The 57,671-nt window shown below is 31.5% G+C and carries 57 protein-coding genes, 1 tRNA gene and 3 pseudogenes (2 of these 61 running past the window's edge); 20 read left to right on the top strand and 41 right to left on the bottom strand.

The window, feature by feature from the left end; translation table 11 throughout:
- From KAR67_RS03320 to cetC, 8 genes are all read right to left on the bottom strand, one after another.
- Positions 1 to 419 carry the beginning of a c-type cytochrome gene (locus KAR67_RS03320; protein WP_002777327.1) on the bottom strand. Its footprint begins 706 nt before the window's first position, so the window shows 419 of its 1,125 coding nt (coding positions 1-419); the start codon lies at positions 417 to 419; its stop codon lies beyond the left edge, outside the window.
- A complete protein-coding gene (locus KAR67_RS03325; protein ID WP_002780567.1) occupies positions 416 to 1,666 on the bottom strand; it encodes a cytochrome bc complex cytochrome b subunit in 1,251 nt (416 codons plus the stop codon). Before KAR67_RS03325 ends, KAR67_RS03320 begins: the two co-directional genes overlap by 4 nt.
- Position 1,667: 1 nt before the next feature.
- Positions 1,668 to 2,171, bottom strand: a complete 504-nt coding sequence (petA, locus tag KAR67_RS03330) for a ubiquinol-cytochrome c reductase iron-sulfur subunit (RefSeq protein WP_002780564.1) — start codon at positions 2,169 to 2,171, stop codon at positions 1,668 to 1,670.
- Between the two features lie 89 nt (positions 2,172 to 2,260).
- Complete coding sequence (locus KAR67_RS03335; RefSeq protein ID WP_002795584.1) at positions 2,261 to 3,529, bottom strand: arsenic transporter; 1,269 nt, start codon at positions 3,527 to 3,529, stop codon at positions 2,261 to 2,263.
- Entirely contained in the window at positions 3,529 to 5,388 is a 1,860-nt protein-coding gene (gene mnmG, locus KAR67_RS03340; RefSeq protein ID WP_002784393.1) for a tRNA uridine-5-carboxymethylaminomethyl(34) synthesis enzyme MnmG, read from the bottom strand. Before mnmG ends, KAR67_RS03335 begins: the two co-directional genes overlap by 1 nt.
- Before the next feature lie 86 nt (positions 5,389 to 5,474).
- Positions 5,475 to 5,972 (bottom strand): bipartate energy taxis response protein CetB, encoded by a 498-nt coding sequence (gene cetB / locus KAR67_RS03345; protein WP_002792258.1) that lies wholly within the window; start codon positions 5,970 to 5,972, stop codon positions 5,475 to 5,477.
- A gap of 17 nt (positions 5,973 to 5,989) precedes the next feature.
- Positions 5,990 to 7,369: a bipartate energy taxis response protein CetA gene (gene cetA, locus KAR67_RS03350; RefSeq protein ID WP_002788358.1), complete on the bottom strand. Its 1,380-nt coding sequence runs from the start codon at positions 7,367 to 7,369 to the stop codon at positions 5,990 to 5,992.
- A gap of 120 nt (positions 7,370 to 7,489) precedes the next feature.
- Complete coding sequence (cetC, locus tag KAR67_RS03355) at positions 7,490 to 7,984, bottom strand: energy taxis response protein CetC (protein WP_002777342.1); 495 nt, start codon at positions 7,982 to 7,984, stop codon at positions 7,490 to 7,492.
- Between the two features lie 256 nt (positions 7,985 to 8,240).
- On the opposite strand from cetC, the gene KAR67_RS03360 reads away from it, so the two are divergent.
- Complete coding sequence (locus tag KAR67_RS03360) at positions 8,241 to 9,617, top strand: cation:dicarboxylase symporter family transporter (protein WP_002788132.1); 1,377 nt, start codon at positions 8,241 to 8,243, stop codon at positions 9,615 to 9,617.
- On the opposite strand, the gene KAR67_RS03365 is transcribed toward KAR67_RS03360, so the two are convergent.
- The gene (locus KAR67_RS03365; RefSeq protein ID WP_053875390.1) at positions 9,614 to 10,417 is read right to left on the bottom strand and encodes an inverse autotransporter beta-barrel domain-containing protein; all 804 of its coding nucleotides are present in this window, start codon (positions 10,415 to 10,417) and stop codon (positions 9,614 to 9,616) included. The genes KAR67_RS03360 and KAR67_RS03365 overlap by 4 nt on opposite strands.
- Positions 10,418 to 10,560: 143 nt before the next feature.
- Here KAR67_RS03365 and KAR67_RS03370 point away from each other — a divergent pair, with 143 nt between their 5' ends.
- Positions 10,561 to 12,087 carry an inorganic phosphate transporter gene (locus tag KAR67_RS03370; protein ID WP_002790080.1) on the top strand — a complete coding sequence of 509 codons (1,527 nt, stop codon included), beginning with the start codon at positions 10,561 to 10,563 and terminating at the stop codon, positions 12,085 to 12,087.
- A gap of 7 nt (positions 12,088 to 12,094) precedes the next feature.
- Here KAR67_RS03370 and KAR67_RS03375 read toward each other — a convergent pair whose 3' ends face one another.
- The 3 genes from KAR67_RS03375 to gatB are packed head-to-tail and all read right to left on the bottom strand — an operon-like array spanning position 12,095 to position 15,602.
- Positions 12,095 to 13,276, bottom strand: a complete 1,182-nt coding sequence (locus KAR67_RS03375) for a metal-dependent hydrolase (RefSeq protein ID WP_002836318.1) — start codon at positions 13,274 to 13,276, stop codon at positions 12,095 to 12,097.
- Positions 13,277 to 13,284: 8 nt separating this feature from the next.
- Positions 13,285 to 14,184, bottom strand: a complete 900-nt coding sequence (locus KAR67_RS03380; RefSeq protein ID WP_192801057.1) for an NAD(P)H-dependent glycerol-3-phosphate dehydrogenase — start codon at positions 14,182 to 14,184, stop codon at positions 13,285 to 13,287.
- Positions 14,184 to 15,602: an Asp-tRNA(Asn)/Glu-tRNA(Gln) amidotransferase subunit GatB gene (gatB, locus tag KAR67_RS03385; RefSeq protein WP_002786474.1), complete on the bottom strand. Its 1,419-nt coding sequence runs from the start codon at positions 15,600 to 15,602 to the stop codon at positions 14,184 to 14,186. Before gatB ends, KAR67_RS03380 begins: the two co-directional genes overlap by 1 nt.
- 114 nt (positions 15,603 to 15,716) lie before the next feature.
- Here gatB and luxS point away from each other — a divergent pair, with 114 nt between their 5' ends.
- From luxS to metF, 5 genes are all read left to right on the top strand, one after another.
- Positions 15,717 to 16,211 carry an S-ribosylhomocysteine lyase gene (gene luxS / locus KAR67_RS03390; protein ID WP_002786475.1) on the top strand — a complete coding sequence of 165 codons (495 nt, stop codon included), beginning with the start codon at positions 15,717 to 15,719 and terminating at the stop codon, positions 16,209 to 16,211.
- A 315-nt stretch (positions 16,212 to 16,526) separates the two neighbouring features.
- On the top strand, positions 16,527 to 17,519 hold the full coding sequence (locus KAR67_RS03395) for an isopenicillin N synthase family oxygenase (RefSeq protein ID WP_002829553.1): 993 nt from the start codon (positions 16,527 to 16,529) through the stop codon (positions 17,517 to 17,519).
- Positions 17,520 to 17,532: 13 nt separating this feature from the next.
- On the top strand, positions 17,533 to 18,303 hold the full coding sequence (locus KAR67_RS03400) for a MetQ/NlpA family ABC transporter substrate-binding protein (protein WP_002781303.1): 771 nt from the start codon (positions 17,533 to 17,535) through the stop codon (positions 18,301 to 18,303).
- A gap of 22 nt (positions 18,304 to 18,325) precedes the next feature.
- On the top strand, positions 18,326 to 20,590 hold the full coding sequence (gene metE, locus KAR67_RS03405) for a 5-methyltetrahydropteroyltriglutamate--homocysteine S-methyltransferase (RefSeq protein ID WP_162284666.1): 2,265 nt from the start codon (positions 18,326 to 18,328) through the stop codon (positions 20,588 to 20,590).
- 9 nt (positions 20,591 to 20,599) lie between these two features.
- Positions 20,600 to 21,448 carry a methylenetetrahydrofolate reductase [NAD(P)H] gene (metF, locus tag KAR67_RS03410; RefSeq protein ID WP_131235449.1) on the top strand — a complete coding sequence of 283 codons (849 nt, stop codon included), beginning with the start codon at positions 20,600 to 20,602 and terminating at the stop codon, positions 21,446 to 21,448.
- Between the two features lie 9 nt (positions 21,449 to 21,457).
- Here the strand turns inward: metF and KAR67_RS03415 are convergent, their stop codons facing one another.
- The 3 genes from KAR67_RS03415 to radA form a co-directional block, all read right to left on the bottom strand.
- Complete coding sequence (locus KAR67_RS03415; protein ID WP_002777366.1) at positions 21,458 to 21,658, bottom strand: hypothetical protein; 201 nt, start codon at positions 21,656 to 21,658, stop codon at positions 21,458 to 21,460.
- Positions 21,655 to 22,335 carry a F0F1 ATP synthase subunit A gene (locus KAR67_RS03420; protein ID WP_002777368.1) on the bottom strand — a complete coding sequence of 227 codons (681 nt, stop codon included), beginning with the start codon at positions 22,333 to 22,335 and terminating at the stop codon, positions 21,655 to 21,657. The genes KAR67_RS03415 and KAR67_RS03420 overlap by 4 nt, the downstream gene beginning before the upstream one ends.
- Before the next feature lie 151 nt (positions 22,336 to 22,486).
- Entirely contained in the window at positions 22,487 to 23,827 is a 1,341-nt protein-coding gene (gene radA, locus KAR67_RS03425) for a DNA repair protein RadA (protein WP_002777369.1), read from the bottom strand.
- A 135-nt stretch (positions 23,828 to 23,962) separates the two neighbouring features.
- On the opposite strand from radA, the gene KAR67_RS03430 reads away from it, so the two are divergent.
- Genes KAR67_RS03430 through KAR67_RS03445 form a run of 4 tightly spaced genes read left to right on the top strand, consistent with a single transcriptional unit; the run spans position 23,963 to position 27,012 of the window.
- A complete protein-coding gene (locus KAR67_RS03430) occupies positions 23,963 to 24,814 on the top strand; it encodes a carbon-nitrogen hydrolase family protein (protein WP_002784379.1) in 852 nt (283 codons plus the stop codon).
- A gap of 2 nt (positions 24,815 to 24,816) precedes the next feature.
- Positions 24,817 to 25,698 carry a polysaccharide deacetylase gene (locus tag KAR67_RS03435; protein ID WP_002781290.1) on the top strand — a complete coding sequence of 294 codons (882 nt, stop codon included), beginning with the start codon at positions 24,817 to 24,819 and terminating at the stop codon, positions 25,696 to 25,698.
- 41 nt (positions 25,699 to 25,739) lie between these two features.
- Positions 25,740 to 26,075 (top strand): hypothetical protein, encoded by a 336-nt coding sequence (locus KAR67_RS03440; RefSeq protein ID WP_002777373.1) that lies wholly within the window; start codon positions 25,740 to 25,742, stop codon positions 26,073 to 26,075.
- Positions 26,068 to 27,012: a GTP-binding protein gene (locus tag KAR67_RS03445; protein ID WP_002777375.1), complete on the top strand. Its 945-nt coding sequence runs from the start codon at positions 26,068 to 26,070 to the stop codon at positions 27,010 to 27,012. Before KAR67_RS03440 ends, KAR67_RS03445 begins: the two co-directional genes overlap by 8 nt.
- Here KAR67_RS03445 and ftsY read toward each other — a convergent pair.
- Both ftsY and KAR67_RS03455 read right to left on the bottom strand, forming a co-directional pair.
- Positions 27,009 to 27,875, bottom strand: coding sequence for a signal recognition particle-docking protein FtsY (gene ftsY, locus KAR67_RS03450; protein WP_131235448.1), 867 nt, complete (start codon positions 27,873 to 27,875; stop codon positions 27,009 to 27,011). The genes KAR67_RS03445 and ftsY overlap by 4 nt on opposite strands.
- Positions 27,875 to 28,432, bottom strand: a complete 558-nt coding sequence (locus tag KAR67_RS03455; protein WP_002777379.1) for a TlpA disulfide reductase family protein — start codon at positions 28,430 to 28,432, stop codon at positions 27,875 to 27,877. Before KAR67_RS03455 ends, ftsY begins: the two co-directional genes overlap by 1 nt.
- 80 nt (positions 28,433 to 28,512) lie before the next feature.
- Between KAR67_RS03455 and KAR67_RS03460 the strand changes: the two genes are divergently transcribed.
- Genes KAR67_RS03460 through KAR67_RS03475 form a run of 4 tightly spaced genes read left to right on the top strand, consistent with a single transcriptional unit; the run spans position 28,513 to position 32,440 of the window.
- Entirely contained in the window at positions 28,513 to 29,139 is a 627-nt protein-coding gene (locus tag KAR67_RS03460) for a 5-formyltetrahydrofolate cyclo-ligase (RefSeq protein ID WP_002777380.1), read from the top strand.
- Positions 29,060 to 30,613 (top strand): ribonuclease Y, encoded by a 1,554-nt coding sequence (rny, locus tag KAR67_RS03465; protein ID WP_002784377.1) that lies wholly within the window; start codon positions 29,060 to 29,062, stop codon positions 30,611 to 30,613. The genes KAR67_RS03460 and rny overlap by 80 nt, the downstream gene beginning before the upstream one ends.
- A 10-nt stretch (positions 30,614 to 30,623) precedes the next feature.
- Positions 30,624 to 31,181, top strand: a complete 558-nt coding sequence (locus KAR67_RS03470; protein WP_002788123.1) for a DedA family protein — start codon at positions 30,624 to 30,626, stop codon at positions 31,179 to 31,181.
- Complete coding sequence (locus tag KAR67_RS03475) at positions 31,181 to 32,440, top strand: ComEC/Rec2 family competence protein (RefSeq protein ID WP_002777385.1); 1,260 nt, start codon at positions 31,181 to 31,183, stop codon at positions 32,438 to 32,440. The genes KAR67_RS03470 and KAR67_RS03475 overlap by 1 nt, the downstream gene beginning before the upstream one ends.
- Here the strand turns inward: KAR67_RS03475 and KAR67_RS03480 are convergent.
- From KAR67_RS03480 to KAR67_RS03490, 3 genes are read right to left on the bottom strand one after another with little or no spacing between them, the layout of a single operon-like run.
- Positions 32,384 to 33,190, bottom strand: a complete 807-nt coding sequence (locus KAR67_RS03480) for a YihY/virulence factor BrkB family protein (protein ID WP_002788121.1) — start codon at positions 33,188 to 33,190, stop codon at positions 32,384 to 32,386. The genes KAR67_RS03475 and KAR67_RS03480 overlap by 57 nt on opposite strands.
- An 11-nt stretch (positions 33,191 to 33,201) precedes the next feature.
- Positions 33,202 to 34,584 (bottom strand): FAD-linked oxidase C-terminal domain-containing protein, encoded by a 1,383-nt coding sequence (locus tag KAR67_RS03485; RefSeq protein ID WP_002792246.1) that lies wholly within the window; start codon positions 34,582 to 34,584, stop codon positions 33,202 to 33,204.
- Positions 34,581 to 35,273 (bottom strand): plasminogen-binding N-terminal domain-containing protein, encoded by a 693-nt coding sequence (locus KAR67_RS03490; protein WP_050553854.1) that lies wholly within the window; start codon positions 35,271 to 35,273, stop codon positions 34,581 to 34,583. Before KAR67_RS03490 ends, KAR67_RS03485 begins: the two co-directional genes overlap by 4 nt.
- A gap of 159 nt (positions 35,274 to 35,432) precedes the next feature.
- Here KAR67_RS03490 and KAR67_RS03495 point away from each other — a divergent pair, with 159 nt between their 5' ends.
- Positions 35,433 to 36,593 carry a M23 family metallopeptidase gene (locus tag KAR67_RS03495; protein WP_002777393.1) on the top strand — a complete coding sequence of 387 codons (1,161 nt, stop codon included), beginning with the start codon at positions 35,433 to 35,435 and terminating at the stop codon, positions 36,591 to 36,593.
- Here KAR67_RS03495 and KAR67_RS03500 read toward each other — a convergent pair.
- From KAR67_RS03500 to KAR67_RS03515, 4 genes are read right to left on the bottom strand one after another with little or no spacing between them, the layout of a single operon-like run.
- On the bottom strand, positions 36,590 to 36,796 hold the full coding sequence (locus KAR67_RS03500) for a hypothetical protein (protein WP_002777395.1): 207 nt from the start codon (positions 36,794 to 36,796) through the stop codon (positions 36,590 to 36,592). The two genes, KAR67_RS03495 and KAR67_RS03500, sit on opposite strands and share 4 nt — an antisense overlap.
- A gap of 3 nt (positions 36,797 to 36,799) precedes the next feature.
- Positions 36,800 to 37,480 (bottom strand): laccase domain-containing protein, encoded by a 681-nt coding sequence (locus KAR67_RS03505; protein WP_002781246.1) that lies wholly within the window; start codon positions 37,478 to 37,480, stop codon positions 36,800 to 36,802.
- Positions 37,444 to 38,055, bottom strand: coding sequence for a riboflavin synthase (ribE, locus tag KAR67_RS03510; protein WP_002777399.1), 612 nt, complete (start codon positions 38,053 to 38,055; stop codon positions 37,444 to 37,446). The genes KAR67_RS03505 and ribE overlap by 37 nt, the downstream gene beginning before the upstream one ends.
- Before the next feature lie 9 nt (positions 38,056 to 38,064).
- A complete protein-coding gene (locus tag KAR67_RS03515) occupies positions 38,065 to 40,605 on the bottom strand; it encodes a hypothetical protein (protein WP_002786496.1) in 2,541 nt (846 codons plus the stop codon).
- 162 nt (positions 40,606 to 40,767) lie between these two features.
- Here KAR67_RS03515 and groES point away from each other — a divergent pair, with 162 nt between their 5' ends.
- A complete protein-coding gene (gene groES, locus KAR67_RS03520; RefSeq protein ID WP_002777403.1) occupies positions 40,768 to 41,028 on the top strand; it encodes a co-chaperone GroES in 261 nt (86 codons plus the stop codon).
- Positions 41,029 to 41,049: 21 nt separating this feature from the next.
- Positions 41,050 to 42,687 carry a chaperonin GroEL gene (gene groL / locus KAR67_RS03525; protein WP_002777408.1) on the top strand — a complete coding sequence of 546 codons (1,638 nt, stop codon included), beginning with the start codon at positions 41,050 to 41,052 and terminating at the stop codon, positions 42,685 to 42,687.
- A gap of 35 nt (positions 42,688 to 42,722) precedes the next feature.
- Here groL and KAR67_RS03530 read toward each other — a convergent pair whose 3' ends face one another.
- The 4 genes from KAR67_RS03530 to KAR67_RS03545 all read right to left on the bottom strand — a co-directional run bounded on the left by KAR67_RS03530 (position 42,723) and on the right by KAR67_RS03545 (position 45,266).
- A complete protein-coding gene (locus KAR67_RS03530) occupies positions 42,723 to 42,965 on the bottom strand; it encodes a hypothetical protein (RefSeq protein WP_002777410.1) in 243 nt (80 codons plus the stop codon).
- Positions 42,956 to 43,177: a hypothetical protein gene (locus KAR67_RS03535; protein ID WP_002781237.1), complete on the bottom strand. Its 222-nt coding sequence runs from the start codon at positions 43,175 to 43,177 to the stop codon at positions 42,956 to 42,958. Before KAR67_RS03535 ends, KAR67_RS03530 begins: the two co-directional genes overlap by 10 nt.
- Positions 43,178 to 43,402: 225 nt before the next feature.
- A complete protein-coding gene (locus KAR67_RS03540; RefSeq protein WP_131235446.1) occupies positions 43,403 to 44,608 on the bottom strand; it encodes a HAMP domain-containing sensor histidine kinase in 1,206 nt (401 codons plus the stop codon).
- Positions 44,601 to 45,266 carry a response regulator transcription factor gene (locus tag KAR67_RS03545; protein WP_002777414.1) on the bottom strand — a complete coding sequence of 222 codons (666 nt, stop codon included), beginning with the start codon at positions 45,264 to 45,266 and terminating at the stop codon, positions 44,601 to 44,603. Before KAR67_RS03545 ends, KAR67_RS03540 begins: the two co-directional genes overlap by 8 nt.
- A gap of 134 nt (positions 45,267 to 45,400) precedes the next feature.
- Here KAR67_RS03545 and KAR67_RS03550 point away from each other — a divergent pair, with 134 nt between their 5' ends.
- Both KAR67_RS03550 and KAR67_RS03555 read left to right on the top strand, forming a co-directional pair.
- Positions 45,401 to 46,000, top strand: a complete 600-nt coding sequence (locus tag KAR67_RS03550; RefSeq protein ID WP_002777416.1) for a bacteriohemerythrin — start codon at positions 45,401 to 45,403, stop codon at positions 45,998 to 46,000.
- 13 nt (positions 46,001 to 46,013) lie between these two features.
- A pseudogene (locus KAR67_RS03555) lies at positions 46,014 to 46,253 on the top strand (ribbon-helix-helix domain-containing protein); the annotation flags it as partial.
- Positions 46,254 to 46,445: 192 nt separating this feature from the next.
- Here the strand turns inward: KAR67_RS03555 and KAR67_RS03560 are convergent.
- The 13 genes and pseudogenes from KAR67_RS03560 to KAR67_RS03610 form a co-directional block, all read right to left on the bottom strand.
- Positions 46,446 to 46,622, bottom strand: coding sequence for a hypothetical protein (locus KAR67_RS03560; RefSeq protein WP_002784445.1), 177 nt, complete (start codon positions 46,620 to 46,622; stop codon positions 46,446 to 46,448).
- A gap of 46 nt (positions 46,623 to 46,668) precedes the next feature.
- Entirely contained in the window at positions 46,669 to 48,210 is a 1,542-nt protein-coding gene (locus tag KAR67_RS03565) for a ShlB/FhaC/HecB family hemolysin secretion/activation protein (protein WP_131235445.1), read from the bottom strand.
- Positions 48,211 to 48,232: 22 nt separating this feature from the next.
- A pseudogene (locus KAR67_RS03570) lies at positions 48,233 to 48,564 on the bottom strand (c-type cytochrome).
- 44 nt (positions 48,565 to 48,608) lie between these two features.
- Entirely contained in the window at positions 48,609 to 48,779 is a 171-nt protein-coding gene (locus KAR67_RS03575; protein ID WP_002784451.1) for a hypothetical protein, read from the bottom strand.
- 102 nt (positions 48,780 to 48,881) lie between these two features.
- Positions 48,882 to 49,124: a hypothetical protein gene (locus KAR67_RS09610; RefSeq protein ID WP_223206871.1), complete on the bottom strand. Its 243-nt coding sequence runs from the start codon at positions 49,122 to 49,124 to the stop codon at positions 48,882 to 48,884.
- 12 nt (positions 49,125 to 49,136) lie between these two features.
- Entirely contained in the window at positions 49,137 to 50,036 is a 900-nt protein-coding gene (locus KAR67_RS09615) for a hypothetical protein (RefSeq protein ID WP_002777433.1), read from the bottom strand.
- A 95-nt stretch (positions 50,037 to 50,131) separates the two neighbouring features.
- Positions 50,132 to 50,857, bottom strand: a complete 726-nt coding sequence (locus tag KAR67_RS09620; RefSeq protein ID WP_223207256.1) for a hypothetical protein — start codon at positions 50,855 to 50,857, stop codon at positions 50,132 to 50,134.
- 63 nt (positions 50,858 to 50,920) lie between these two features.
- Complete coding sequence (locus tag KAR67_RS09625) at positions 50,921 to 51,196, bottom strand: hypothetical protein (RefSeq protein WP_002811315.1); 276 nt, start codon at positions 51,194 to 51,196, stop codon at positions 50,921 to 50,923.
- 87 nt (positions 51,197 to 51,283) lie between these two features.
- Positions 51,284 to 54,604, bottom strand: a pseudogene (locus KAR67_RS09885) (filamentous hemagglutinin N-terminal domain-containing protein).
- 467 nt (positions 54,605 to 55,071) lie between these two features.
- Positions 55,072 to 55,146: transfer RNA gene (locus tag KAR67_RS03595), tRNA-Asn, on the bottom strand.
- Between the two features lie 81 nt (positions 55,147 to 55,227).
- The gene (locus KAR67_RS03600; RefSeq protein WP_002777440.1) at positions 55,228 to 56,478 is read right to left on the bottom strand and encodes an ArsS family sensor histidine kinase; all 1,251 of its coding nucleotides are present in this window, start codon (positions 56,476 to 56,478) and stop codon (positions 55,228 to 55,230) included.
- Positions 56,475 to 57,149, bottom strand: coding sequence for a response regulator transcription factor (locus KAR67_RS03605; protein WP_002777451.1), 675 nt, complete (start codon positions 57,147 to 57,149; stop codon positions 56,475 to 56,477). The genes KAR67_RS03600 and KAR67_RS03605 overlap by 4 nt, the downstream gene beginning before the upstream one ends.
- An 82-nt stretch (positions 57,150 to 57,231) precedes the next feature.
- A protein-coding gene (locus KAR67_RS03610) for a DegQ family serine endoprotease (protein ID WP_002787491.1) crosses the window boundary here: on the bottom strand, positions 57,232 to 57,671 show its 3' end. It continues 979 nt past the right edge of the window; only the last 440 of its 1,419 coding nucleotides appear in the window; its start codon lies off the right edge, out of view; its stop codon occupies positions 57,232 to 57,234.

Genomic DNA, 57,671 nt, shown 5'->3' on the forward strand with positions numbered 1-57,671 from the left:
GGAATTACACCTAAAGAAGAATCTGTAATATTTGCTGCTATATCATCTTCTTTAACGCCATGACATGCAAAACAATTATTATTAAAGAACTCCTTGCCTTTTGCGGCGTTTCCTTTAGTAAAATCAATTTTTGCAACATCTGCCCAAAGCTCTTCTACTTTAGCTAAATTTTCTTTAGCCTTATCTAGATCTTTTTGAGCACTTTCTATTCTTTTTGCGTCATTTGATTTTTTCGCATCTTCTAAAGCTATTTCTTTTTCTGCTATAATACCTTTAGCATAAGCTGTATCTTCTGCTGCATAATCAAAATTAGCAGGAGCAACATGGGGTTTCATTACAGAGTGGGCATAAGGCTCAACTCCCCAATAAACAAGAGCAGTAAAAACTACTACTACTAAAAATATTTTTAGCTCTCTCATTGCTTAGCTCCTTTTCTTTCCATGATAGTTATTACAGGTAAAACGACTATAAATAAAAGTAAAAATATTATAGAAGCATAAAAACCAACCCAAGCATTTACACCTGTTGGAGGTAATTTTCCATAAATAGTTAAAACGATGAGATCTATAAGCAATACCCAAAACCAAATAAAAAATAAAGGTCTTTCATGAGCTGGTTTTACAACATCACTTCTATCAAGCCAAGGAAGTAAGAAGAAAATAATTTGTGCGATACCAAAAGCAGCCAAACCTATATCAAAAGCTTTAATACCTGCAATATCAAAGAAAAATCCTCTTAAAACTTCATAACTCCACAAGAAATACCACTCAGGATAAATATGTGCTGGGGTTTTAAGTGCATTAGCTGGATCAAAGTTGATAGGATCCATTGCAAAACCAAATTTAAAACTTACCAAATAGAAAAAGAAAATCATAAAAAGACAAATATACATAAAGTCTTTAGATAAAAATCCTGGCCAAAAAGGAATTACTTTAGAACCTTTTGTATCACCTGCCATGTATTTTTCAGCTTCTAAATCAAAATCTAATTCTTCAGCAATTTCATTATTTACATGAGGAATTCTTAAAGAATAAAAGTGGAATGCTATGATAGCAATGATTACTATAGGAAGTAAACATACATGAAGCATAAAAAATCTTGTCAAAGTTGGATCAGAAACTGCATAATCACCACGAATCCAAATAACAAGCTCAGGTCCAATAAGTGGAATTCCACCAAAAAGATTAGTAATAACTTGAGCTGCCCAATAACTCATTTGTCCCCAAGGAAGCATATATCCACTAAAAGCTTCGGCAGAGAATACAACAAACAAAAGCATACCGCTTACCCAAATCATCTCTCTACCACGCTTATAAGAACCATAATAAATTCCTGTTAGCATATGAATATAGATAATTAAGAAGATAACCGAAGCGGCAACACCGTGCATATGACGCCAAAGCCAACCATATTCCACTTCCTGCATGATAGTTTTATTTACACTATCAAAAGCAAGAGCAGTATCAGGCTTATAATACATAACAAGCAAAAGCCCTGTAATAAAAAGCACAGTAAAAAGAGTAGTTAAAATAACTCCCATTGCCCAAAGAAAATTGATTTGCTTTGGAATCCAATATTTTACCATTAAAACATCAAGTAATTTATGTACTGCTAGTCTTTGATCAAGCCAATCCACTAGCCCATTAGCCTTTCTAATATGCGCCATATTAAGCTTCCTCCGTCATTTTTTTGTATTCTGGACCTTCTTCACCTAGAACAAGTTTGGTTCCATCTATTTTAAAAGGAGGTATATCAAGAGGTCTTGGAGGAGGCCCAAAGGTATTTTTTCCACTTGTATCAAATTCACCACCATGACAGGCACATTTAAAAAGTTGCTCACTTGCGTGATAAGCAGGAATACAACCCAAATGAGTACAAAGTCCTATAACAACAGTATATGCAGCATTATCTACCACAACATCTCGCTTTGTATCCTTTTCCATATTTGGATCTTTTTTTAAGATAAAAATAGGCTTTTTACGCCATTCTATAGTTCTAAGCTCTCCATCTTGCATTCCTGATAAATCTACTGTAGTAAAACCCGCAGCTTTAACACTTGGAAGCGGATCCCAAGTTTTTTTCACCGCAACAAGTGAAAAAACACCGCCTACAGCAGCTACTGTTCCAAATGCAAAACCCATAAAGCTTCGTCTACTTTCAGATGTAGCCATAACTTTGTCCTTTCGTTTTTTTATTTTTAACCAAATTATTAGTGTATCTAAAATAAAATAAATTTTTTCTTTGTTTACTAAGTTTTGTTTTAATATTGTAAAACAAGTGCAAAAAGTGAACAAGTAAGTACTGGTAAAGTGATTAAAAAACCAAATTTACAATACTTCCAAAAAGAAATTTCTATACCTTTTTTTGCTAAAAGTCCCAACCAAAGCAAGGTAGCTAAAGAACCTATGGGAGTAAGTTTTGGTCCTATATTAACTCCTAAAAGATGTGCATAAACCATACTTTGAGGAAAATTTTTTAAAGCCAAATCGCCAATCAATGCCATAGGCAGATTATTAAATACAGAAGAAAGAAAAGCCGAGATAAACCCTGTTCCAAAAATAGCAGTAATTGCATTTTGAGCCAAAATATCATAGATAAAAATTAAAATATCGCTGATTCCAACTTTATGTAAGGCAAAAACCACCATATAGAGTCCAAAACTAAAAGCAAAAATACCCCAAGGTACATTTTTGATAATTTTCAATGCCTCTCTTTTTTTTAAAAAACAAACAAAAAACCAAAAGAGTAAAGCGCCGCTTACAGCAAAAAAACTAGCATTTAAGTTATAAATTTCTCCTATAAAAAAACTTGATACAAAAAATATTAAATAAATAACACAAAAAATAAAAAGCTTTACCGAAATACAATCATTTGATAAAATATTGATTTCAAGCCCCTTAGGTAATATTTTTGCAAAAATCAAAAATACCATTATAATAGTAGACAATAGCACAAATAAATTAGGCAAAAACATAGTCTTAGCGAATTCTAAAAAATCAAGATTAAAATAATTAGCTGTAATAATATTTGTCAAATTTGAGATAATTAAAGCATTTGAACTTGCATCGCACAAAAAAGAAACACTGAGTAAAAATGCACTTAAGATAGCGCTTTCTTTATAATTTTTAAGAGTTGAAAAAAGCGCAAGTACAATAGGCGTAATGATTAAAATAGCTCCATCATTTCCAAATAAAGCCGAAAGACAAAAAACAAAAGCGAGCATAAAAAGCATTAATTTTTTAGTGTGAATTGCATGAGAATTTTTAAGTTTTGAAAGGCGCAAAATTCTTATAGCTATAAAGCTAAAAAACCCTAACACTTCCAAGCTAAAGGAAAGTATAATCAAGCCCACAAGTGTTAAGGAGCTATCCCAAACAAGATCAAAAACAAAAGAAGCATCCTCTAAATTAACCAGCTTAAAAATAAATGCAAACAAAGCCCCAAAAATAGCAATCAACCATAAAGGCAAATTCCACGGACGCCAAAAAAGTAAAATCAAGGTAATTATAAAAATTACACTGGCAAGCATTAAGATTTTTTCTTTTGCATTTTTATATAAATTTGTAAAATATCCAAAGCCGCAGGGGTAATCCCACTGATCTCACTCGCTGCAAAAAGCGTTAAAGGCTTATGTTTTTGAAGTTTTTCTACAACTTCATTACTCAATCCACTCACACTTGTAAAATCAAAATCACTTGGAATTTTCATATCAATTAAATTTTTCATTTTTTCAACTTGTGATTTTTGCATAGCGATATAATGATAATATTTAGCCTCATTTAAAATTTCTCTTAAAGAATACTCATCCATATTCTCAAAAATCGTATTTAATTTTTTTAGCTTTTCTATATCAAAACTCGATCTTGCGACAATTTTTTGCAAATTGACTATGGAAGTGATTTTTTCCTCTCCTATACTCGCTAGAAAGGCATTATTTTCAGTATTTGGAGTAAATTCTTTTTCAAGAAGTAATTCAAGTCCTTTTTGAGTATTTAAACGAATATTTTCTATAAACTGATAAGACTCATCTTCTAAAAGACCCAACTCTTTACCATACTTTCCAAGTCTTACGATGGCATTTTCTTCTCTTAAAAGCAGTCTAAATTCAGCCCTTGAAGTAAACATTCTATAAGGCTCTTTTGTGCCTTTAATGACTAAATCATCAATCAAAACACCGATATAAGCTTCATCTCTACGCAAAATAAAAGGTTCTTTATTATCCAAAGCTAAAACAGCATTCACTCCTGCCATAAAACCTTGAGCCGCTGCTTCTTCATATCCTGTAGTGCCATTAATTTGTCCTGCGCAATAAAGATTTTTAATTTTTTTTGTTTCTAGAGTATGATAAAGCTCCGTTGGTTCTATATAATCATATTCTATAGCATAGCCAAAGCGTGTAATTTTAGCCTCTTCAAAACCTTTTACTGAGCGTAACATTTGAGTTTGTACTTCATAAGGTAAAGAAGTAGAAAAACCGTTAATATAATACTCCGTCGCATCGATAGTTTGAGGCTCTATAAAAAGATGATGACTTTCTTTGTCGCTAAAACGATTGATTTTATCTTCTATAGAAGGACAATATCTTGGCCCCACACCTTCAATCTGTCCCGTAAAAAGTGGAGCACGATAAAAATTATTCTTAATAATCTCATGTGTAGTTGTATTAGTGCGTGCGATATAACAAGGAAGTTGTATAGGATTAAAATTTTTTGTTCTAAAGCTAAAAGCTTTAGGGTTTTGATCGCCGTATTGAATTTCTAATACATCAAAATCAATACTCTTAGCATCCACTCTTGGGCAAGTCCCTGTTTTTAGTCTACCCATTTTTAAGCTAGTACTTAATAAATTCTGACCCAAATTCACAGAGGCAAGCTCCCCTACCCTACCCGCTGTAAGTTTATTTTCCCCCACATGGATAAGTCCGTTTAAAAAAGTCCCTGTAGTTAAGATCACTTTCTTCGCTTCATAAGTATTTTGAAGATTGGTTTTAACCCCTACAACGCTACCATTTTCATAAATCAATTCGCATACTTGCTCTTGAGAAATTTCTAAATTCTTAAGCTTTAAAAGCTTATTGCGTGCAACGATACGATATTTATCCATATCAATTTGCGCCCTACTTCCTCGCACCGCAACACCCTTACTTTCATTTAAAATGCGAAATTGTATCCCTGCTTCATCGGTGATTTCACCCATAAGACCACCCATGGCATCAAGTTCTTTTACCAAATGTCCTTTTGCAAGCCCTCCTATAGCCGGATTACAACTTGCTGCTCCTATTTGCTCAATCAATGTAGTTAAAAGTAAGGTTTTTTTACCCATTCTAGCAGCAGCAGCACTTGCTTCAACACCCGCATGTCCGCCACCTATAACAATGACATCAAACATATTTTGCCTTAAAAATGTGAATTATTAAAAGAAAGATTATATAATACTTAGACTTAAAACAAACTCGTTTTAAGTCTAACAAAAAATTATCTAGCTTCTTGAAGAGAGAAAATTAACTCATTATAAGTTTTATCTGCATCTTTGCAGAAATTTTTAAGCATCTCAACACCCTTATTTAAACCTTGTTGTTGTTCTACTCTTAGAAGATCACTATAAAGGCTTTCTATCGTAGAAATAGCGCTTTTATTTGGCATACGACGAACGGAATAATAGCCTATGATATTATTATTAATATCTATTGATGGAGTTACATTTGCAAAAACCCAATAATAATTATTATCTTTGGTTTTGTTTTTTACGTAAGCAAAAATTTCCTTACCCTCTCTCATATAATCCCATAAATATTTAAAAACAGTTTTTGGCATCTCTTCATGTCTTACTATGTTATGAGGTTTATTTAAAACTTCACCCATGGTATAACCTGCATATTTTAAAAAATCATCATTTGCATAAACTATTCTACCTTTTAAATCTGTTTTAGAAGTAATTAAACTATCTTCTTGTAAAAAAATTTCTCTTGACATTTTCCCACCCTCTTAATTTATATTTTTAATTTTGCTAAGATTTCAGCACTTCTTTGCTCTAGTGATTTAATATCATTTACAATCGCATCATAAGCTTTTTGATCGATATAATCTTGACTTGATTCTTCTATTGCTTTTTTAGCGTTATCTTTTATAAATTCTTTAGCTAAATTTAACTCAGTTTCAGAACTAAGCTCATTAATAACACCTTGAGCTCTCTCATCTTGACAAAGATTAGAAATTGGATCTACACTTTCAAGATTGAAATTTTGAGCCCCATTTAAATTTAAATATATATTTGATTTATAAAGAATATGATCGATTTTAACCACAGACAAAATCAATCTCTTTGCAAAGGATCCAAAATTAACACCAAGAGCACTACTATTTTCTTCTAGACGTTTAAAAGCTTGAGAAAATTTATTAATTCTTTCTTCAGATTCACTAACAATGTTAAAAACTTGCTCACTGCCACTTTGGATATTTACAAAATCTTGTTGCATAGTCTGAATTGCAATAGAAATTTCGCTTGTAGATCTTTGAGTTCTTTCTGCTAACTTTCTAACTTCATCAGCCACAACCGCAAAGCCCCTACCATGCTCTCCTGCACGCGCAGCTTCAATAGCAGCATTTAAAGCTAGAAGATTGGTTTGATCGGCTATATCACGTATTACTTCAACCACTGAAGTGATATTTTGTGAATTAGCCACAAAAGTTTGTACTGTCTCCTTGCTCGAATTTACAACATCCATTAAAGAACCCATAGCACTTTGAAGAGAATCCACCTCTGAACCATTTTCTGTAGCTGTATGAGAAATGGCATCCACTGTATCATATACATTTTTCATCATGCTAATATCTTGATTTAATGAGCTAGAAATTTGAGACATGTCTTTATTTTGATTTCCAAGGCTTAAATCCATTAAAGTTCTTGATAAAGCATTTTTAAAAGTAGATCTTGCTGTCACTTCTATGTTTGCTAAAGCTTTATTTATAAATTCGATATTATGAGCAAAAATTCCTTTTAAACCTTCAGGCAAAGCCTTGCGATAAAATTCACCTTTTTGAGAACAAGAAATAGACGTATTAATTTCTCTTAAGTAAGCTTCTAGCCCATCAATAGTATTGTTAAGATTATCTGCTATTTCGGCTAATTTTTTGCTTTTTGTTTTTACATAGATAATTCTATTGTCAAAATTTCCTTCTTTTAACTCTCTACAAAGAACCAAAAGTTTATCTATCATTATTTGCTCATCTTTGTGTTGTCTAAACAAATAAATCATTAAAACAGCGATTAAAATAAAAATTATCACTCCAACATAAATATGAAAAAAAATAGCACCTAAAATACCAATAATGCTTAGAAAAATAGTTAATAATAATCCATTTTTCACCATAAATTTACCCCTTTTATTGAAAATTTTTTGAAATCATAAATCAAAACAATACTTTAACGATGCACTGATTTAATTTTTAGTAGAAGATTATATAATAATAAAGATTAGATATATCTTATTTTAATTATTTTCTTGTAAGTTAAAAATAAGCTCATTGTAAGTCATTTTATAAGAACTTACAATATCCATTAAAGCTGAAACTCCAGCATTAATACCTGATTTTTTCTCTTTTTCAAGTAAAATTTTATAAACTTCTTCAATTATAGAAATAGATTTTCTATTGGGTGCACGACGAACAGAATAATAATTGATGATATTTCCATTAGCATCAAATGAAGCACTTACATTTGCAAAAACCCAGTAAAAATTACCATCTTTGGCTTTATTTTTCACAAATGCAAAAATTTCATCTCCTTTTTGAATATAATCCCAAAGACATTTAAATACAGTGCGTGGCATATCTTCATGTCTTACTATATTATGAGATTTATACAAAAGTTCATCAACTTTATAACCTGCGTATTTTAAAAAGTCATTATTGGCATAAATGATATTTCCCTTAAGATCAGTCTTGGATGTGATAAGAGCATCTTTTGCTAAGAATATTTCTTCCATAGTTTAATTTTAATTCCTTAAAATTTTAAATATAATTTCAAATTATTATAATTTATTTATAATAAAAAATAAATAAATTAATTATGATATTTAATGAGATAAATAAAATCATAATAATTGAGAAATTTAGTAACACGATTAAAAAAATTGATTTTACTAAAAACTTGTTTTAATTATTTAAACTATGTTCTATTTATTTTTTGCTAAACTTTTAGAATTAACTTAATCTCTAAAAGTGGAATTATAAGGAGTTATTTTGGAAACTTTAAGTCAAACCTTTGCAGAAAGAAAACCTCCATTATATAAACGCATGTTTAAAAGTTTGGGTTTTTGGGTTATTGTAGGTATTGTTGCAGGCATTGTGCTTGGCTATGTAAATAAAGAAATGGCTATAGCGAGTAAACCTGGAGTTGATTATTTTATAAGCGCTTTAAAAGTTCTTATTGGTCCTATTATTTTTGTTACCCTAGTTTTAGGTATCATTAGCCTTGAAAGCCTTAAAAAAGTTGGAAGTATAGGTGCTAAAGCAGTTATTTATTTTGAAGTTGTAAGTACCTTAGCGCTTGCTTTAGGTATTTTTATGGCAAACATAATGCAACCTGGTCACGGGATGAATCTTGATCCAAAACAACTTGATACTACAAGCGTGCAAAAATACATTTCTCAAACAACTGAAGTAAGTGCAAGTTCAGAGATCATGCATATTTTACAAGATGCTATGCCAAGGGATATCATAACTCCTTTTACCGAGGGCAAAACTATGCAAGTTTTAGTTATTGCTATCATTACAGCTCTTATTATTTCTTTAATGAGAATAGAAGATAGACAAGCTATTCAAAGAGTTCTTGAAGTAATTCAAAACTTTGTCTTTAAAATTTTACAAGTTATCATGTATTTTAGTCCAGTTGCTGCTTTTTCGGCTATGGCGGTACTTATAGCCCAATACGGTTTAGGCTCTTTAATTAATCTTGCATATTTATTACTAGTTATGCTTGTATCATGTCTTATTTTTATTTTTGGAATTTTAGGTTTAATTTGTTATTTTGCAAAAGTCAATATATTTAAATTTATGCGCTTTATTTCTAGAGAAGTACTTATAGTATTTGCAACAAGCTCTAGCGAATCCGCTCTTGCTCCTTTGATGAGAAAACTTGAAAAAGCAGGTCTTTCTAAGGCCACTGTCGGACTTGTTTTACCAACAGGTTATAGTTTTAATCTTGATTGTACCAATATATACCTAGCTATGAGTTTGATTTTCTTAGCTCAAGCTTTCAATGTAAATTTAAGCTTAGCTCATGAAATAAGTATTCTAATAGTCTTGATGATAGCTTCAAAAGGTGCAGTAGGTGTTACAGGATCAGGATTTATTGTTCTTGGAAGTACTCTAGCCGCTTTAGGCAATATGGAAATTTCTGAAGCAAATGCAACTTTAGCACAAGTTTTACCTGTAGCTGCGATAGGAGTTCTTTTAGGGGTTGATAAATTTATGTCAGAAATGAGAGCGGTTGGAAATCTTTGTGGAAATTCAGTTGCAGCTTTAATCGTAGCAATATGGGATAAGCAAATTGACTGGGAAAAATTCCGCTACGCTCTAGATAATCCAGAAAAATTCCACAATGCTGGTATGCATTAACGCACCCTTTGCAAGAAGTCATAACGATTAACTTCTTGCAAGGCATTATCCTTTTTTCTAAGTTGCTTCACAAAGCTCTCATTAAATTTGAAACTAAAACCCACCTGCAAAACAGTATCGTCAATAGCTTCATTTGCACTAAAATCACGGCGTAATATTTTTAAACTCAAAACACTATAGGGCGAATACGACACTTGATAATTTATCTTCTCACTATCCTTGCTGATATCAAAGATAAAAGCACTATAAGATGGTATAGTAAAACTTACTCCAAACTGCAAATTTTCATCTGCTTCATTTGGAACATAATAATTACTATAAGCTTTTACAAATTGATAATAACCCAATTCAGCTCCAAAGCTTTTACTTTCTTTTTGCTCTTTTTGCCCATCAATAAAGCCATTTATACCCAATAAAAAATCATCTTTCTCATAACGATTGATTAAACCACCTGAATAATTATAACTATCTTGTGTAGCATAAAATTCTTTTTGAAAAAGCAAAGAATTATTCTCCCCCTCATAAAGCGAGTTTAAATTTTTAATTTGCACATTTTCATTTTGAAAATCTAAATTTCCATCCGTTTTATCAATACCATTTTTATTTTCTAATACATTAGATAATATACCATTTAAAGCACTTTTAAAATCAATATTTTCTTCCTTTATTGTCGGTGCTTTTTGGGTAGCTTGATAATTAAATTTTTGCCATTTATTTTGATTATTTTTTAAGGCATTATCTAACTCATCGGCATTTAGCAAAGAGAAAAAAAGTATAAGCATATATAAAATACTTTTCATCACTTTTCCTAAAATTATAATTTATTTATTTTTCATTATAAAAAATTAAAATAAATAAAAATTAGCTACAGAGAATAAGAGCTCTAAAATTTGCAAATTCAGGATTATAAGGGTATAATTAAAGTTAAAAAAGGCTTAACTTTATGCAAAAAGATAATCTTATCGCATTTATCATCTTTACCATTAGCGTAATCGCATTTATCATTTGGGGATTTGGCTATATCTCCCAGCACCAACTCATACTCTTTATACTCGCTTCCATTTTTGGCATATTTATGGCATTTAACATAGGCGGAAATGATGTAGCAAATTCTTTTGGTACTAGTGTGGGAGCTAAAACCGTAACCATAAAACAAGCTTTGATCATAGCAGCTGTTTTTGAACTCAGCGGTGCTATTTTTGCAGGGGCTGAAGTAACCAAAACTATACGCAGTGGAATAGTTATATTTCCTGAACAATTTGATCCTATGCTTTTTGTTGCTATCATGCTAGCCGCTCTTTTAAGCTCGGGTGTTTGGATTTTTATCGCCACAAAAAAAGGCTTGCCTGTATCTACTACACATAGTATCATTGGTGGTATAGTTGGAGCTAGTATCATGATGGGGCTTTTAAAATTTGATGGATCACAAACCTTATCCATGGTTAAATGGAGCGAAATAGTAAGGATTGCTGTATCTTGGGTGATTTCACCTCTTTTAGGAGGACTTGTAGCTTATATCATCTACTCTTATATAGATAAAAAAATACTCAAACCCTCAGAGAAACTTGGCGAAGAATTAAAAAATTTAAAAAAAGAAAGAAAGAAATTTAAAGAAAATTATTTTTTAAATCTTAAAACCAAAAGTATGGAAGAGCAAATCAAAGAACTCTCAGCCATAGCCTTAGAGGATGAAGGACAAGAAAATAGCTTCTATAAAAATCAAATCAAAGAATTTAAAGAAAAAGAAAAAAATATAGATATTTATTCTGTTTTAAAAACACATATGCCTATTATCGCTTGCATTGGAGCTGCTATAATTGCTGCTATGTTTTTATTTAAAGGTTTAAATAATGTTAGCACTTTAGATATTTTGCAAAATTTTTGGATTATAGGAATTGTAGGAACCATAAGCTATGTTGTAACCTTTGCCATAGTAAAGATTGTTAAAAAAACCGAATTAAACAAAACGACCGATAGACTTTTTGCTTGGTTTCAAATTTTTACCGCTTCTAGTTTTGCTTTCTCTCATGGGGCTAATGATATAGCTAATGCTATTGGCCCTTTTGCTGCGATTTTAGATGTTCTTAAAAACGGTACTATCAATGCAAATTCTCCCGTACCTTTTGCTGCTCTAGCTATGTTTGGAGTCGCTTTGGTTATAGGACTTTGGTTTTTAGGAAAAGAAGTAATTACCACTGTGGGTTCTAAGCTAGCTTCTATACGCCCTACCACAGGATTTAGTGCAGAACTTGGAGCAAGTATAGTCATACTTTTAGCAACTCAATTTGGAATTCCAGTAAGCTCAACACATATTTTAATCGGTGCAGTTTTGGGTATAGGGGTATATAATAAAAATGCAAATTGGATTATGATGAAGCCTATAGGATTGGCTTGGATTATCACTTTACCAGCCGCTGGTATTATGGCAGCACTTGTATTTTTAGGATTTAAACTATCTTTAGGAATTTAAGTAAAGCTTATTTTTCTAAAATATTTTTTCCTTTAATTATATGCATTTTAATCTTTCCAAAAAGTTTATCCTCAGAATAAAGAGAACTTTTTGGAGCAAAAATTTCTTCATTCTCATCAAAAAGAACCAAATTTGCTTCCTTACCAACTTCTATAATTCCACTATTTAAACCTAAAAATTCACTTGGATTTTGGCTTGTTGCTTTGCAAAGATTTTGCCAAGTTAGAAGATCTTCTTTGATAAGAAAAGTATAACAAAGGCTCATAAATTCACATACACTATGAATGCCAAAAGCCGCCTCATCAAAAGCTAGATCTTTTAAAGAAATAGACTTTGCGCTATGTAAAGAACTTAAGAAGTCTATCTTTCCTTGTTTTAAAGCTTGTTTCAAACTTTCTTTATCTTCTTTGCTTCTTAAAGGTGGATTGAGTTTTGCTGCTGTATTAAATCCAGCACATGCACTATCATCTTTGATTAAATGATGTATGCTGATAAGTTTTAAATTTTCATCCTCTAAAAGCTCTATAGAACGCTTAAGACTGAGCAGATCAAAAATCACTTTAACACCATAAAATTTAGCTATTTCTTGAATCTTTGCTACTTCACTACTTTCAGCTACTGCGCTCATGCCTGCAAGACCTAATTCAAAACCTGTCTCACAATCATTCATCACGCCATTATCATCAAAATTCTCATCATGACATTTTACAAAAATACTTTTTTCTTTCATTAAAGCATATTGCATACCTACACGCAAAATATTTGCATTACTCGAACTCTTAAGTTCTAGAGCATGCGCACCTTTGTTAAAAAGCGTAGCTAAATTCTTAAGCTTGCCTTGTTTGTCTAAAGCACAAATACTTGGAAAAATTTGAATCTTTCTAGTTTTTAAATTCTGCAAAAAAAGCGAAAAGCTTTCTTCATCAAAATCCATGCAATCACGCAAGATTATAGCACCAACCCCTCCTCTTAAGCACTCTTTTTCTAAGAGTTCTAAATTGCTTAGGGAGAATTTATCATTTTTTAAATTTACACATAAATCTACAAAGGATGGCAATAAAGTCATTCCTTGAGCATCTAATACTTCATCATTATCGTCTAAATTTGCGCCTATTTTTACTATCTTTGCATCTTTAATTAAAAGATCTTGTAAATTTTCACCATAAATTTTAGCATTTTTAATCAGCATTGAAACTCCTAATTATCCTTTGTTTTTAATAAATTTTGTACTGCTTGTTTAACATTTTTTCCTTGCAAGATCTGTACTATTTCATTTACAATAGGTGTATAAATTGCTTTATCTTTTGAAATCTTTGCTATAGCATAGGCTGTTTTTACCCCCTCTGCCACCTCACCTAATTCCTGTAAAATATCATCGAGTTTTTTTTCTTTTGCCAAAGCCAAACCCACGCGATAATTTCTTGACAGTACACTAGTTGCAGTTAAAAATAAATCTCCTGCGCCCCCAAGCCCCAAGAAAGTTTCTTCCTTAGCTCCAAAAAATTTACCAAAACGATGCATTTCAATAAGACCTCTAGAAATCAAAGAAGCCCTTGCATTATTTCCAAGTCCTAAACCATCGCTTATACCGCTAGCAATGGCTAAAACATTTTTATAAGCGCCACAAATTTCAGCACCGCGCACATCATCATCTGTATATACTTTAATAAAATCTGGAAAAAAACTTGCAAATTTTTTACATAATTCTTCTTTTATCCCACTTACAACTAAAGCACAAGGAAGAATTTGCATTACTTCGGCTGCAAAAGAAGGACCGCTTAAAACACATAGCTTATCTCTATCTATAAATTCGCTAAAAATTTCATCTAAAAACTTACAAGTTGAAGTATCTATACCCTTAGAAGCGATAAGAATTTTTTGACCCTTGTTAACAAAATTTTGTTTAAGCCAAGAATAAATTCCTTGAGAGCTTAAAGCAAAAACCAAATATTCACAATTCAAAGCCTGCTCTAAACTCACAAAATAAGGCAAATCTCGCTGTGTGCGAGAAGTCATAAAACAAGTATTATTAATACTTAAAGCACTGTATAAAGCACTGCCCCATTTTCCTGCGCCGATGATTGCAATTTTGCTCATCAGCCCAACTTTGCTTTTAAAATTTCATTGACTTTGTTAGGATTAAAGGCTCCCTTACCTTCTTTCATAGTCTGCCCTACAAAGAAACCAAAGAGCTTATCCTTCCCGCTTTTATACTCTGCAACCTTATCAGCATTGGCATTTAAAATTTGCTCAATTACTGCTTCGATAGCTGAATCATCGCTAACCTGCTTAAGCCCTAACTTTTCAATCGTTTCATCAATATCCATATCTGGATTTTCAAAAACATGAGCTAAAACATCCTTTGCTGCTTTTGCACTGATCACACCCTCTTCTATGCGTTTAATTAAGGTACCAAGTTTGATCGCATCTACTGGGGAATTTTCTATCGTTAATTCCCCTTTTAAAAGTCCCATAAGTTCAGTATTTAACCAATTTACACAAAGCTTAGGATTTAAATTTAAAGCAATCAAACTTTCAAAAAAACGACTCATTTCTAAAGAACTGATTAAAACCTCAGCATCACTTTCTTTTATACCAAGCTCGTCTATAAAGCGTGCTTTCTTCTCATCAGGAAGTTCAGGGATTTTAATATCCAAAAACTCATCTTTTAATAAAACAGGCAACAAATCAGGATCTGGAAAATAGCGATATTCTGCCGCTTCTTCTTTACCACGCATACTTCTTGTAACTAAATTTGTTGTATCAAAAAGTCTGGTTTCTTGAACTACTTCTTGTTCGTAAGTTCCATCTTCCCAAGCCTCACTTTGTCTTTTTACCTCATATTCTATAGCTTTTTGGATAAAACGGAAAGAATTAAGATTTTTAATCTCTACTCTAGTGTAAAGCTTAGTATCGCCCTTTGGTCTTATACTTACATTAGCATCACATCTAAAACTTCCCTCTTGCATATTTGCATCAGAAATATCTAAAAAACGTATGATAGAATGAAGTTTTTTAAGATACGCCACTGCTTCATCACTGCTTCTAAGTTCAGGTTCGCTTACAATTTCAAGCAAAGGAGTTCCTGCGCGGTTTAAATCTACTTTAGAATAATTATTTTCGTGGATATTTTTACCCGCATCTTCTTCTAAATGCGCTCTTGTAATACCTATGCGTTTATTTTCGCCATTTATATTGATAAAAAGCTCACCTTTTTCTACTATAGGAATATCAAATTGTGAAATTTGATAAGCTTTGGGCAAATCTGGATAAAAATAATTTTTTCTATTAAAAACACTTTTTTTGTTTATAGTGGCATTTACCGCTTTCCCAAAAGCGATGGCCTTTTTTACCGCTTCTTCATTTAAAACAGGTAAAGCACCCGGTAAAGCCAAACAAGTGGGACAAACATTTGTATTTGGAGCTTCTCCAAAAGAAGTTGCGCATGAGCAAAATATTTTTGTTTTGGTGTTTAGTTGAGTATGTACTTCAAGTCCTATAACTACTTCAAACATTGATTTTCCTTGAATTTTAATGCTTTATTTTATCCTTTTTTCTTTTAGAAAGGCTTTAAATATTATTTTTAAATGTTATAATCTATAAAATAATTTATATACAAAGGAGTTAAAATGCCATTACTTGATAGTTTTAAAGTAGATCATACCAAAATGCCAGCACCCGCTGTGCGTTTAGCTAAAACAATGAAGACACCAAAAGGCGATGATATTAGCGTATTTGACTTGCGTTTTTGCATACCCAATAAAGACATCATGAGTGAAAAAGGTACGCATACACTAGAACACTTATTTGCAGGTTTTATGAGAGATCATTTAAATTCGGATTTGGTTGAAATCATCGACATTTCGCCTATGGGATGTCGCACAGGTTTTTATATGAGTTTAATTGGCACACCTGATGAAAAAAGTGTTGCTAAAGCTTGGGAAGCCTCAATGAAAGATATTTTAAATGTGAGCGATCAAAGTCAAATTCCTGAACTCAATATCTATCAATGTGGAACTTGTGCTATGCATTCTTTGGATGAAGCAAAAGAAATTGCACAAAAAGTTTTAAATTCTACCATAGGCATAATGAACAACGAAGAATTAAAACTTGAAAATATCTAAAAATTAGTCCTTAAATTTCTAAGGACTAAGCTTTTTTTAATATATTTTTTTATACAATGTGCAGAATTTAACTTTCTAAGGAGAAAAAATGAAACTGATGTGCCAGATGTGTAATATCTAGTGCGTCCTTTGGCTTTAACATTATGTTTCCAAAGGCCCAAAAGGTGGATAAGGAGATATAATGTGTAGAAAAGTCAAAAAGTTTATTTTTTTCAAAACACAACTTAAAATCCTAATTTTTAGTTAAATCTTACGAAACAAAATCTAAACATTAAGATATCTTCTTATCCTTAAATATAATTTTAAGGAGAGAAAATGAATTTACCTGTACTTGATTTAAAGATTTATGAAAAAGACAAAAGTGCCTTTCTTAAAAATCTAAGAGAAGTTACTTCAAATGTAGGTTTTTTTTATCTTATCAATCACGGTATCGATAAAAATTTAAATGAAAAATTATTTAAACTTAGTAAAGATTTTTTCAATCTTCCTAGAAGCTCTAAAGAACTTATTTCCATGGTGCATTCGCCTCAATTTAGAGGTTATACAAGCGAAGGCTTTGAATATACTGCTGGAGAAAAAGATTATAGAGAACAAATTGACATAGGCACAGAAAGAAAAGCTTTAAAATGGGATTTAAATTCGCCCCTATGGCAAAGATTAGAAGGTCCAAATTTATGGCCTGATGAAATTCCTGAACTTAAAGAAATATTTTTAGCTTGGCACGAACAAACAAGAAACGCTTGTTTAAAAATTTTACAAGCATTTGCCGAAGCTCTTGATCTGCCTAGCGATGCCTTTGGTAAACTCTATGGTGAAAATTCTTATGAACATTGTAAAATCATACACTATCCAAAAAGCTCCAAAGATGCCTCTCGAGGAGTAGGACCACACAAAGATGGTGGACTTATTACCTTTGTTTTTCAAGAAGAGCAAAACGGACTTGAGGCTTTCATAGACGATCAATGGATTAGTGTTCCTCCACTTGAAGGTAGTGTTGTGGTTAATATAGGAGAATTTTTAGAATTAGCTACTAATGGTTATCTAAAAGCTACTATACACCGAGTAAATTTAAGCCCTAAAGAACGCTTTAGTATAGCTTATTTCCTTGGAGTGCAGCTTGATAAAGATATTCCTATTTTTCCATTAAATCCTGAACTTGTCCAAGAAAGCAAGGGCGTGGATACAGATCCAAAAAATCCACTTTTAAGAAATGTTGCTAGCAACTATTTTAAAAGAATGATACGCTCACATCCTGATGTAGCACGCATTTATCACAGCGATTTAATAGAAAAATTCAGTTTCGCATAAAAAGGAGGGAATAATGACTATATTTGCAAAAGCTTTTTGCATAGCAACTCTTTTTACAGGCTTTGCCTGGGCTAATGAAGAACTTAAAGTAGGTTCTTCAGTTGTCCCACATGCAGACATTTTAAAGTTTATCAAACCTACTCTTCAAAAGCAAGGTTATGATTTAAAAATTTACGAATTTAATGATGGGGTGATTCCTAATATTATGGTGGAAAATGGCGAACTTGATGCAAATTATTTTCAGCATGAACCTTATTTGAAAGAATTTAATCAAAGACAAGGCACTCATCTTGTAAAAGTTGCTAGTATTCATATCGAACCTATGGCGGTATATTCTAAAAAACATAAAGAATTTCAACCTAAAACAGGGGCAAGTATATCAATACCTAACAATCCTACAAATGAAAGTCGTGCTTTACGCATAGTAGCAAGTGCGGGATTAATCGAGATTAAAGATAGCGAACTTGTTACGCCTTTGGATATCGTAAAAAATCCTAAAAATCTTAAATTTGTAGAATTAAAAGATGCCCAACTTACAAGAAGTTTAGATGATGTAGATTACTCTCTTATCAATAGTAATTTTGCAATTTTATCGGGCTTAAATCCTATAAAAGATGGACTTTATACAGAAAATAAATATAGCGAATATGGCAATATCATCGCCGTTAAAGCAGGAAATGAAGAGCTTGATAAAATCAAAGCCTTAGTCAAAGCTTTACAAAGTGATGAAGTTAAAAATTTTATAGAAGAAAAATATCAGGGTGCTTTAATCCCTACTTTTTAATTTAACAACAAAGGAGAACAATATGAAAAATTCAATCATTTCTTACCCAAGAATAGGTGCAAATAGGGAATTAAAATTTGCTATTGAAAAATATTTTAAAGCTCAAAGTTCTAAAGAAGAGCTTTTAGAAACTGCTAAAAATTTAAGAGCTAGACATTGGAAAGATATCCAAAATGCGGGGATTGATTTCATTCCTAGCAATGATTTTTCGTTGTATGATAATGTACTAGATGTGGCTGTGCTTTTTAATATCACTCCAAAACGCTATAAAGATTTAAATTTAGATCCTTTAGATGAGTATTTTGCACAAAGTCGTGGTTATCAAGGAAAAAATGGAGATACCATAGCTCTAGCAATGAAAAAATGGTTTAATACAAACTATCATTATTTAGTACCTGAGTGTGATGATGCAAGTATTATAGCTTTAAGTGGAGATAAAATTTTTAAAGAATACCTTGAAGCAAAAGAGCTTGGCATAGAAACAAAACCTGTTTTAGTGGGAATTTTTACCCTCTTTAAACTCATAGCCTTTAAAGATGAAAATACTAAACAACTCGCTAAAGACAAGCTTTTACAAGCATACATTGAACTTCTTAAAAAGCTTAATTCATTAGGGGTAGCATGGTTAGAACTTGATGAACCTTATTTAGTTTATGATTTAAATCAAGAAGATATTGCTTTATTTGAAGAATTTTACAAAGAACTTTTAAAACACAAGGGAGAAGTTAAAATCTTGCTTCAAAGCTATTTTGGAGATTTAAGAGATATTTATACTAAACTTCTAGAAAGTGATTTTGATGCTTTGGGGCTTGATTTTGTAGAAGGCAAAGAAAGTTTAAATTTAATCCAAAAACATGGTTTTGCTAACGACAAAATACTTTTTGCAGGTATAGTAAATGGTAAAAATATCTATGCTAATGATTACGCAAAAAGCTTAAAACTTATCAAAGAACTTCAAAAATACACTCAAAATATAGTTATAAATACCTCGTGTTCACTCTTGCACGTTCCTTATAGCACAGAATTTGAAACTAAATTAGATTCAAGTTATCTTAAACTTTTCTCTTTTGCAAAAGAAAAACTTAAAGAATTACAAGACTTAAAAGCTATCATAAATAGCAATGAAGATAATCCTCTTTTTAAAGCCAATCAAGAACTCTTTAAAAATATTCCTAATCGTTTAGATGAAAAAGTAAAAGCTAGACTTCAAACTCTAAAAAAAGAAGATTTTGTAAGAAAGCCTGAATTTAAAGAGCGTATCCAAATTCAAAAAGAATTTTTAGAACTTCCTGTTTTACCAACCACAACCATAGGATCATTTCCTCAAAGTGCTGATGTACGCTCTAATCGTCTTGCTTTTAAACAAGAAAAAATTTCAGCACAAAACTATACTGAATTCAATCAACAAAAAATTAAAGAATGTATCCAAATTCAAGAAGAAATAGGACTTGATGTTTTAGTGCATGGGGAATTTGAAAGAAATGATATGGTGGAATATTTTGGAGAAAATTTAAAAGGCTTTTTATTTACTCAAAATGGCTGGGTTCAAAGCTATGGAACAAGATGCGTAAAACCACCTGTAATTTGGGGCGATGTATCACGCACAAAACCTATCACTCTAGCATGGTCTAAATTTGCTCAAAGCTTGAGTAAAAAAATCGTAAAAGGTATGCTAACAGGTCCTGTGACTATACTCAATTGGTCTTTCCCAAGAGAAGACATCAGCCTAAAAGAAAGCACCGAGCAAATAGCTTTAGCTTTAAGAGATGAAGTTTTAGATCTTGAAAATGCGGGCATTAAAATCATACAAATTGATGAAGCGGCTCTAAGAGAAAAACTGCCTTTAAGAAAAAGCGATTGGCATAGTGAATATTTAGATTGGGCGATTCCTGCTTTCAATCTTGTACATAGCGGAGTAAAAACCAAAACACAAATTCATACCCATATGTGTTATAGCGAATTTAGCGATATCTTAAAAGAAATTGATGCAATGGATGCAGATGTAATATCTTTTGAAGCTTCAAGATCAAATCTCAATCTTTTAGATACCCTAAAAGCTGTTAACTTTCAAACTGAAGTTGGACCAGGAGTTTATGATATACATAGCCCTAGGGTGCCTAGCGTGGAAGAAATAAGCTCAACCATAGAAAAAATTCTTAACAAATTGCCTAAAGAGCAAATTTGGATCAACCCAGACTGCGGACTTAAAACAAGGGGTTATGAAGAAGTTGTAGCTGCTCTTAAAAATTTAGTTATTGCCACACAAAAAATAAGAGAGAAATTATAAGGGGGTTTTATGTGTAGCTTTTCTTTTGAAATTTTTCCACCAAGAAGAGATGAAAACATTAAGAATCTTAATGCAATTTTAGATGATTTAGGACAATTAAGTCCTAACTTCATCAGTGTAACTTTTGGTGCTGGCGGCTCTATAAATTCAAAAAATACCCTAGAAACAGCAAGCTTAATTCAAGAAGAATATAAAATTCCTAGCATAGTGCACCTACCTTGCATTCATTCTAGTAAGGAAAAAATTATAAGCATACTTCAAGAATGCAAAGAAAGACAACTTGATAAAATTCTTGCTTTAAGAGGGGATGTATGTAATGATTTGGAAAAAGGTAAAGATTTTTCTTATGCAAGTGATTTGATCTCTTTTATCCGAAAGCAAGGAGAATTTGAAATTTATGCGGCTTGTTATCCTGAAAAACACAACGAATCTCGAAATTTTATAGAAGATATACACCATCTTAAAAATAAAGTTGATGCAGGCACAGACAAACTCATCACTCAACTTTTCTACGATAATGAAGATTTTTACACTTTTAAGCAAAATTGTGCTTTAGCGGGTATTAATATTCCTATTTATGCAGGCATTATGCCTATTACAAACAAAAGACAAGTATTAAAAATTTCACAGCTTTGCGGAGCTAAAATTCCACCTAAATTTGCCAAAATTTTAGAAAAATACGAAAACAATACTTTAGCCTTAGAAGATGCTGGAATTGCTTATGCCATAGATCAAATTGTAGATTTGATTACTAGCGGGGTGGATGGAATTCATCTTTATACCATGAATAAATCCAAAGCAGCTATAAAAATTTATGAAGCCGTAAAATATTTATTAAAAGAAGAACTTCACGCTTAAAAATAAAACTTACTTGCTTTTATCTTGATTGATTTTAAGTTTTAATTCATAATTTTCTATAAGACAAACAAAAACTAAAGATAAAAGCAAACCCGGAAGAAGTCCTAAGAAAAAATATAAAAAAGAATGAAATTTAAAAAAGAAAAAAAGTGCGCCAAAAAGCATTAAAGCTAAGGACGCACCTTTGAAGAATTCTAAGATATAAATCAATGACCTTCCTCAACTATCGTTGCACCTGCTAGATAAACATAAGTCAAAATCATAAAAATGAATGCTTGTAAAAATGCCATAAAAGTTAAAAGAACATATGCAGGAAGCGGTGCAATATAAGGCACAAGAGCCAAAATTACCATTAAGAACAAATCATCACCCTTGATATTTCCAAAAAGACGAAAAGATAAAGAAACAACGCGAGAAAGGTGAGATACTACTTCGATAGGAAACATCAAAGGAGCAAGGAATTTAATAGGACCCATAAAATGAGCAAAATATTTTATAAAACCTTGAGTACGAATTCCTTCAAAATGATAATAAACAAATACAATAATAGCCAAAGAAAGTGTTAAATTTAAACTTGCTGTTGGAGCATGAAAGCCTGGTATAATACCGATGATATTACTAAAGAAAACTATAATTCCCAAGGTTGCTACAAGAGGAAGATATTTTCTCGCACCTTTTTCATCTCCCATAGTGTCGCGTCCCATTGACAAAACACCCTCTAAAAACGCTTCACCTAAATTTTGCATACCGCGTGGAACAAGTTGCATAGAACGAGTAGCCATTGAAGCACAAATGACAGCAATCAAAGCTACCAAACCTAAATGAAAAAAATAAGAAAAAGTATGACTTGAGTCAAGTAAAGAACTGAATAAAAATAAATCTTTCATAATTTCCTCGCTATTTTTTTAAACTCTAATTATATTATCATCTTGCTTATATTTTAATGAAAACTAACAAAATATTTACTCCTAATTTAATAAAAAAATAGCTCTAAATTTGTTGATGTTAAAACAAAAAATATAAGGCTTTATAGCAATATCACATCCATTCTAAAACTTGGGCAAGCTCTTTGGCTACAAAGCATTTAAGCCCTACATCTTCTAAAGGTTTAGATGGAATAATAGCATTTTTAAATTTTTGCATTTTAGCTTCTTTTAAACGGGTATCAAGACTAAAAACTTCTCTTATTTCTCCATTTAAACTCAATTCCCCTATAAAAACACAATCCTTACTCAAAGGGCGATTTTTAAAACTAGAAATAATAGCCGCAACCACAGCCAAATCAGCCGCAGTTTCATTTACCCTTACTCCACCGCTAATATTTACAAAAACATCATAATGACCAAGAGGAATTTCTAATTTTCTTTCAAGTAAAGCCAAAAGCATATCAAGACGATTTTTTTCATAGCCTGTGGCACTGCGTTTAGGATAAGAACTCTCGCACACTAGAGCTTGCACCTCTAAAACCAAAGCACGAGAACCCTCCATTACAACACCTAAAGCACTGCCTGAAGTAGCTTTACCTCGCGTAAAAAAACGATTGGCTAAATCTTTTGCACTAATTAAACCCTTAGGAGTCATTTCAAAAATTCCCACCTCGCTTGTGCCACCAAAGCGATTTTTAAAACCCCTTAAAAGCCTGATTTCTTTAGTTGCATCCCCTTCAAAATAAAGCACCACATCGACCATATGCTCTAAAACCCTAGGGCCTGCTATGGCTCCTTCTTTGGTGATATGTCCTATTATAAAAGTGCTGATATTGTAAGTTTTGCTTACTCGCATAAGTTCAAAAGTGATCTCGCGCACTTGAGTGATACTTCCAGCCGCTGAAGCAATTTTATTTGAATATAAGGTTTGTATGGAGTCGATGATAAGAATTTCATAATTTTTCTTATGCAATTCTTCTAAAATATTTTCAAGACAAAGCTCTGTAAGTAAAAATAAATTAGGAGTATTAGCCTCAAGACGATCGGCTCTTAATTTGATTTGCGCCTTACTTTCTTCTCCACTTACATAAAGAACTTTTTTATTTTTTTTAGCCAAATTAGAAGCAATCTTTAGTAAAAGTGTAGATTTGCCAACCCCAGGGCTACCACCTATAAGCACCAAAGAACCCTCAACAAGCCCTCCACCTAAAACCAAATCCAGCTCATCATCATCAGTGCTACACCTTGAAAAATGCTCGAGCTCCACATCTTCTATACAGATAGCCTCGCTTGCTTTTGTACTTGCTTGTGCGATTTCTTTTAAAACTTTAATTTGTTCAGATTTTAATTCTATAAAACTATCCCAAGAACCACACTCAGGACATTTTCCAAGCCATTTGCTTTGCTGATTTCCGCAAGCTTGGCATTCAAAAAGAATTTTATTTTTAGCCATGATACTTTCTTTAAAGAATATTTATTGCAATAATTTTTCACATTATAACAAAAATTAAATTAAAATTTAACAAAAAGTCAAATAAAATTAAGTTTTATATGATTATAATATAAATAAAATAAAAAAGGCTAGAGTATGCAAAAATTACTAAAAGTCGCCCTAATCCAATTTGCTCCAAAATCTTACGAGGTTCAAAACAATCTCGATAAAGCCTTAAAGCTTGCCCATCTTGCATTAGAGCAAGGTGCTAGGCTGATAGTTTTGCCTGAACTTTACGATAGTGCTTATTGTGTGGAAGATCAAGATGAAAAATTTAGCTTAAATTTACATCAAGCACATCCTAATCTTGATGCATTACAAAAATTAGCTAAAAACTATCAAGCTTATATCGTAGCATGTTCTATAGAAAAAGATACCCAACTTTATGATAGTGCTTACATCATTAGTCACAAAGGTCTTTTAGGTGTTTATAGAAAAATTTATCTTTGGGGTAATGAAAAAGAAAGATTTGCAAGAGGAGATAAATATCCTATTTTTGAACTAGAATTTGAAAATTTTAAACTCAAATTAGGTTTGCAAATTTGTTATGAAATAGGCTTTAGCGAAGGATCTAGATTTTTAGCGCTTCAAGGAGCTGAAATCATTTGCTTTCCTTCAGCTTTTGGAAAAGCAAGAACTTATGTTTGGGATCTAGCAAGTAGATCTAGAGCCTTAGAAAATGGTGTTTTTGTCTTGGCTGCTAACCGATCTGGAAGTGAAATTTCTAAGATAAATAATGAAACTTTAACCTTTGCTGGAAAATCAAAAATTATCAATCCTAAAGGAGAAATTATAAAAGAGATCTTAGAAGAAGAAGGTTTTATCATAGCTGAACTTGATCTTGAAGAAGTTCAAATTCAAAGAAAAAATTTACCTTATCTTAAGGATTTAAATCTCAAATTAAATCAAGAAATATTAACAAACATCCATCTTAATACAAAGGAGTAAAAATGGCAAAAGAAATTCTAGTTGCTTATGGCGTGGATATTGATGCGGTAGCAGGATGGCTAGGAAGCTATGGAGGTGAGGATTCTCCTGATGATATTTCAAGAGGTCTTTTTGCGGGTGAAGTGGGTATCCCTAGGCTCTTAAAACTCTTTAAAAAATATAATATTCCTGCAACTTGGTTTGCTCCAGGACATTCCATAGAAACCTTTCCTGAACAAATGAAAATGATAGTGGATGCAGGACATGAAATAGGTGCCCATGGATATTCACATGAAAATCCTATTGCAATGAGTGCTAAACAAGAAGAAGATGTTTTACTTAAAAGTATAGAACTTATAGAAAAAATCAGCGGAAAAAAACCAAGTGGATATGTGGCACCTTGGTGGGAATTTTCAAATATCACCAATGAGCTCTTGCTTAAACACGGCATCAAATACGACCATTCTTTAATGCATAATGACTTCACACCTTATTATGTGCGTGTTGGAGACAAATGGACTAAAATTGATTATAGTAAAGATGCCAAAGAATGGATGAAGCCTTTGGTACGCGGACAAGAAACAGATTTGATTGAAATTCCTGCAAATTGGTATTTAGACGATCTTCCTCCTATGATGTTTATAAAAAAATCTCCAAATAGCTTTGGTTTTGTCTCTCCAAGAGATATAGGCCAAATGTGGATAGATCAGTTTGATTGGGTTTATAGAGAAATGGATTATGCTATTTTTCCTATGACTATACATCCTGATGTAAGCGCTAGACCTCAAGTTTTACTCATGCATGAAAGAATTATTGAACATATCAATAAACACGAAGGTGTAAAATGGGTAAATTTAAACGATATGGCGGATGATTTTTCAAAACGCTTTCCAAGAAAAAAATAAATTTGCAAGGCTTTTAGCCTTGTGAATTCAAAAGGATAAAAATGTGTATTTTATGTGGCGAAATGATAAGTACTTTACATTGGAGTGAATTAAATTTTAAAGAAGAAAAACACGAACTTAGCGTAGGTGAAGAACAAAAAGAAAGATTAAGGATAAGACTTAAAAAAGTCAAAATTTTAAATGAAATTTTAGAATTTTATGGATTAAAACTTAAAGAATGGCAAAATTCAAAATACATACTAAGCAATAAAAAAGGGCGTGATATTATCGTTAATGATTTGGGCGATTTGTGGATTAAGGCTAGCGAGCTTGAAAAAAAATCATTTGATGTATTAGATGAAAATCTACTTCATTTTTTAAGAGCTAAGCATGGCTAAAATTCCCGTTCATGTTGTTACCGGTTTTTTAGGAAGTGGAAAAACAACCTTTTTAAAAGAAATATTAACCAATCAAGCTCTTAACGATATCGCTCTTGTAATCAACGAACTAGGGGAAGTTTCTTTAGATCATAAACTCGTACAAACAGATTTTATCGAGGAGCAAACTTTATTTTTAAATGCAGGTTGTGCTTGCTGCAATAAAAGAGAAGATTTGCAAAAGAAATTTAAAGAATTGCTTGACAATTTTGAAAACAAAGGTAAAAAACCTCAAAGAGTCATACTAGAAACCTCAGGCTTAGCAAATCCTGCACCTATTATCTTTACTTTTCAAAGTGATGTGTTTTTAGCCAACCATTTTGAATTAGCCAATATTATCACTTGTATTGACGCTTTTGAAGGGCTTAATCACTTACAAAATGAAGAAGCTTGCAATCAAATATTAAGCTCTGATTTTTTAATACTCACAAAAAAAGATCTTAATCCCCATACCCAAAGCTTAGAAGAAAAGATAAACACTTTATATCCTAATATACAAATCATAAGCAAAGAAAATTTTAATTTCGATATGCTTTCTAGCCATCATAAAATTCAAAGAGAAATTAAAAATATAGAAATAAAAAGCCATAAAGATGACATAAGTTCTATAACTCTTATTTTTGACAAGGCTATAAATTGGAATATTTTTAGCATTTGGCTTAGCATGCTTTTACATGAACACGGATCAAAAATTCTAAGAGTAAAAGGACTTATCAATACAGAGGAATCTTATCTAACCAACATTAATGGAGTAGGACATCTGATTTATCATCCTACGCATACTAAAATTTCAAGCCTTAATCATCCTTCGCAATTGGTATTTATAGCGAAAAATTTAAAGCTAGATAAGATTAAGGAATCTTTAGAAAATTTTTTAAGGCTTGAACAATTAAATTAATCAAAAACACCCTCTAAAAGTGTGTCTAAGAAATTTTGTGCATTAAATTCTATCAAATCTTGCATTTTTTCACCCACCCCTATATACAAAATAGGAAGTTCTAATTCACGCGCTATACTAAAAAGCGCTCCACCCTTTGCTGTGCCATCAAGTTTAGTAATAATAACTCCATCAAGCTGAACAAGTTCATTAAAAGCTTTAGCTTGTAAAATGCCGGTATTGCCTTGAGTGCCATCAAGTACTAAAATTTTTCTATGCGGGGCATGAGGCATAGCTTTAGCCGAAATTCTAACGATTTTCTCTAGCTCATTGGCTAAATTTTTTTGATTTTGCAAACGACCCGCTGTATCGATGATAACCTTATCAAAACCCTTAGCTCTAGCCTTGCTAATAGTATCAAAAGCAACCGCCGAAGGATCATGACCTTGTTGGGTTAAAACTATATCTACCCCTACTTTTTCAGACCAAAGTCTTAGCTGCTCTATCGCCCCTGCCCTAAAAGTATCACAAGCGCCTAAAATCACTTTTTGACCTTGGCTTTTGTATAAATTAGCAAGCTTAGCTATACTCGTGGTTTTACCCGCGCCATTTACCCCTAAAATAAGCTCCACAAAAGGCTTTTCATCTAAGAATTCTTTATTTTCGTAAAGAAAATAAGAACCCATCACACGCTTTAAATCTTCTTTTTTAACCTCATCACTGGGTGGTAAATAATAAATGATTTCTTCTACGATCTCATACGCCACATCTGCTTCAAGTAAAATTTCCTCTAGTAAATCTTTGGTAATTTTTTTATTTTCACCTTTAACACCCACTATACTTTCAAGGGTTTTTGCAAGTCCTTTTTTAAAAAAATCAAACATTAAAGTATCGCCTTTTGTATATCAATTTCTAACATTTCTTCTGGAATCAATCCTAAGTATTGATTTATAAGCTGAGAGTTTTTATCATATAAAAACATAGTAGGAATTCCATTAACTCCACCTAAAATTTTAGCTAAAAGATAATTATTTTCACCATTGGCTATTTTATATAAAATCTGATTTTTTTGAGCAAAAGCTCTAAGCTCCTCATCACTCTTATCTTCAAGTAAAACACCCACTATATTAAACTGCTCTTCATATTTTTCTTGAAGCTTATTAAGATGCGGAATCTCTGCAATACAAGGGGAACACCAAGTAGTAAAAAACACAAACAAAGTCGCTTTATCTCCATCAGCAAAATTTAAATTTTCATTATCTTTTTTTATAAAAATTGAATTTCCGTCTATTAAATTGAGATTAAATCTCAAGTTCTCACTTTGACTTAAGCTTGATTGAACGCTTGCATTCATATCACTTTGATCTTTTTCTTTATCATTGCTACAAGCAACAAAAAAACTCAAGAGTATAGCTAGTGTAAATACTTTTTTAATTTTCATTCTATTATTTTCCTTGTATCTTTGTAAAAAATGTTAAAATTATATCATAGTTAAGATAATAATTTTTAAAAAGGCACACGATGCAAAAAACATCTTTTAGGACTTTGCAAAAAAACCGTCTCGCGCAACACAAAAAACTTAAATTCAAGCAAGATTTCATAGTGTTTAAGGAATGTTTTAACTTGATTAAAAAAACAAAAGCGAAAAATATTCTAATTTTCATTCCTTTAGGATATGAGCCAAATTTACTCAAATTTAGACATATTTTTAGTAAAAATCATAAACTTTTTGTCCCATTTATGCAAGATAAAAGTTTAAAAATTGTAAAATTAAGATTGCCTTTTATTAAAAAAAGGTTTGGGGTATTAGAACCCATGGACTCCTTTTTGAAAACTAAAATTGATATAGCTATCATACCCGTGATAGGAGTAGATAGAGAATTAAAAAGAATAGGACATGGGCAAGGTTTTTATGATAGATTTTTTGAAAATTTAAACTATAAACCTCTTGTAATTTTTGCTCAAAGTATCAATGCTATAAGTGAAAAAAAATTAACCCAAGAGCATGATATTGCGGGTGAATTTTATATCAACCCTTATAAAAAATACTACAAGAAAGACAACAAATATGATAGAATCACTTATCGCACTTATAACCGCTATAGTCGGTCTTGGAATAGGATATTTAGTTGCAAAAAAAATCAATGATGCTAAATATGAAATTTTTGTTGAGCAAGCAAAAGCGAAAGCAAAAGCTATAGAATACGAAGCTGAACTGATTTTAAAAGATGCCAAAAATTCAATCCTTAATGCCGAACTTGAAGTGAAAAAAAAATACGAGGATAAAACTCACAAAATTCAAAAAGAATTCAATCAAAAATTTGATGAATTATCCAAAAAAGAGCAAAAACTTCAACTTCAAGAAGAAAGCTTAAAAGAAAATCAAGAAGAATTATTACGCTCTAAAAAACAAATGCTTGATTTACAATCAGATGCCGACAAGCTTAAAAAACAATACCAAACAAAACTCAATGATGTTTTAAATATTTTAGAACATTCAGCAGGGCTCACTCAAGATGAAGCAAAAAATATCATTCTTGAAAAAGTAGAAGAAAACTCACGCAATGAAATTGCTCATATCGTTAGGAGATATGAAGAAGAGGCTAGAAATGAGGCTAAAAGAAAGGCAAATTACATCATAGCACAAGCAACCTCTCGTTTTGCAGGAGAATTTGCTGCTGAAAGACTTATTAATGTTGTCAACATCAAAAACGATGAGTTAAAAGGGCGTATCATAGGCAAAGAAGGACGCAATGTTAAAACCTTAGAAATGGTTTTAGGAGTAGATATCATCATCGATGATACACCTGGAGCCATCATAGTAAGTTGCTTTAATCTTTATCGCCGTGCTATTGCAACTAAGGTGATTGAACTTTTAGTAGAAGATGGAAGAATTCAGCCTGCTCGCATAGAAGAAATTCACGAAAAAGTATGCAAAGAATTTGATAATGCTATTTTAGAAGAAGGTGAAACTATACTGATGGACTTAGGGCTTTCTAAGGTCCATCCAGAAATCACCAAACTTATAGGAAAGCTTAAATACCGCGCAAGCTATGGACAAAATGCTTTAGCACATTCTTTAGAAGTAGCTCATTTGGCAGGAATCATCGCTGCTGAGTGTGGAGGGGATGAAAATTTAGCACGACGCGCAGGAATTTTACACGACATAGGCAAAGCTTTAACGCATGATTTTGAAGGCTCTCATGTAGACTTAGGAGCAGAACTTTGCAAACGCTATAAAGAACATCCTGTGGTTATTAATGCTATTTATGCTCACCATGGACATGAAGAAGCTACAAGCATAGAATCAGCAGCCGTTTGCACAGCCGATACGCTCAGCGCTGCAAGACCGGGTGCTAGACGCGAAGTCTTAGAAGCTTTCTTAAGAAGAGTAAGCGAGCTTGAAGAGATTGCTAAAAGCAAAGAAGGTATTAAAAATGCTTATGCGATTAATGCGGGAAGAGAAATTCGTGTCATTGCAAATGCAAAACTTGTAAATGATGATGAAAGCGTGCTTTTAGCCAAAGAAATAGCTGCTGAAATTCAAGAAAAAATGCAATACCCTGGAGAAATCAAGGTAAATGTCATACGCGAACTAAGAGCCATAGAATACGCCAAATAAGAGAGCTAATATGCAAGATATGATAGATACCTTACTAAAATACGGCTATATAGTTTTATTTTTCTATTCTTTAGGTGGTGGAATGGTAGGAATTTTAGCCGCTGGAGTTTTAAGCTCTCAAGGAAAAATGGATTTGGCTTTATGTATAAGCATAGCTTTTGTGGCTAATACTTTGGGTTCTACCTTGCTTTTTATACTTGGAAAATACTATAAAAAAGATATTATGCCTTATTTTAAAAATCATCGCCGAAAACTTGCCCTTGCTATGATGAAAACCAAACAACATGGAGTCGTTTTGCTTATAACTCAAAAATTTGTCTATGGCTTAAAAACTTTTATCCCCATAGCTGCAGGCATAGCAAAATATAAATTTATTAATTTTTTCATCATCAATACTTTTGCTAGTTTACTTTGGGCAGTGCTTTTAGGATATAGCGCTTATGCATTTGGTTTTGCCATAGAAGCAATTTTTAATAAGTTAAGCTCTTATCCTTATATTGCACCTTTATTTTTAATCGTATTGGTTGGAATTATTTGGTTTTATTTGACTAAATTTTCTAAAAAATAATGTCTTTTTGGAATTCTTTATATCTAAACCTTAAAGAATTCCGTTATTTATTTTTATTTGGCTTTATTGTTTTTGTTTTTAATATATTTTTAGAATATAATCATTTTTTAAACCTTAAAGAAAAGAAACATTATCTAGTAGAAAATGCCTTGCTTTTACAGTATTATCCAAAACATAATAAAAACAATAAAAAATACTGGGTTTTAAAACTTAAAACAAAGGATTTTATCCTTTATACTACAAGCTTTAAGGATTTAAATTTAAGCAAAAATCAGCTTTTGAATTTAAAAATAATCACAAATAATATTTCCTTTAAGGATTATCTTGGAAAAAGCTTTTATGCTCCTAGCTATGGTTTTGAAGTATTAGGATATCTTAAAAACAATACTCTCATTTCTTATTTTTTAAACCAACATACAAATGAAAAAATACAAGAATTTTACGGAGCTTTATTTTTTGCCCTACCCATCTCCTCAGAACTTAGAAACGATGTTAATCATTATGGTGTTGCTCATTTAATAGCAATCAGTGGTTATCATATAGGTTTACTTTTTACTTTGGTATTTTTTATACTCGCACCCTTGTATAGTTTTTTTCAAAAAAGATATTTTCCCTATAGAAGCTTACGCTTTGATTTAAGCATTTTTATTTTTATCTTGCTTTTTGCTTATGCTTATCTTATAGGCTTTGTGCCTTCTTATGTTCGTTCTTTAATCATGGCTCTTTGGGGTTTTTATCTGCTTTGTAAAAATATCAAAATTCTAAGCTTTTTTACCCTTTTTATAAGTATATATCTTTGTATAGTCCTTTATCCTAGGCTTTTATTGAGTATAGGATTTTTCTTTTCTTGCCTAGGAGTTTTTTATATTTTTTTATATTTGCACCATTTTTCAAAATTATTTAACAATTTCTTAAATATCATCTTAGTGAATATATGGACATTTTTTTGTATGATTACTCCTGTGCTTTATTTCTTTCCTCTTATCAGCTATCAGCAATTCCTAGCCATTATTTTGAGTGGAATTTTTATAGTCTTTTATCCTTTGGTTTTATGTTTGCATTTTATAGCACATGGAAATCTTTTAGATCCTGTATTGATTGACTTTTTTAATCTTAAATTTTATGCTTTAAATATTAAAATACCAACTTGGGCTTTAATATCCTATCTCATACTTTCTTTCATAGCTATGCGTTATAAAATTTTAGCTCTTTTTTGTATTTTTGCGAATTTTATCCCCTTTATCATGATTATGATTTAAAAAATAATAAATTTTAATCCCAAAAAGATAAACAATCCAAGAAATATAAATCCAAATAAAGAAAAAAAGTATAGTAGAAAAAGAACCATAAACACTAGCATAAGTTTTGTTATAAACTATATAATACACAAACAAATTCTTTCCTATATACCAAATAGCTCCCGCCGCAAAAGAAACGAATATCAAGCTTTTAAGAGTTCCTTTTTGAATAGAACTTGAATAAGATATAAAAAATAAACCCCAAATGATCACAAAAGGCAAAATTTCAAAAAAATTAAAACCTATTTTATAATCATCCAAAGCTTTCTGAATCAAACCCGATATATAAAAACTAAGTCCTAAGCCTAGTGGGACAAGGGTTAAAAGCGTCCAGTAAGAACTAATACTTTGCCAAAGTCCTTTTGGCTCACTTTTTGTAATGCGATTGATTACAAAATCATAGCCTGAAAAAAAAGCCAAAGAAGTAAAGGTCATCGCTATAAGACCCACTATACCCAAATTTACACTATTATTTAAAAATGTGTCAAGATAAGCAGCAACTATATCTTGCTGTGCAGGTATTAAAAAAGCAAAAATGATTTGCTTGGCTTTTTCATAATAAGCCTTAAAACTTGAAATTTGCGTAAAAACAGAAAAACACACAAACAAAATTGGTATCAAAGATAAAATAGTATAAAAACTAAGCGCTGCGGCATAATTTAAAATTTCTTTATCTCGCAAATTGGATAAAATAGCAAAAATTCTCTTCAATCTTTTCCTTTTTAAAGCCCCATTTTAAAAGGATTGAGAATATTATTTGGGTCAAAAGCTTTTTTAATATTTCTCATTAAATTCATTTCGGCATCAGAAAAAGCTAATTTCATAAAAGGAGCCTTAGAAAGTCCTATTCCATGCTCTCCACTTAAAGTTCCTCCAAGCTCCACAGTAAGCTTAAATACCTCTTCTACTGCTTCATAGCCTTTTTTTACTTGTTCTTCATCATTTTTATCAGGAACCATAATATTAGTATGCACATTTCCATCACCAGTATGACCAAAACAAGGAATTTTAAAACCATATTTTTTAGAAATTTCATCTATACCTTCAAGTAAAGCAGGAAGTTTTGACCTTGGGACAGTAATATCTTCATTTAATTTTAAAGTCCCATACATAGCTATACTTTGAGAACAATTTCTTCTAGCAAACCAAATATCTGCTGCTTCTTGCTCATCTTTGGCTATTTTAAACTGACTTGCTCCTGCGTCTAAAAAATGCTCTCCTAAAATTTTCAAATCTTCATCAATAGCTTCTTTTACATTGCCATCTACATCAGCAATCAAAATAGCTCCCGCATCCACAGGCAAACCTTTGTTAAATTTACTTTCTACTGCTCTAATGCTAAGATTATCTAAAAATTCCATAGATACAGGATTAACCCCACTTGCAAGACTCTTATAAACTGCATTCATAGCGCTTTTTACACTTGGAAAAATTCCAAAAGCTGTTTTCTTGAATTTAGGCAAGGCAATAAGCTTTAAGGTAAGCTCACTTAAAACCGCTAAAGAACCCTCACTCGCGATTAAAATACCTGCGAGATTATATCCTGCAACATCTTTGATGGTGCGTTTACCCGCACGAATGATTTCCCCATTAGGCAACACAGCCCTTAAAGCCATAACATAATCTTTAGTAATGCCATACTTTGCAGCTCTCATACCTCCAGCATTTTCACTTACATTGCCTCCTAAGCTAGAATACTCCATGCTAGCAGGATCGGGCGGATAAAAAAGTCCATGCTTAGCCACTTCTCTTTGTAAATGTATATTAATCACACCTGGTTGCACTACTGCGACTAAATTTTCAAGATCGATTTCTAGAATTTTATTCATATGTTTTTCAAAGCTTAAAATCAAACCTCCATTAACAGCCAAAGCTCCTCCTGTAAAACCCGAACCCGCCCCACGAGGAATGATAATGATATTATTTTCATTACAAAATTTTAATATTTTAGAAATATCCTCCTCGTTTCTTGGAAACAGCACCCCATCGGGCAAATAATGCTTTTTTGTAGCATCATAACTATAAGCACGCTTATGAATATCATCAAAATAAGCATTTTCACTACCTAGAAGTTTTATAAAATATTGTTCAAATTCTTTTTTCATTGGCTTACCTTAGGAATATTAATTAAAGCATCATAATATCTATAATAATTACCCACTTCTTGGGAATTAAAATCAAAAAAATTACTTTTATAACCACCTATACGAGAATAAAAAGGAACTTGTATACTGCTTGGTTTAGATATGGTTAATTCATAAAGCTCACTAAAATCTTGACAATCAACTATCTTTGCCTTATCCTCTAAAGCAAAAATCAAAATTCCCACAGCATTATCGGCACAAAATTTTCTAAAATCACTACGCTTTGGAGCAAGAGATGAAGAGCGGATGAGTTGTGCTCCTAGCATATCAATATGAGTAAAATAAATTTCTGGAAAGCTAAATACAAGCTCATTATAAGTTTGTTCATCTGGAGCAATCACTAAACCTCTATCATAAAGAAAATTTAAAACCACCTCATCACCCTTTTGTGGTACAACATTTGGCAAAGGCAAGGCATCTTGCTCAAGATCAGCAAAAACACTGAATTTTAATTTTGCCAAACTCTTTTCTTTAGCTATAACACTAGCTCTTGCTATAATGCTTTTTGAAGTTTGAAAACGCTGTATAACAACACCGCTTGAATTTAATTTTATATCAGGACTATCTTCAACATAACCATAAATATCTTCAACCTTTAAAAGTTCCATTTTTACAGGCTTTAAATTTAAATCTATTGCAAAAAGACTCATACTTAAGCTTAAAATAAATGCTAGAAATTTAAGCAAACTAACTCCTTAAAAAATCAATTTAATGTATTATAATCCTTTTTTGTTAAGCAATTGTAAGAATTATAAAGTAAAATATAGCTTTTAAAAATTTAAAAATCCTCGAAAAAATAAGGTCTTTATATGAAAAAACTCTTACTCCTATTTGCATTTGTTATTCAAAGTTTTGCCGCACTTAGCGTTGAAGAACTTACTTGGGATAATGGCGATACTTTGCTTAAATTCTTGCAAAGAAATTCTATCCCTATATCGCTTTATTATGGGCTTGATAGAGAAGATCAAGAACTTGCCTCTGATATAGCTTATAAAGTAAAATATCAAGTTTTAAAAGATGAAAATAATAATATAGAACAAGTTTTAATCCCTATCAGTGATGATTTACAAATTCATATTTATAAAGATAAAAACAATCAATACACCCTTGCCTTTTCTCCTATTTCTTATCAAAAAGAAGATAGAATTTTACATTTAACAATCAAAAGTTCAGCCTATCAAGATGTTTATGAAGAAAGTGGTAGCAGTACTCTAGCTCGTGCTATGGTGCGCTCCTTTCGAGGAAGTGTTAACTTTCGCAATATCCAAAAAGGCGATAAGGTTACTCTTTATTATGAGCAAAAAAGACGCATGGGAAAACTTTGGGGGGATATTGCTATAAAAATGGCTGTAGTAGAAATTAACAAAAATGCACAAGAAGTATTCGCTTTTAATGATATTTTTTACAATCGCGATGGAAAAGAAGTGGAAGCTTTTTTATTAACCAAACCTGTAAATTATACAAGAATATCATCAACTTTTAGTACTGCAAGATATCATCCTATACTCAAACGCTATCGTGCACACCTTGGTATAGACTATGCAGCGCCTACTGGAACACCTGTAAAAAGTGCAGGCAAAGGGACAATCACTTTTGTAGGCACTAAAGGAGGATATGGAAATGTCATACAAGTAAAGCATGATTCAGGCTATATGACTTTATATGCTCATTTAAGTCGTTTTGCAAAAATTAAGAAGGGCCAAAAAGTAAATCAAGGTCAACTCATTGGTTATGTAGGTTCAACAGGCATGAGTACAGGCCCACATTTACATTTTGGTGTTTATCTAAACAATAAAGCCATCAATCCTGCTTCAGTAGTTAAAATCGCTAAATCAGAGCTAAGCGGAAAAGCCAAAGAAGAATTTAAAAGCACTATAGTAAAATATGAAGGAATTATAAACGAAGCCTTAGCTGCTAATAAGCCAAATCCTCCTAAAGAAGAAGATTTTGAAAATTATATAGAATTTTAAGGATTGCTAAGCAAAGCCTTATCTTTAGCTTCTATCAAGGAATTAAGAAGAGCTATAAGCTCTTCTCTTTCTTTGCTTTCTATCTCTTTAAATTCAGCATTAACAAGCTGATTTACTAAAGCTTCATTAAGCAAATCCCCATCCCCAAACTCTCTAGCTTTTTGAATAATTTTTAATACTCTTAAATCTTTTTTTTCATACATCAATCAACCCTTTAGATAAACAACACTCACAAAGCGTTTTAAAGTCTTATCGCGACGATAAGAGTAAAATGTCTTATCATCAAAACTACAAATATTACTGTCGATAATATTTTTAATACCTAAATTTTGAGCCTGAAATTTTACCAAAGCTTTTAAATCAAGTTTTCTTTCATCTAAAAAATCTTTAAATTCTACTCTTGCAAATTCTAAAATTTCTCCATCTATTTCATAGTTTTTAGCACAAATACTAGGCAAGATAAAAAGATGAAATTTCTGCATGTCTAAATTAGGATTTTTTGTATAAATTTTATCCACACACTCTTTTAAAATATTTTCAAAACTCCCTTTTCTTCCTGAATGAAGTGCCGCTATAATGCCACTTTCATGCCATAAAATCAAAGGCAAACAATCAGCACTTAAAACACAAAGTGCGGTATTTTTTTCTATACTTATCAAGCCATCGCAACTTAGATTTTTTAAATTCTCATCATAAATTTCAACTTTATTGGAGTGAATTTGATCCATAAAAACACATTTTTCAATATCCTTAAAACCCAAATGAGAAAATAAATTTTCTTTATGAACTTTGGCTCTAAAGATATTATAGTCTTTATCATAAGCGCAAAAAACACTGACTTTTTGATTCTCTAGTAAAGATAAGCAATTCTCTCCACTTCTTCCCATGATAGTCCCTTATCCTTATCTTGCATTTGTGCATAAATATAACGAGCAAGCAAATCGCTTTCTATATTGATTTCTCGGCCTATTTCATATTCTTTAAAAAGTGTTTCCTTAAAAGTAATAGGTATAATGGTTAATCTAACGCCATTTTCTATAATTTCATTGATCGTAAGGCTAACCCCATCTATACCTATACTGCCTTTTCTTGCCATAAATTTCATCGCTTCTTTAGGCAAAGCTATATAAAAATCAACCCCATTTTCATCTTTTTCAATCTTTTCAAGCCTACCAATAAAATCAATATGTCCTTGCATCAAATGTCCATCTATCCTATCTCCATACCTTAAAGCAGGTTCTATATGCACCTTATCTTTTAAATTTTGTACTGCTATGTGCTTGCGACTCTCGTGTGAAAGTTCGAGTTCAAAACCATCGCTATGAAGTTTAGTCACGCTCAAACAAGCTCCATTAACAGCTACACTATCGCCCAAATTAGGGCGATAATTTGCCTTTAAATTCAAAACATTATTTTGATAAGATTTAACCTTAGCAATCTCTCTTATAAGTCCATTAAACATCACTTAACCTTAAAAAATTTTATTCAATAATTTATTGATACCCTCATCTACTTTTTCTCCTGCTTTTTGAACTCCATCTTGGGCTTTATCACCTACAATATTTTTAATGGAATTTACTACACTACCCGCTTCAAGTTTAACTTGGGGCTTTTGTGTTGTTCCTGTTATATTGCCTTTAAAATTGGCTCTATCTATCTTGATATCAAAAGGCAAATTCAAGCTTCCGCTTTTAGAATTCAGCATACCTGAAGAAACAAGGACATAAGAACGATCCGCTTGCATATTTAAATCAAGCTTGATGTTTTCTTTGTTAATAAGCGCTTTAGCATTGGCAGTATGAAAAACATCAGTAGTGATATCTTTTAAAGTAATAAGCTTAAGAGCTGCAGTGATAGCATTAGGTTTAAGCTTACCCTCTTTCATATCTGCATTAACCTCTCCTTGCTCGCTTATAAGATTATACTTAGCATCTAAATTTGCCTTGCCTTGATATATATCTATAAAATCAAGTCCACTTGCCAAAGTACTTAAATCCACTCCCTCTAACTTTGCATTTAAAATATTATTTTTCAAAGTACTATCAAGTTTTCCTTCAAATAAATTTTTACTCAATGCAGTAAAATTTAAAGTTTTATCAAAACCAATTTTTCCATTAAAACTCGCCTTTCCTTTGAGTTTTCTATCGAGTAAAAAACCTAGCTTTGAAAAATCAGCAATATCTAAAACATAATCCGAATTTAACACCATTTTGTTAATGTCAAATTTTCCTTTAAAATTACTAAGATTAGCCAAAGAAGAATTTAAAACACCCTCAAAATCAGCGATATTATTTTTTAAATCTGCTTTGATATTTAAATCATAATTTGTATTGCTTGGAAATTTTTTATCCATTATCTGACTTAAAACTACAGCATTTAAAATACCTTTAGCTTCTGCATTTATCTTGCCATTAAGATTGTTAAAATTTATATCATCTAAACGCGCACTAGCATTAACTATCCCGCTTGCATAATTTGGCATACCTACAATAGTAAAAACCTTGGAAAGATCAAGCTTGTTTATATCTAAGTCTAATTTTTTTCCATTAGAATTTGCCTTGATTAATCCACCTGCTATATTTGCATTAGCATTTAAATTCTGAATTTGAGCGCCTATAATATGTGCTTTTGCGTTAAGTTCTGCCTTGCCTTGTAACTTTTGTCCTGCTATGGCATTAAATTGAGATAAATCATCAATAAAAGCATTTAAGTCTGTGTTTAATTCTGCATTTTTAAGATTGTAAGTTCCATCAAGTTTTTTAATATTGAGCAAATTAGACGCTAAAAGCGCATTATAAGATATATTGCCATTTTTAGCTTTAGCTTTGGCATCAAGACTAAAATTTGTATTTGGAAGATCGAGCTTGGCTATTTTTTTAATTTCAGCACTATTTAATTTTGCATTATTGATTTTTACATCTGCATTGAAATTTGCAAAATCCAATCCCTCGCTTACAAGATTTGCATTTAAATTTCCAGAAACAATACCACCATAGCCTATAAGAGCTAGTATTTTTTCCAAGCTAGCATTGCTTGCATTAAGATTTAATTGATTGTTTTTTAAATTTGCCTTCACTTCTCCGCCAAGCCCTATAACATTAGCATTTAAACCAGTTAAAGCATTATTAGCCACACTCGCATCACCCTTTACTCCTAAAGATCCATTTAGCTTTGTTTTTGTAAGCTTTTCAAGTTTTGCAAGATTAGGGACTGATAGATCAAAATCCGTATTTAGGGTATTTTGAATAAGATTATAAAGGGTTTTTTGAGTTTGTAAAGTTAAATAACTATTATAAATTTTACTCACTGTATAGACTGTATCATCTTTAATATTTGCTAAAATTTCAGCTTTAAGATTGGAATTTTCAGGTAAATCTATATTGAATTCTTTTTTAATTTCTGCATAATTTATATAAGTATTATCAAGTTTAATGATAGCATTTCCATCAGGTTTTAAATCTTTAGCAGAAATTTTACTTGCTATATCTATAGTTCCTTTGGCTAAATTTCCTCGTCCAAAAAGTGCTAGCAATTCAGAAATTTGAAGATCGTTAGCGCTTAAATTTAAAGCAATAGGAGAATAATTATAAACTCTTGCATCTAAAAGCACATTAGAGCCAAACAAATACCCCTTGCCATCGATCATAAAATCGCTCGATTTACCATTAATCTTTCCCAAAAAAGCCAAATTTTGATTTAAATTTAAACCTAAATTTTTAGCATAATTTTTATCCAAACTGATAATATAATCAAGATCAAAGCCAAGTTTAAATAGACTTAAATTTCCTTCTAGTTTTAAGTCGGCCATATTGGCTAAATTTGCCTCAATATCAAGACTTGAAAAACACAAAACAAACTGAGTAATATTGGCATCAAGACCTGTACTTTGCTTGATTTTATCTTGAATAAAATTTGCGACTATATTATTACCAAGGCTAGTAAAAAGCAAGGTATAAAGTGCGATTAAAAGCACCACAATAAAAGCCGCTACTCCATAAAATATTTTCTTCACTTTAAATCCTTTAGTTTTTTTTATTAATTAACTTTAGTCTAATTAACTAAAGTTTTATAAATATTTTTACTCAAAGTATTGACAAAATTCATTTTTTATAGTATGATATTATCACTCAAAATTAAAGAGTGCTAAAAATCAATATTTTTAAGGATGGACAAAATGAATTTTCAACCTTTAGGAAAGCGTGTTTTAGTAAAACGCGTAGAAGAAACCAAAACAACAGCTTCAGGTATAATTATACCAGATAATGCTAAAGAAAAGCCTTTAATGGGTGAAGTAGTAGCAGTAAGTAAAGAAATCACTGATATTGCAAATGGTGATAAAATCGTATTTGCTAAATATGGCGGAACAGAAATCAAAATTGATAATAGCGAATATTTAGTTTTAAATTTAGATGATATTTTAGGAATTTTAAAATAATTTAAAAAAAAGGATAGACAAATGGCAAAAGAAATTATTTTTTCAGATGAAGCAAGAAACAAACTTTATGAAGGTGTTAAAAAATTAAATGATGCAGTAAAAGTTACTATGGGACCAAGAGGACGCAATGTTTTAATCCAAAAAAGCTTTGGTGCTCCAAGCATTACTAAAGACGGTGTAAGTGTAGCTAAAGAAGTAGAACTTAAAGACAGTCTTGAAAATATGGGTGCTTCACTTGTTAGAGAAGTGGCAAGCAAAACAGCAGATCAAGCAGGTGATGGCACAACAACTGCAACTGTTTTAGCGCATGCTATTTTTAAAGAAGGTTTAAGAAATATCACAGCAGGTGCAAATCCTATCGAAGTAAAACGCGGTATGGATAAGGCTTGCGAAGCTATAGTAGCAGAACTTAAAAAACTTTCTCGCGAAGTAAAAGATAAAAAAGAAATTGCACAAGTTGCTACAATTTCAGCCAACTCTGATGAAAAAATCGGAAATTTAATTGCTGATGCTATGGAAAAAGTAGGCAAAGATGGTGTTATCACTGTTGAAGAGGCAAAATCAATCAATGATGAATTAAATGTAGTTGAAGGTATGCAATTTGACAGAGGTTATTTAAGCCCTTATTTTATAACCAATGCAGAAAAAATGACGGTAGAACTTTCAAATCCTTATATCTTGCTTTTTGATAAAAAAATTGCAAATTTAAAAGATTTGTTACCGGTTTTAGAACAAATTCAAAAAACAGGGAAACCACTTTTAATCATCGCTGAAGATATCGAAGGTGAAGCACTTGCAACTTTAGTTGTAAACAAACTACGCGGCGTATTAAATATCTCTGCTGTAAAAGCTCCAGGTTTTGGAGATAGAAGAAAAGCTATGCTTGAAGATATAGCGATTTTAACAGGTGGTGAAGTGATCTCTGAAGAGCTTGGAAGAACTCTTGAAAGCGCTACAATACAAGATCTTGGACAAGCTTCAAGCGTAATCATCGATAAAGATAACACAACCATCGTAAATGGCGCAGGCGAAAAAGCAAATATTGATGCAAGAGTAAATCAAATCAAGGCTCAAATAGCTGAAACAAGCTCTGATTATGATAGAGAAAAATTACAAGAAAGACTTGCTAAATTAAGCGGTGGTGTTGCAGTTATCAAAGTAGGTGCGGCAACTGAAACTGAAATGAAAGAGAAAAAAGATCGCGTTGATGATGCTTTAAGTGCAACTAAAGCAGCAGTTGAAGAAGGTATAGTAATAGGCGGTGGCGCAGCTTTAATCAAAGCTAAAGCTAAAATCAATCTTGATTTAAAAGGTGATGAAGCTATCGGCGCGGCTATAGTTGAAAGAGCTTTAAGAGCACCTTTAAGACAAATCGCTGAAAATGCAGGATTTGATGCAGGTGTAGTTGTAAACAGCGTTGAAAATGCTAAGGATGAAAATACAGGTTTTGATGCTGCAAAAGGCGAATATGTAAATATGCTTGAAAGTGGAATTATCGATCCAGTTAAAGTAGAAAGAGTAGCTTTACTTAATGCAGTTTCTGTAGCTAGTATGCTTTTAACCACAGAAGCAACAATCAGCGAGATCAAAGAAGATAAACCTGCAATGCCTGATATGAGTGGCATGGGCGGAATGGGTGGCATGGGCGGAATGATGTAAGCCCTACTACGAATAATCAGCAAATTCCTTGCTGATTATTTCTTTTTAAACTGCCAAATTTTATAAGATACAAAAAATAAAATCAAAAAAACAAGAAAATTAAAATACGCATTAAAAATCTGCCAAGATACGATAAAAGACAATACCATAATCACGCCATAAAAATTTGCAAAGCGAGTCATTTGCCTAAAAGTCTTCGCATTTATCAAAATATACTCTAAAAATAAAAGTGAAATTAAGATACAAAGATTGCTTAAATCATTGTGTGTCAATGACATCCCCCAAAAGGTGGTCTTCCTATGTATGTTTGCTCTCCAACACCTGGTGCATTAGCATACGAAATGCCATAACCCATACCAAGCCTTATTAAAGCAGCAATAGGCACAGCCCTATCTTCTCTTTGTTCTTCGGCATATTTACAAACAGCTTGCATAGCTGTATAAGACAAACATAAAGCTATGAGATAAATCAAACTTTTTTCATGGTTCATTTCTCTCCTTTGTAATTTGTGAAATTCTACTTTATATTTAATAAATTTAATATTAATTATCAAAAATTTATTTTATTTTATAAGATTAAATATCTATAATAAAGCTTTTTTAATAAACTTATTTTTATAGAAAAATAAATTTTTATTGATAATAACTATTATAAAATGAGAAAATGTTTATAGAGAGTTTCAAGCAAGTGGATGCAAAAATTTTATTGTCCTTTTTCAAATCTTCTTTGCACTCCAGCTTAACTCAAAAACACTCCCTTGATTTTCTACAGATTCGCAAATGATTTTAATATCATTATCATCGCAAATCTTTTTCACCAAAGAAAGCCCTATGCCAAAACCTCCTTGATCGGTATTAAATCTCGCATATCTATCAAAAATATGCTTAAGATTTGATTTTGAAATTCCACAACCTGTGTCTGCGATACTTAAAAAACCTGTTTTTAACTCTATCGAAATTTCCCCACCTTTTTTGTTGTATTTGATTGCATTACTTAAAAGATTATCTATGAGTTTAGAAATTTGGTTTTTAGAAGCGAAAATACTTGCTTGATGTAAATTAAGCTTTAGACTGATTTTCTTTTGCTCAAAAAATATTTTAAAATATTCTAGCCTTTCTTCAATCAATGCTTTTAGGTCAAATTCTTGTTTGTTAAGCTCTAAGGTATTGGGAAAATTATAAAAAACAAGATCTGAATACACTTGAGATAAACTTTTTGCAGCTAATTTTATCCTTGTGAATTTGGTATTATGCTCTAGTTTTTGATTTTCAAGTTGTTCTATACTCATCAAAATCACACTTAAAGGGGTGTTAAGCTCATGGGTTGAATCTTTGATAAACCGATTAAGAGTGATAATCTTATCCTCTAGTGGCTTTAGGGCAATTTTTACTAAAATATAAGCTATCAAACCCAATATGCAAAAAGCCATAATAGCAAAAGAAAAAACCTTTATTCTAATCCAAATAAGATCCTTTTTAACATCCTCACCTTGAATTAAAATTTTCAATCTACTTTCAGTATTTGCATTATCTTCATTTGTATGTTTTAAAAAATAATTATCTGTATTCATACGATCAAGAAAAAATACTTTTCCATCGTAAATTCCCCTGCCCTTAAGTTCAACCTTTGCTTTTCTAAAATCAAAATCCAAATTATCAAAAATAGCTTGTTTTTTATCAAAAATAGCAAATTTAAGTCCAGTACTTTGAGCAATATTGCTAGCACTTTCATTCATAGGAACAAAACGAGAATTTAGGATATTTATAATGATATTTCTATGATTTTCTCTTAAAGAAGTACCTTTTACAACCACTAATTCTTCATATAATTTTTGATACCATAAGGTAAAAAAGATTGCTAAAAAAATACCCGTAGTAGTTAAATAAATCAATAAAATTTGCCTAATGACTTTTTTAGCCATAGCAATATCCTCTACCCCTTTGATTGATAATTTTTTCTTTTCCTAATATTTTGCGTAAATTTTTAATATACGCTCTTAAACTAAGCTCGCTAGGTTCTTCATCATACTCCCAAAGCTCTTCAAAGATTCTTTCTGTACTTAAAAAATTATTTTTATTTTTTAAAAGCAAAGATAATAGCTTGATCTCTTTACTGGGTAGAGTTAAAGCCTTATCAAAATGATAAAGAATTTGTGAGGTAAAGCTGAATTTAAACCCATTCCCCAAATCTTCATAATCTTCATTTTTATGAGAAAAAGCTCTCTTTAACAAAGCTTGAATACGAATTGAAAGTTCTGCAAGCTCAAAAGGCTTGCGTATATAATCATCACAACCTGCATTATAACCCTCTTTCAAATCTTCTGTCGTATTTAAAGAAGTCATAAAAATAGCTGGAGTTTGTTTTCCACAAGCTCTTAATTCTTTTAATAAAGAAAATCCATCACCCAAAGGAACCTTAACATCTAGTATCCACAAATCAAAATGTTTTTCATAAGCAAGTTCTAAAGCTTCTTTAGCATTGGTGCATAAATAAACTTCATAACCCTCATCGATTAAAAATTCTTCTATAATCTCACTTAAACTTAAATCATCTTCTAAAAGCAGAATTCTAGCTGCCACAAGACACCTTTCTTTGATATTTCTTGAAATTGTATCAAAAAATATTGAAAAAATGGTTTAATACAAATTAATTTATATTTAACTTATTTTTATGTTATAATCTTTAATGCAAATAAATTTTTCAAGGAGTCAAAATGCTTCCAAAATGGGATAGCAGTTTTAGTGTGCACAATGCCAAAATTGATGATCAGCATAAAAAACTTTTTGAGCTTGCAGCAAAGGTTGAAATTGTTTCTGATAGATCGGTAAGCAAAAATGAAGTAAAAGAGCTTTTGGCTGAATTTTTCAATTACATGAAAGATCATTTTAATGATGAAGAAAAATATATGCAACTCATTGCTTATCCAGCATTTGAAGAACATAAAAAAATTCATAAAGAAATCATACAAACTATGATTAATCTTATTAAAGATATCAAATCTACAAATGATCTTAAGGAAAAACTTTACATCATAGCGAAAAAATGGCTTTTAGAGCACATACTCTATGAAGACATGAAGGTAGAAAAATGGAGAAGCTCTTCTTTAGCAACAGATGAAGGTAAAGATGTCAGCTTTGAAGCAGCAGATGATAGTGATGATGACAAGCCGCAATTTTATCTTTATAAATGCAATTGCCCAGGTAAAGTACATGATGTCCCTTATGGTATCCATCAAAAAATTGAATTACAAGGGCACAAATTCACTTGCAAAATCTGTAAGCAAGCAATTACATTTTTTCAAAAACATTCCTAGAAAGGTTAAGTTAATGAAACAAGAAACTAGAAATTATTCCCTTAGAATGCCTTTAGAACTTAAAGAACGCTTAGATAATTTGAGTAAAAATCTTTCCAAGCCTAAATCAAGTATAGTTAGAGAAGCCTTAGAAGCCTATCTTAACGAAATTGAAGATTTTTCTTTTGCAGTCAATGCCTTAGAAGAATTAAAAGACGGAGATTATTCAAAAGCAAGTAAAAAGATAGATAAGGTTGTGGAAAATCTTCAAAAGGAATCAGATGATTTAGGTGATTTTGATTTTGCTATCGAAGCCTTAGAAGAACTAAAGGACGGAGATTATTCAAAAGCAAGTAAAAAGATAGATAAAATCGTTAAAAACCTCAAAAAACCTGAATAAAAACTTTTATAGAAACTTTATCACAATGCGATAAAGTTTCTTGGCTGTAAAATTGATTTAAAAGCCTTAAAAATAAAATCCCATACTTGTATAGAGTCTATCTCTTCTTTTTCCATCTGCTTCGTATTTATAAGCTGCCTTTGCTAAATCTAGTTTAATATAAAATCCATTGGGTTTAATATAAAGCAATTCCAACCCCACTGCATCCACAAAAATATCATTTTTTCCTTCTCTACCCGCCATATTGATATCATTATCTAAATAATCTTCATTCCATCCATGGGCAAATTCATAAAAAAGGGGTAATGTAAAAATTAGGATTAAATATATTAAATCTTAGTCCAATTGTTGTTAAAATCATACTATCTGCCTCTCCAAATCCATTAGGATAAGCTCTAACGCCGTAAGCTCCTCCCAAAGTCGCAGTCTCACTAGAATCTAGCTGATAATCTCCGATAGTTTTTTGATAGCTAATATTAAGAATGTGTGAAATTTTATTATTAAAATAATAAGCATTATTCGAAGCTGCATTAAATTTCCAAAATTCTCCCATGACAGGACTATTTTCTAAAAATACACTTTTTGGCTTTATATCCCCATAAGTAAGTTGCGTGTTATAGCTAAGAATGTTATTAGGAATTAAACCTATAGTTCCTTCAGTTCCTAAATAAAAGGCATTGCTTTCTTTGTTAAAATCAATTCCAAAGCTTCCATAAATATCTTCAAGCTTTCTATAAACATAACCTCCAGTAAGATATAGAGAATTAGTTGTGTTGATAAAGAGTGGATAAGATAAATCCACCCCTAAATCTAAAGAACTTCCATAAGCACCTAAACTTTCGTATTCTTCTCCTAATTCATAATTGCTTTTATTCACTCTAGGAGAAACTTTGAGATTTCCTAAGAAAAAATTATAAGTAAATCCATAACTTTTTTGCATTTCATCAGAAAGTTGTGCAAAGTAATTAAGAGAATCTCCATATCCTAAGAGATTATTTAAAGCGCCACTCACACCAGCTCTATAAACACCAGAGCCCTTGCTTCCATAATTATCAAAGAAAAGCATCGCATTTGCTTTTTTGGAATCTTCTATTGTAATAATCACATCTGTAGTTTCGTACTCACTCTCAGCAACTAAACTTCCGCTTGCTTTAATTCCTGACATTTCATTGATTTTATAAATCGCATCTTCCAATGCTTTAGTTCTTAAAATTTTTCCTTGGAGTGATTCTTTTAGCTTAGAGCTAATAGCACTCTCTTTTAGATGCTTAGAATAATTTTTAACTTGATATTCTCCAAGTTTTCCTAGCATAATATTAATTTGGATTGAATCTGTGATCTCTTGTTGAGGAATATAGGCAGTTGCCGATGGATAACCATGGTATTGAAAATAATAAGAAACGATATTGACAATTTCTTGCAAGGTTTCTACATTTAAATCCGATCTTTTTAGAGCAATAATAGATTCTCTAAGCCATACTTCATTGATTCCAAGATCTTCTAAAGTGAGTGTTTTTCCATCCTCTTTAGTATCCACAAAGAATTTATATTTAAAGCGAAATTCTTCAGAGCTTGGTGCTACTAATCCCTCTTTATCTAAGACTTTCTTAGTATCCTCTTGTAAAGAATCTTGTTTATCCATTTTAATATCTAAAGGGGATTGTTTACTTTTTAGAGTATTTTGAATGTTTTCGTTTTGAGGGACATTTTTATAAGGGGAAATCTCTATCATTTGCTCTAAAGCTTCTGCATTTTCTTTGTTTTGTTGCGAAAGTGCTCTTGTTAAAAGACAAGAAGCTAGAATGATACTCTTTAAAAAAGGTTTTTCCATAAATTTCCTTGCTTTGTATTTTTTATTTTGCTTTAGGCAATTGGGCGATATAAGCACTCACTGCTTCAATATCGGAAGTGGTAAATTTCCAATTTTTCATATTAGCATACATGATAACTTTTGCTCCCCCATTATCTGCTTTCCCTGCAGCATAGCCTTGAAGCTGTTTTATGAGATAGGCTTTATTTAATCCTCCGATTTTGATATTACCCTTGCTTCCAGGAGCTATTTTATCTCCATTTGCGCCATGACAAGCAATACATTTTTATAAAGATTCTCTCCCTTTTTGATTAGGATATCATTCGCTATGCATACTCCTACACACAATTTTAAACCCACTAATATTTTTTTCATTTTTTGTCCTTCTTTTAAAATTTTCTTTGTTAAGTTATTGATTTTTAATCACTTTGGATTTCTCCATAAATCACTTTTCCTTTATTATCTAAAGATAAAGTTAAAGGAACAACCCTTAGGTTTTCTTGTTGGAGCTGGGGAATCTTTTTATAATTAAGTGTTTTTGGATTTTTAGAAATCCTCCCTAAGAGTTGATTTAATTGGCTTTTATTCATAGCATTGCCATTAATACCACTAAAACCATTTTGACTTGAAATTAATGCAATTTTACTTCCTTTTTCAGGAGCTTTTTCTCCCTTTTTTAAAAGTAGAGTGATTTAGGATTCTTCAGAGAGATTAATAGGAGTCTCTAAACTTTCAATAAAAGGTTTATCTTGATTATTAGAATGATAAATTAAACTATAATGTTCAAAGTTATTAACTACTCTAGCCCTCAGAGCTTGCTCTAAAATCAAATGGTTATCTTTTGTAAGCTGCGCCAAAGAAGGTGCAGGCAGTGTGTTATCATCGGCTTTATTATTTGTATAGTTTGGAATTCTAATCACACTCCCACTTAGCACATTTAAAAGCGATCACTCATGGATAGAAACATCTCCACCAATATAGAGTGTATTGCCATAAGAGAGTGCTAGATTGCTATTGGCATCAGGAATTGCACTTGCTGCAATATAGATAAAATCTTTTTCTTTATCATAAGCTCCAATTTCTAAATCTTGAATACTTAAAAGATTGTGATGTACTCTCTTGCCAACTCCACCTATTAAAATCAATTCCGAACCTTCAGAAATTCTATCAGTATTAAAGCCTACATTATTAAAAATAACTTGATTATTTTTAGATTCTTCCACCTCACGAATACCATAAATATTAAGCATAGAAGTCGCCCAATAATTGCTTGCTTTAAAGAGATTATTCTTTGCAAGATTGGCTGCTCTAATATACACACTGCTTTCTCTATTAACTCCCTCTCCAGAAGCTTGTGCTTCTACATTGTGATAGAAGACTTGATTGTTTTCTACATTCATAGCCTCTACTCCAGAGCGAATATCCTTTCTTCCAAAGACATTATTTAAGCTAATCTTATTGTGTTTTGCATACTCTGGATAATGGATAGATCCTTCAAAGTTTTCTTGTGTGGTTGCATAAATAAAAAGTGGTAGAGAAGCTTGAGAATCTTTAAAATCAATCACATTAAAATTAGCCTCTCCTGCTAAAGTTCTTCCTGTAATGATATTGATCCTATCACTAGGATTTTGTGTGCCATTGATTACTGTGAGGTTATTTCTAATCTTAATGGTATTATTGCTTGCATCCTTGCTTGCAAAAGCACCATAAAACCCAAAACCGCTGTGTCTTAAATAAGAATTACTCACTTGTAAAGGGGACTTTAACTCGATATCTAAGGTATTAAAATTAGCCTCTCCATCAAGTGTGTATCCACTAAAGAAATCATAAATCCCTTGTACTTTCACTTTTTTACTTATTCTTTTTAGCGCAGGAACATCTTTTAAGACAATGGAGTTTGCATTTGCATCCCCTTTATTTGTCTTTCCTCCAAAGAAATTTGCTAAAAAATAGCGTTATAAAAAATGGGAGTTTTTCCATCCGCTCTTAAATTTAAAAGAAAATTATCTATAACAAGGGTGTTTTTGGTTGCATCATAAGCTTTTTTACCATTCCCATCAACAAAAGCTCCCGCGATATGAACAGGAGCAAAAGAAGAATACAAACCGCTTGGAGCATGGATGTTGAATTCCACCCCATTAAGATTAAGTTTATTTTTTTCAACCTTTCCATTATAGGCTAATCCTCCAACAAGATGGGTTATCCTTTCATCAAGAATAAATTCCCCTACCATATCTCTATAAAAAGAGGCAGTGTGAATATCTACTTTAGAGCCTTTTTGGGCAAGCAAAGAATTTCCTATCGCATCACCAAAGATAGCAAGCCCTCCTACAGCATAAGGAGCTCCGTTTAATTTAAGATTATAAATATTTTCTACTCCCATATTTATATAACTTCCATCAAGAAGTTCTAAGGTATTATTTTTCGCATTTCCTTCTCTAGCAAGCCCACCACTAATAACATAATTTATTTTATCTTTCTCTTCTTTTTTTGGAGGATTTTTTGTTTTTATGTTGCTTGGCTCTAGAAAAACCGCAGAGCTTAATTCTGCCTCTTTAATAAGAAGTTTATTGTTGATAGAATCTCCCTTTAGAGAACTCCCGGCCACTAAAAAAGGAAGGATTTTTATAGGATGCAAGTTTTTATCCATAGGGTTAGCAGCATGCATACTTTGCACTTCCAAGATTTCTTCTGAGGAATGATTAAGAGTTAAAATTTCAAGCTTAGCGCCTTATAAAGACTGCTTAGGGTTAAAAACTTCTAAAGTGATGTCGCTTACAAGTCCTTGTTTAAATACACCATAATAATTAGTGTCATTGATTTGCTTAAAGGTTTTGTCATCAAAATCCCAAACTTCCTCATTAGAAAAACTATGCCTTGGAGTTTGAAATCTTTTATCGCCTATAGATATAGCTTGACTTGCTGCATACGATACGCTATTAAATATCAAAGCTACGCTCGCAAAAGATAAAAATATTCTATTTTTTAGAAAAAATTTCACCTGCATTATTTTCCCCCTCAACTTAATAAATTGAAATTATATTTGATTAAAATCTTGTTTATCTCACAAAGAAAGCTTTTACTTTCTTTGTGATTAAAATGTGATTGCTATACAAGGATTATTAGTTTTTGCATTGTCACTTGTGATGCAAACTCTTCCTCGTTCTCTTTCGTCTTCTTTGATATGACTTTGTGTTTCTTCTGCAGGAAGAATAAGAATAGACTCTGTAGAGGTAAGTTTTACTTGTTTAGAAAAAGTATTAACTATATCTGTGCTATCTGTGTTGTTTGTAGTTTGGCTATCTCCTGAATTCTCATTTTCTGGAAGAGATAAAATAGGTTTATCTGCCAAATTTTCGATGGCATTAGCATCAATACTACTTCCTGCGATAGCAAATGTCCCTTGAATATCAGTATATTTATCTTCAAATGAATATTCTTTAGTAATTAAATCGTCTAAAAAAGGTTTATTTTTGTTTTTAAGAATATCCAATAAACCCTGTGCTTCAGCATAGTAAGCATCGATTTTTTCTTGTGTGTTTTTATAGACAACTTCTAACTGATCATAAGGAAGTAAATCATTTTGCATAGCTTTTTGATAGACTCTTTCTAATCTTTTTATTTCAGCTTTTAAAAATTCCAATCGATTGAGATTGTTTTTAATACTTTCTAATTCAGGTTTTAAAGTAGTGTTTACATACTCTTTTAGATTGGCAAGACTCTCAATGATATAATTGTATTTACCCATAGAGGTTTTGTAAGTACTTTCATCACTTCCATACCATTTTTCAAATTCTGTTTTTAATCCTCCTTTGTTAAATTCAGTATAGAATTCTAAGGATTGTTTTAAAGATTCTTTTAGCTTTTTATCGCTTGTATTTTTTAATAGATATAAAAGAATAGCCACATCACCTTCATTGAATTTGTTAAAATCGATAGAATCTATATTTAACACATAATCCTCATTTAAAATTTCATCGATGATGGTTTTTAAAATTTCATCTTCAAAATCACTCTGTTCAAGAGTAATACTTGAAAGCTCTCCTTCGTTTGGAACTGTAGGTGAAGAGCTTGATCCTGATCCGTCGGGATCTACCTCTGATATTTTTGGAGTATTGTAAGTAAAATTATCCTTATCGAAGGTGATTTTGGATTTCTCATTTCCTATTTTACCACCATTTATCATATGAAGATGGGAGTTGCTAGTGGAAGTATTTGTAAGATACTCCAAACCTGCAATTTTGCTTTGATTAATAAGAGTTTGAAAATCAGTTGTATTTGATAGATTTAGGATATTTTCATTGTGGGTAATATAATTCTTGTTCGACGATGAATTTAATAACCCATAGAAGTAAATATTAGAATTGGCAATGTTACTACCATTCTCTATATTTCCAACAAATCCACCTGCAGCAATACTAGCACTAATTTTATCTATGTCGTTTAAAACAATATTTGAAAAATTTATACCATCACTTTTTATTCTCCCCGCAAATCCACCTGCATAAATAGATTTTTCATCCAGACTAGCGGTACCATTGGCGCTAATTTCTCCTATGTTATTTAAAATAATATTTTTATAAGTTCCAGCGCCTGCATATCCTGTAAAGCCACCTGCATAATTATTATCACTAATATTTTTTATATTATTTAAAGCAATATTTTCAAAAGTTCCATTGTTTATCCATCCGGCAAAGCCACCTATAAAACCAATACCTTTAATACTTTCAATATTGTTTAAAACGATATTTGATAAGCTCGCTATACCATTCTCATTATTAAGAACACCTCCCACAAAGCCACCTGCATGACTACCACTAATCTCTTCTAAATCATTTAGAACAATATTCTCAAATATCACATTGCCTTATGTCATTCCCGCAAAACCACCTGTAAAAGCTCCAGATTTAATAAATCTTATATCTTTTAAACCGATGCCATCAAAAGTTGTATTGCCCGTTGTATATCCTACAAAACCCCCACCATTATTCTTACCATAAATACTTTCTATATTACTTAAAATAATACTTGAAAAATCTCCACCGTTAATTTGGCCAGCAAAGCCACCTGCATATTTCGCAACTCCAATGTTGCCTAGATTTTTTAAACTGATATTATTAAAAGTCCCAGAATTTATCTCTCCTGCGAAACCACCAGAAGAACTATTTTCGCCATTAAAGCCTTCTATGGTATCTAAAGCAATATTAGAAAAAGTTCCATTTTCTATATGCCCTGCAAGTCCTCCTAGGTATTTATAAGAAAAGGCATATTTGGGAAATTGCAATCCATCAATAGTTAAATTTTGCACACTCCCACCCTTAATATAACCAAATAATCCTACATAAGTTTTATCAGCAACATCAATTTGTATATTAGAAAGTGTATGGTTATTACCATAAAAATTACCTACAAAACCATTACCAAACCCCACAGGATTGATTGTACTAGCACCTGCAAAATCAATATCTTTGCCTAAATATACATCTTTAAATTTTAATTCTCCAAATATCCCCTCATTGACTAATTTTGCAAATCCTTTCCAAGAATTAATCATCTCTTCATTGCTTGCACTTTGAGATCCAATGTAAAGGTATTCTTTAAAATTTCCATTAGTAGTAGCAGTACCAGTAAACTCATAATTATCAACTAAATTTGAATCATCTTTATAGGCATCATATACATCTTTTACCTCATATTTAAAAAAGCCTTCACTCCCAATTTCTGCTTTTAAATGAGTAGAGTTGATTCCAAAATCTTCTAAATAAACCTTATCTCCCTTGATATCTACTTTATCTGCTTGAAGTGTTCCTTTTATATTTTCTACCTTGTTTCCTACTAAAACAATTTCATTGGCTTTAATAGTTCCCATATTAACCACATCGCCTTTATTGGCATTAAAAACTGGAGAAAAAGAACCATCGACTGAAAAAGTATTGATTGCATCTATACCCATTGGAGTTGTAGAAACTCCAAATTTATTGGCATTGATTGTAGCTCCTTCGCCTACTAATACCCCACTAGGATTTACAATATAAACATTGTTAGTTCCACCATTTAAAGTTCCTAGAATTTGAGAAGCTTTGTTGGTATAATCTAGATTTAAATAGTTTTTGCCATTTGTAGTGAAATTAACAGTATTGTCTTTTCCGATATTAAATCCACCGCCCCAAGCAATCACATTGTGTGTTTTATCTCCTGTGATATTCATTATATTGCCATTTGTAGCAATACTTCCAGTTCCATTGATAAACTTACCTCCGCTAGGTAAATTTGATGCTGTTAAGCTTTGAGCTAAAACCAAACTTGTAATTACAGAAATATTTACAATAACTCTTAAAGATTTGCTAAGATGATTAGTAAAGTATGATGAAGTATTTAAAAAATGTTTTATGTTTAAAAGATTAGTTATGTTCATCCCCCCCCCCTTTTTTTTTTAAATACACAATATACGATCAGGACTTTTTAACATTATATTCCCCTTCTTTTTTATGGTTCGGATTATACTTATTGTTTTATTAAAAAAATAAAAATGAGATGTTCTGAGTGAAATTTTAATACAAAATTACTCTTAAATAATATCTTTATATTTAAAATTCTATAATATCTTAAAATTTAAGTATTTTATAATGCTTATAATTCAAGCATCACACGCAAAAATTTACACCATGCTCCATAATGAAAATACAAACATAAAATAAATAAATTTCATATTTCAAATACTAAGAATTTATATCAAAATTTGCTATTTAAAAGATAAAAAATAAATTAAAAAACTGATATGATTATAACATTGGGTTTTGGTATGATAAAATATACTTAATTCCATAACTTAATATTTGGATTTATTAAAAAATAAAATATGATTTTATAGAGAGTTAGAAGTGGCTCCGGATGTAGGATTCGAACCTACGACCAATCGGTTAACAGCCGACTACTCTACCGCTGAGCTAATCCGGAATATCTTAAAAAGTAAAATGTAATTATATTTGATTTTTAAAACTTTGTCAAGCATTTTTTTAAAAAAATGCAAAAAATATTTTATTCTTTAACGATAATACTCTTTAAATTTCTAAAATAAAATAAATTTACACCCTCTTCATAATCATAATCAAGCTTCATTCCATGAGATTCTAAAATAGTATTGACTATGTAAAGTCCAAGTCCAAAGCTTGATTTTTGCTTCGAGCCTCCTTGGGTAAAAGCTTGAGTATAATACTCTAAAGTGTTATTTAATTCAGGACCTCTATTTTTAAAACAAATATAATCATCCATTATATCGATTTGTATAAAGCCATTTTCAGAATGCTTAATACCATTATCAATCATATTTTTAATCGCAGTGGTAAAAAGCTTGAAATCTACATTTACAAAAAAGCTTTCATCCATAAAAATGCGTATGTTATTATCATCTCGCATAGCAATTTCTTTGGCTTCATCCAAAACATCTAAAATATTGTATTTTTTGCGGTTGATAAATGCTGCTCCTGAAGTAATCTGCTCTATGGCCGCAAATTCATTGATAAGAATTTCAAGACGGTTAAATATACTTTCTAATCTTTCTTTGTATTTATTATCCTCTAGCATTTCAAGAGTTATAAGCCCTTTGGTAATCGGGGTTTTAAGCTCGTGCATCATATTTCTTAAGAAAAATTGGCGTGATTGATTGAGCTTACGAATTTGAACGATCGCTTGATAAAAAGCCTCACTTACTTGAGAAATTTCATCCACCCCCGTGCTTACATCTTCTATATCATTAAGCTTTCCTTGTGCAAATTTATCAATTTGCTTCTTTAAAGCTTTTAAAGGCTTCAGTTTTTTAAATATATAAATATAGAGCAACACAAGTATACAAATCACGGCTACAGCTATGGCTTTAATGATAAAATATCTATAGGTTTGATAGTCTTGATCTTTGTAAAGATTTACCTTGCCATCAAAAATGATATTTAAATACACTTGTCTATCATAAGAGATGATTTCGATCAAGCCATTATTGACCTCGACTCTAGCTAACACTTCCCCGCCAAAAAGAATTCTACGAATTTGTCTAACCTCTAAGATAGGCTCCATTTTATTGTAATTTTTCGTTTGTTCTTCAAATTCTCTTTCACTAATTATCCCTGCAAAATTTAAAAGCCTTGCGTTGGCTATTAAAGAATATTTGGTATTTAATTCTCTAGTATAATTTTGCTGATCGTATTCTATAAGCCACAAAAACCCAAGAATAACACTGACACCAGCAAAAATAAAAATAAAAGTTATGGTATAAAAAATAGATGAACGATTCATTGAGTCAGCTTATAGCCTATACCTCTGATAGAATGGATATATTTTGGAGTTTTTGGATCATCACCCATTTTTTGACGAATACGGCTGATGATTACATCGATGCTTTTATTGCTTGAGTCTTCACTGATTGAAGAACAATTATAAACAAGCTCTTCGCGACTGACAACACCGCCTTCTTTTTTGATCAAATAGCTTAAAATGTCAAATTCCGCATTGGTTAAAGTCAGCTCTTGTCCTTTCATTGTGATGATATGCTTGTATTGATCATAAACAAGATCTTTAACGCTTTTTGCTATGGCGCTTTTTGTATTTGAAATGCGTCTTAAATGGCTTTTAATGCGCGCTTGAAGTTCTTTAGGATTATAAGGCTTTGGCAAATAATCATCCGCGCCCAATTCTAAAGCATTAACCTTATCTGTAATATCATGTCTAGCGCTTGAGATAATAATAGGCGTATCATACTTTTTACGAATTTCCTCACACACTTCAAGTCCATCAAGTCCTGGCAAGGAAAGATCCAAAATTATAAGCTGATATTCTTTTAAAGCAAGTTTTGAAAGACCTATATAAGGCTCGTGTGCGATATCAACTTTCATATCAAATTTTTCTAAATACTCAGCCGTAATTTCAGCAAGCTCTAAATCATCTTCTATCATAAGGATATTTGTCATTGCATTCCTTTTACTGTATTTAATCTTAGTTTTTAAATTCTAAACTAAATTATATAACGAAAGGGAAACCCTTTCATAAAAATTATTTAAGTATCAACAAAGTTGCAAAACCATTACGATAAACCCAAATTTTAGTAAATTCTTTTTTCTTCACTTGTCTTAAGGCTTGTTCTAAATCTTTTAAATTTTTAATTTCACTTTGTCCTACGCCTATAATGATATCACCCTCTTTAAATCCTGAATCCTTAGCCCTGCTCTTATCTTTAACACTTTCTACAAAAACCCCATTTACATCTTTTGGAATTTGCAAACGCTCTTTAAATCTTGGATCTAAATTTCTTAAAGTCATACCCTCGATCAAATCATTTTGAACGGCTTTAGGATTTTCTTTTTCTCCTTTAAGGATAAAATCAACCCTTTTATTTTCCCCATCTCTTTCAAAATCGAGTGAAATTTTTTGACCTATCTCTAAAGTGCCTATATAGTTTTTAAGATCGCTTGGACTTTTAATCACTTTATCAT

Source organism: Campylobacter sp. JH32, assembly GCF_017846535.1.
Classification (GTDB): Bacteria; Campylobacterota; Campylobacteria; order Campylobacterales; family Campylobacteraceae; genus Campylobacter_D; species Campylobacter_D coli.

Excerpts from the sequence above, each read along its gene's own strand:
- KAR67_RS03325 (WP_002780567.1), bottom strand. The coding sequence starts at position 1,666 with ATGGCGCATATTAGAAAGGCTAATGGGCTAGTGGATTGGCTTGATCAA.
- petA (WP_002780564.1), bottom strand. The coding sequence starts at position 2,171 with ATGGCTACATCTGAAAGTAGACGAAGCTTTATGGGTTTTGCATTTGGA.
- KAR67_RS03335 (WP_002795584.1), bottom strand. The coding sequence starts at position 3,529 with ATGCTTGCCAGTGTAATTTTTATAATTACCTTGATTTTACTTTTTTGG.
- mnmG (WP_002784393.1), bottom strand. The coding sequence starts at position 5,388 with ATGTTTGATGTCATTGTTATAGGTGGCGGACATGCGGGTGTTGAAGCA.
- cetB (WP_002792258.1), bottom strand. The coding sequence starts at position 5,972 with ATGTCAAGAGAAATTTTTTTACAAGAAGATAGTTTAATTACTTCTAAA.
- cetA (WP_002788358.1), bottom strand. The coding sequence starts at position 7,369 with ATGGTGAAAAATGGATTATTATTAACTATTTTTCTAAGCATTATTGGT.
- cetC (WP_002777342.1), bottom strand. The coding sequence starts at position 7,984 with ATGGAAGAAATATTCTTAGCAAAAGATGCTCTTATCACATCCAAGACT.
- KAR67_RS03365 (WP_053875390.1), bottom strand. The coding sequence starts at position 10,417 with ATGAAAAGTATTTTATATATGCTTATACTTTTTTTCTCTTTGCTAAAT.
- KAR67_RS03370 (WP_002790080.1), top strand. The coding sequence starts at position 10,561 with ATGCAAAAAGATAATCTTATCGCATTTATCATCTTTACCATTAGCGTA.
- KAR67_RS03375 (WP_002836318.1), bottom strand. The coding sequence starts at position 13,276 with ATGCTGATTAAAAATGCTAAAATTTATGGTGAAAATTTACAAGATCTT.
- KAR67_RS03380 (WP_192801057.1), bottom strand. The coding sequence starts at position 14,184 with ATGAGCAAAATTGCAATCATCGGCGCAGGAAAATGGGGCAGTGCTTTA.
- gatB (WP_002786474.1), bottom strand. The coding sequence starts at position 15,602 with ATGTTTGAAGTAGTTATAGGACTTGAAGTACATACTCAACTAAACACC.
- luxS (WP_002786475.1), top strand. The coding sequence starts at position 15,717 with ATGCCATTACTTGATAGTTTTAAAGTAGATCATACCAAAATGCCAGCA.
- KAR67_RS03395 (WP_002829553.1), top strand. The coding sequence starts at position 16,527 with ATGAATTTACCTGTACTTGATTTAAAGATTTATGAAAAAGACAAAAGT.
- KAR67_RS03400 (WP_002781303.1), top strand. The coding sequence starts at position 17,533 with ATGACTATATTTGCAAAAGCTTTTTGCATAGCAACTCTTTTTACAGGC.
- metE (WP_162284666.1), top strand. The coding sequence starts at position 18,326 with ATGAAAAATTCAATCATTTCTTACCCAAGAATAGGTGCAAATAGGGAA.
- metF (WP_131235449.1), top strand. The coding sequence starts at position 20,600 with ATGTGTAGCTTTTCTTTTGAAATTTTTCCACCAAGAAGAGATGAAAAC.
- KAR67_RS03420 (WP_002777368.1), bottom strand. The coding sequence starts at position 22,335 with ATGAAAGATTTATTTTTATTCAGTTCTTTACTTGACTCAAGTCATACT.
- radA (WP_002777369.1), bottom strand. The coding sequence starts at position 23,827 with ATGGCTAAAAATAAAATTCTTTTTGAATGCCAAGCTTGCGGAAATCAG.
- KAR67_RS03430 (WP_002784379.1), top strand. The coding sequence starts at position 23,963 with ATGCAAAAATTACTAAAAGTCGCCCTAATCCAATTTGCTCCAAAATCT.
- KAR67_RS03435 (WP_002781290.1), top strand. The coding sequence starts at position 24,817 with ATGGCAAAAGAAATTCTAGTTGCTTATGGCGTGGATATTGATGCGGTA.
- KAR67_RS03440 (WP_002777373.1), top strand. The coding sequence starts at position 25,740 with ATGTGTATTTTATGTGGCGAAATGATAAGTACTTTACATTGGAGTGAA.
- KAR67_RS03445 (WP_002777375.1), top strand. The coding sequence starts at position 26,068 with ATGGCTAAAATTCCCGTTCATGTTGTTACCGGTTTTTTAGGAAGTGGA.
- ftsY (WP_131235448.1), bottom strand. The coding sequence starts at position 27,875 with ATGTTTGATTTTTTTAAAAAAGGACTTGCAAAAACCCTTGAAAGTATA.
- KAR67_RS03455 (WP_002777379.1), bottom strand. The coding sequence starts at position 28,432 with ATGAAAATTAAAAAAGTATTTACACTAGCTATACTCTTGAGTTTTTTT.
- KAR67_RS03460 (WP_002777380.1), top strand. The coding sequence starts at position 28,513 with ATGCAAAAAACATCTTTTAGGACTTTGCAAAAAAACCGTCTCGCGCAA.
- rny (WP_002784377.1), top strand. The coding sequence starts at position 29,060 with ATGATAGAATCACTTATCGCACTTATAACCGCTATAGTCGGTCTTGGA.
- KAR67_RS03470 (WP_002788123.1), top strand. The coding sequence starts at position 30,624 with ATGCAAGATATGATAGATACCTTACTAAAATACGGCTATATAGTTTTA.
- KAR67_RS03475 (WP_002777385.1), top strand. The coding sequence starts at position 31,181 with ATGTCTTTTTGGAATTCTTTATATCTAAACCTTAAAGAATTCCGTTAT.
- KAR67_RS03485 (WP_002792246.1), bottom strand. The coding sequence starts at position 34,584 with ATGAAAAAAGAATTTGAACAATATTTTATAAAACTTCTAGGTAGTGAA.
- KAR67_RS03490 (WP_050553854.1), bottom strand. The coding sequence starts at position 35,273 with ATGAGTCTTTTTGCAATAGATTTAAATTTAAAGCCTGTAAAAATGGAA.
- KAR67_RS03495 (WP_002777393.1), top strand. The coding sequence starts at position 35,433 with ATGAAAAAACTCTTACTCCTATTTGCATTTGTTATTCAAAGTTTTGCC.
- KAR67_RS03500 (WP_002777395.1), bottom strand. The coding sequence starts at position 36,796 with ATGTATGAAAAAAAAGATTTAAGAGTATTAAAAATTATTCAAAAAGCT.
- KAR67_RS03505 (WP_002781246.1), bottom strand. The coding sequence starts at position 37,480 with ATGGGAAGAAGTGGAGAGAATTGCTTATCTTTACTAGAGAATCAAAAA.
- ribE (WP_002777399.1), bottom strand. The coding sequence starts at position 38,055 with ATGTTTAATGGACTTATAAGAGAGATTGCTAAGGTTAAATCTTATCAA.
- groES (WP_002777403.1), top strand. The coding sequence starts at position 40,768 with ATGAATTTTCAACCTTTAGGAAAGCGTGTTTTAGTAAAACGCGTAGAA.
- groL (WP_002777408.1), top strand. The coding sequence starts at position 41,050 with ATGGCAAAAGAAATTATTTTTTCAGATGAAGCAAGAAACAAACTTTAT.
- KAR67_RS03530 (WP_002777410.1), bottom strand. The coding sequence starts at position 42,965 with ATGTCATTGACACACAATGATTTAAGCAATCTTTGTATCTTAATTTCA.
- KAR67_RS03535 (WP_002781237.1), bottom strand. The coding sequence starts at position 43,177 with ATGAACCATGAAAAAAGTTTGATTTATCTCATAGCTTTATGTTTGTCT.
- KAR67_RS03540 (WP_131235446.1), bottom strand. The coding sequence starts at position 44,608 with ATGGCTAAAAAAGTCATTAGGCAAATTTTATTGATTTATTTAACTACT.
- KAR67_RS03550 (WP_002777416.1), top strand. The coding sequence starts at position 45,401 with ATGCTTCCAAAATGGGATAGCAGTTTTAGTGTGCACAATGCCAAAATT.
- KAR67_RS03560 (WP_002784445.1), bottom strand. The coding sequence starts at position 46,622 with ATGGCGGGTAGAGAAGGAAAAAATGATATTTTTGTGGATGCAGTGGGG.
- KAR67_RS03565 (WP_131235445.1), bottom strand. The coding sequence starts at position 48,210 with ATGGAAAAACCTTTTTTAAAGAGTATCATTCTAGCTTCTTGTCTTTTA.
- KAR67_RS03575 (WP_002784451.1), bottom strand. The coding sequence starts at position 48,779 with ATGAATAAAAGCCAATTAAATCAACTCTTAGGGAGGATTTCTAAAAAT.
- KAR67_RS09620 (WP_223207256.1), bottom strand. The coding sequence starts at position 50,857 with ATGCATGCTGCTAACCCTATGGATAAAAACTTGCATCCTATAAAAATC.
- KAR67_RS09625 (WP_002811315.1), bottom strand. The coding sequence starts at position 51,196 with ATGCAGGTGAAATTTTTTCTAAAAAATAGAATATTTTTATCTTTTGCG.
- KAR67_RS03600 (WP_002777440.1), bottom strand. The coding sequence starts at position 56,478 with ATGAATCGTTCATCTATTTTTTATACCATAACTTTTATTTTTATTTTT.
- KAR67_RS03605 (WP_002777451.1), bottom strand. The coding sequence starts at position 57,149 with ATGACAAATATCCTTATGATAGAAGATGATTTAGAGCTTGCTGAAATT.